This window comes from Streptomyces sp. NPDC008238, from assembly GCF_042956445.1.
Taxonomy (GTDB): Bacteria; Actinomycetota; Actinomycetes; order Streptomycetales; family Streptomycetaceae; genus Actinacidiphila.
The window spans coordinates 632,372-685,817 of the sequence record NZ_JBIBGK010000001.1 but is presented as its reverse complement, the minus strand read 5'-3'; the positions used below and the strand labels follow the sequence as shown (position 1 = coordinate 685,817).

59 protein-coding genes (2 of these 59 cut by a window edge) are annotated in these 53,446 nt (G+C 73.6%); 29 read left to right on the top strand and 30 right to left on the bottom strand.

The window, feature by feature from the left end:
- Positions 1-1,139, top strand: the 3' portion of a protein-coding gene (locus ACFZAU_RS03155) for an ABC-F family ATP-binding cassette domain-containing protein (RefSeq protein ID WP_500550819.1). It extends 526 nt beyond the left edge of the window; only the last 1,139 of its 1,665 coding nucleotides appear in the window; its start codon lies off the left edge, out of view; its stop codon occupies positions 1,137-1,139.
- A 70-nt stretch (positions 1,140-1,209) separates the two neighbouring features.
- Here ACFZAU_RS03155 and ACFZAU_RS03150 read toward each other — a convergent pair whose 3' ends face one another.
- The 4 genes from ACFZAU_RS03150 to ACFZAU_RS03135 all read right to left on the bottom strand — a co-directional run bounded on the left by ACFZAU_RS03150 (position 1,210) and on the right by ACFZAU_RS03135 (position 6,242).
- Positions 1,210-2,673, bottom strand: coding sequence for an amidase family protein (locus tag ACFZAU_RS03150; protein WP_500550818.1), 1,464 nt, complete (start codon positions 2,671-2,673; stop codon positions 1,210-1,212).
- 218 nt (positions 2,674-2,891) lie between these two features.
- Complete coding sequence (locus ACFZAU_RS03145; RefSeq protein ID WP_500550817.1) at positions 2,892-4,109, bottom strand: phospholipase D-like domain-containing protein; 1,218 nt, start codon at positions 4,107-4,109, stop codon at positions 2,892-2,894.
- 107 nt (positions 4,110-4,216) lie between these two features.
- The gene (locus tag ACFZAU_RS03140) at positions 4,217-4,744 is read right to left on the bottom strand and encodes a DoxX family protein (RefSeq protein WP_500550816.1); all 528 of its coding nucleotides are present in this window, start codon (positions 4,742-4,744) and stop codon (positions 4,217-4,219) included.
- A 46-nt stretch (positions 4,745-4,790) separates the two neighbouring features.
- Complete coding sequence (locus ACFZAU_RS03135) at positions 4,791-6,242, bottom strand: amidohydrolase family protein (protein ID WP_500550815.1); 1,452 nt, start codon at positions 6,240-6,242, stop codon at positions 4,791-4,793.
- Between the two features lie 254 nt (positions 6,243-6,496).
- Between ACFZAU_RS03135 and ACFZAU_RS03130 the strand changes: the two genes are divergently transcribed.
- Genes ACFZAU_RS03130 through ACFZAU_RS03120 form a run of 3 tightly spaced genes read left to right on the top strand, consistent with a single transcriptional unit; the run spans position 6,497 to position 9,385 of the window.
- Positions 6,497-7,687 carry a CaiB/BaiF CoA transferase family protein gene (locus ACFZAU_RS03130; protein ID WP_500550814.1) on the top strand — a complete coding sequence of 397 codons (1,191 nt, stop codon included), beginning with the start codon at positions 6,497-6,499 and terminating at the stop codon, positions 7,685-7,687.
- Positions 7,680-8,525 (top strand): citryl-CoA lyase, encoded by an 846-nt coding sequence (locus ACFZAU_RS03125; protein ID WP_500550813.1) that lies wholly within the window; start codon positions 7,680-7,682, stop codon positions 8,523-8,525. Before ACFZAU_RS03130 ends, ACFZAU_RS03125 begins: the two co-directional genes overlap by 8 nt.
- Positions 8,526-8,527: 2 nt before the next feature.
- Positions 8,528-9,385, top strand: coding sequence for a dioxygenase family protein (locus ACFZAU_RS03120; protein WP_500550812.1), 858 nt, complete (start codon positions 8,528-8,530; stop codon positions 9,383-9,385).
- Positions 9,386-9,430: 45 nt separating this feature from the next.
- Here the strand turns inward: ACFZAU_RS03120 and ACFZAU_RS03115 are convergent, their stop codons facing one another.
- Positions 9,431-10,273 carry an IclR family transcriptional regulator domain-containing protein gene (locus ACFZAU_RS03115; protein ID WP_500550811.1) on the bottom strand — a complete coding sequence of 281 codons (843 nt, stop codon included), beginning with the start codon at positions 10,271-10,273 and terminating at the stop codon, positions 9,431-9,433.
- A gap of 521 nt (positions 10,274-10,794) precedes the next feature.
- Between ACFZAU_RS03115 and ACFZAU_RS03110 the strand changes: the two genes are divergently transcribed.
- Positions 10,795-11,646, top strand: a complete 852-nt coding sequence (locus ACFZAU_RS03110; protein ID WP_500550810.1) for a formate/nitrite transporter family protein — start codon at positions 10,795-10,797, stop codon at positions 11,644-11,646.
- Between the two features lie 57 nt (positions 11,647-11,703).
- Here the strand turns inward: ACFZAU_RS03110 and ACFZAU_RS03105 are convergent, their stop codons facing one another.
- A complete protein-coding gene (locus tag ACFZAU_RS03105; protein ID WP_500550809.1) occupies positions 11,704-12,630 on the bottom strand; it encodes a pirin family protein in 927 nt (308 codons plus the stop codon).
- Positions 12,631-12,755: 125 nt separating this feature from the next.
- On the opposite strand from ACFZAU_RS03105, the gene ACFZAU_RS03100 reads away from it, so the two are divergent.
- Positions 12,756-13,244, top strand: coding sequence for a carboxymuconolactone decarboxylase family protein (locus ACFZAU_RS03100; protein ID WP_500550808.1), 489 nt, complete (start codon positions 12,756-12,758; stop codon positions 13,242-13,244).
- Positions 13,245-13,318: 74 nt separating this feature from the next.
- On the opposite strand, the gene ACFZAU_RS03095 is transcribed toward ACFZAU_RS03100, so the two are convergent.
- A complete protein-coding gene (locus ACFZAU_RS03095) occupies positions 13,319-14,341 on the bottom strand; it encodes an aldo/keto reductase (protein ID WP_500550807.1) in 1,023 nt (340 codons plus the stop codon).
- A gap of 170 nt (positions 14,342-14,511) precedes the next feature.
- On the opposite strand from ACFZAU_RS03095, the gene ACFZAU_RS03090 reads away from it, so the two are divergent.
- The 3 genes from ACFZAU_RS03090 (at position 14,512) to ACFZAU_RS03080 (ending at position 16,060) form a co-directional block, all read left to right on the top strand.
- Positions 14,512-15,138 (top strand): TetR/AcrR family transcriptional regulator, encoded by a 627-nt coding sequence (locus ACFZAU_RS03090; RefSeq protein ID WP_500550806.1) that lies wholly within the window; start codon positions 14,512-14,514, stop codon positions 15,136-15,138.
- Between the two features lie 195 nt (positions 15,139-15,333).
- Positions 15,334-15,543, top strand: coding sequence for a DUF2180 family protein (locus ACFZAU_RS03085; protein WP_499605186.1), 210 nt, complete (start codon positions 15,334-15,336; stop codon positions 15,541-15,543).
- A 79-nt stretch (positions 15,544-15,622) separates the two neighbouring features.
- Complete coding sequence (locus ACFZAU_RS03080) at positions 15,623-16,060, top strand: Fur family transcriptional regulator (protein ID WP_500550805.1); 438 nt, start codon at positions 15,623-15,625, stop codon at positions 16,058-16,060.
- A gap of 33 nt (positions 16,061-16,093) precedes the next feature.
- Here the strand turns inward: ACFZAU_RS03080 and ACFZAU_RS03075 are convergent, their stop codons facing one another.
- Both ACFZAU_RS03075 and ACFZAU_RS03070 read right to left on the bottom strand, forming a co-directional pair.
- Positions 16,094-16,693: an HAD family hydrolase gene (locus ACFZAU_RS03075; protein ID WP_500550804.1), complete on the bottom strand. Its 600-nt coding sequence runs from the start codon at positions 16,691-16,693 to the stop codon at positions 16,094-16,096.
- Positions 16,694-16,697: 4 nt separating this feature from the next.
- Positions 16,698-17,456 (bottom strand): DeoR/GlpR family DNA-binding transcription regulator, encoded by a 759-nt coding sequence (locus tag ACFZAU_RS03070; protein WP_500550803.1) that lies wholly within the window; start codon positions 17,454-17,456, stop codon positions 16,698-16,700.
- Positions 17,457-17,528: 72 nt separating this feature from the next.
- Between ACFZAU_RS03070 and ACFZAU_RS03065 the strand changes: the two genes are divergently transcribed.
- Positions 17,529-18,716 carry an MFS transporter gene (locus ACFZAU_RS03065; protein WP_500550802.1) on the top strand — a complete coding sequence of 396 codons (1,188 nt, stop codon included), beginning with the start codon at positions 17,529-17,531 and terminating at the stop codon, positions 18,714-18,716.
- Positions 18,713-19,474 (top strand): alpha/beta hydrolase, encoded by a 762-nt coding sequence (locus ACFZAU_RS03060; RefSeq protein ID WP_500550801.1) that lies wholly within the window; start codon positions 18,713-18,715, stop codon positions 19,472-19,474. Before ACFZAU_RS03065 ends, ACFZAU_RS03060 begins: the two co-directional genes overlap by 4 nt.
- Positions 19,475-19,487: 13 nt before the next feature.
- On the opposite strand, the gene ACFZAU_RS03055 is transcribed toward ACFZAU_RS03060, so the two are convergent.
- Positions 19,488-20,468, bottom strand: a complete 981-nt coding sequence (locus ACFZAU_RS03055) for a D-cysteine desulfhydrase family protein (RefSeq protein WP_500550800.1) — start codon at positions 20,466-20,468, stop codon at positions 19,488-19,490.
- A 196-nt stretch (positions 20,469-20,664) separates the two neighbouring features.
- On the opposite strand from ACFZAU_RS03055, the gene ACFZAU_RS03050 reads away from it, so the two are divergent.
- Together ACFZAU_RS03050 and ACFZAU_RS03045 are read left to right on the top strand one after the other, a co-directional pair.
- Entirely contained in the window at positions 20,665-21,057 is a 393-nt protein-coding gene (locus ACFZAU_RS03050) for an SRPBCC family protein (RefSeq protein ID WP_500550799.1), read from the top strand.
- A 238-nt stretch (positions 21,058-21,295) separates the two neighbouring features.
- Complete coding sequence (locus tag ACFZAU_RS03045; RefSeq protein WP_500550798.1) at positions 21,296-22,135, top strand: helix-turn-helix transcriptional regulator; 840 nt, start codon at positions 21,296-21,298, stop codon at positions 22,133-22,135.
- Here the strand turns inward: ACFZAU_RS03045 and ACFZAU_RS03040 are convergent.
- The 4 genes from ACFZAU_RS03040 to ACFZAU_RS03025 form a co-directional block, all read right to left on the bottom strand.
- Positions 22,125-22,700: a chloramphenicol phosphotransferase CPT family protein gene (locus ACFZAU_RS03040; RefSeq protein ID WP_500550797.1), complete on the bottom strand. Its 576-nt coding sequence runs from the start codon at positions 22,698-22,700 to the stop codon at positions 22,125-22,127. The genes ACFZAU_RS03045 and ACFZAU_RS03040 overlap by 11 nt on opposite strands.
- Positions 22,701-22,748: 48 nt before the next feature.
- Positions 22,749-22,895 (bottom strand): hypothetical protein, encoded by a 147-nt coding sequence (locus tag ACFZAU_RS03035; protein ID WP_500550796.1) that lies wholly within the window; start codon positions 22,893-22,895, stop codon positions 22,749-22,751.
- Between the two features lie 215 nt (positions 22,896-23,110).
- Positions 23,111-23,380, bottom strand: coding sequence for a hypothetical protein (locus tag ACFZAU_RS03030; protein WP_499605207.1), 270 nt, complete (start codon positions 23,378-23,380; stop codon positions 23,111-23,113).
- Between the two features lie 148 nt (positions 23,381-23,528).
- Entirely contained in the window at positions 23,529-24,143 is a 615-nt protein-coding gene (locus ACFZAU_RS03025) for a TetR/AcrR family transcriptional regulator (RefSeq protein WP_500550795.1), read from the bottom strand.
- A gap of 131 nt (positions 24,144-24,274) precedes the next feature.
- On the opposite strand from ACFZAU_RS03025, the gene ACFZAU_RS03020 reads away from it, so the two are divergent.
- A complete protein-coding gene (locus tag ACFZAU_RS03020) occupies positions 24,275-24,835 on the top strand; it encodes an ester cyclase (RefSeq protein ID WP_499605210.1) in 561 nt (186 codons plus the stop codon).
- Positions 24,836-25,087: 252 nt separating this feature from the next.
- Here ACFZAU_RS03020 and ACFZAU_RS03015 read toward each other — a convergent pair whose 3' ends face one another.
- Together ACFZAU_RS03015 and ACFZAU_RS03010 are read right to left on the bottom strand one after the other, a co-directional pair.
- Positions 25,088-25,657: a TetR/AcrR family transcriptional regulator gene (locus tag ACFZAU_RS03015; RefSeq protein ID WP_499605211.1), complete on the bottom strand. Its 570-nt coding sequence runs from the start codon at positions 25,655-25,657 to the stop codon at positions 25,088-25,090.
- 5 nt (positions 25,658-25,662) lie between these two features.
- Positions 25,663-27,069: an amidase gene (locus ACFZAU_RS03010; protein WP_500550794.1), complete on the bottom strand. Its 1,407-nt coding sequence runs from the start codon at positions 27,067-27,069 to the stop codon at positions 25,663-25,665.
- A gap of 55 nt (positions 27,070-27,124) precedes the next feature.
- On the opposite strand from ACFZAU_RS03010, the gene ACFZAU_RS03005 reads away from it, so the two are divergent.
- The gene (locus ACFZAU_RS03005) at positions 27,125-27,919 is read left to right on the top strand and encodes an SDR family NAD(P)-dependent oxidoreductase (protein WP_500550793.1); all 795 of its coding nucleotides are present in this window, start codon (positions 27,125-27,127) and stop codon (positions 27,917-27,919) included.
- 195 nt (positions 27,920-28,114) lie between these two features.
- On the opposite strand, the gene ACFZAU_RS03000 is transcribed toward ACFZAU_RS03005, so the two are convergent.
- The 5 genes from ACFZAU_RS03000 to ACFZAU_RS02980 form a co-directional block, all read right to left on the bottom strand.
- Positions 28,115-29,092: an ABC transporter permease gene (locus ACFZAU_RS03000; RefSeq protein WP_500550792.1), complete on the bottom strand. Its 978-nt coding sequence runs from the start codon at positions 29,090-29,092 to the stop codon at positions 28,115-28,117.
- A gap of 171 nt (positions 29,093-29,263) precedes the next feature.
- Positions 29,264-30,211: a MerR family transcriptional regulator gene (locus tag ACFZAU_RS02995; protein WP_500550791.1), complete on the bottom strand. Its 948-nt coding sequence runs from the start codon at positions 30,209-30,211 to the stop codon at positions 29,264-29,266.
- A 33-nt stretch (positions 30,212-30,244) separates the two neighbouring features.
- Positions 30,245-31,894 carry an FAD-dependent oxidoreductase gene (locus ACFZAU_RS02990; RefSeq protein ID WP_500550790.1) on the bottom strand — a complete coding sequence of 550 codons (1,650 nt, stop codon included), beginning with the start codon at positions 31,892-31,894 and terminating at the stop codon, positions 30,245-30,247.
- Entirely contained in the window at positions 31,891-32,586 is a 696-nt protein-coding gene (locus ACFZAU_RS02985) for a DUF5987 family protein (RefSeq protein WP_500550789.1), read from the bottom strand. The genes ACFZAU_RS02990 and ACFZAU_RS02985 overlap by 4 nt, the downstream gene beginning before the upstream one ends.
- A gap of 2 nt (positions 32,587-32,588) precedes the next feature.
- Entirely contained in the window at positions 32,589-33,182 is a 594-nt protein-coding gene (locus ACFZAU_RS02980; RefSeq protein ID WP_500550788.1) for a hypothetical protein, read from the bottom strand.
- A 196-nt stretch (positions 33,183-33,378) separates the two neighbouring features.
- Between ACFZAU_RS02980 and ACFZAU_RS02975 the strand changes: the two genes are divergently transcribed.
- Entirely contained in the window at positions 33,379-34,071 is a 693-nt protein-coding gene (locus ACFZAU_RS02975; protein ID WP_500550787.1) for a FadR/GntR family transcriptional regulator, read from the top strand.
- 99 nt (positions 34,072-34,170) lie between these two features.
- On the opposite strand, the gene ACFZAU_RS02970 is transcribed toward ACFZAU_RS02975, so the two are convergent.
- Positions 34,171-34,908 (bottom strand): SDR family NAD(P)-dependent oxidoreductase, encoded by a 738-nt coding sequence (locus ACFZAU_RS02970; RefSeq protein WP_500550786.1) that lies wholly within the window; start codon positions 34,906-34,908, stop codon positions 34,171-34,173.
- A 136-nt stretch (positions 34,909-35,044) separates the two neighbouring features.
- Here ACFZAU_RS02970 and ACFZAU_RS02965 point away from each other — a divergent pair, with 136 nt between their 5' ends.
- The 5 genes from ACFZAU_RS02965 to ACFZAU_RS02945 all read left to right on the top strand — a co-directional run bounded on the left by ACFZAU_RS02965 (position 35,045) and on the right by ACFZAU_RS02945 (position 40,338).
- Complete coding sequence (locus ACFZAU_RS02965; RefSeq protein WP_500550785.1) at positions 35,045-35,686, top strand: TetR family transcriptional regulator; 642 nt, start codon at positions 35,045-35,047, stop codon at positions 35,684-35,686.
- 159 nt (positions 35,687-35,845) lie between these two features.
- Entirely contained in the window at positions 35,846-36,421 is a 576-nt protein-coding gene (locus tag ACFZAU_RS02960) for an SRPBCC family protein (RefSeq protein WP_500550784.1), read from the top strand.
- A gap of 50 nt (positions 36,422-36,471) precedes the next feature.
- The gene (locus ACFZAU_RS02955) at positions 36,472-36,990 is read left to right on the top strand and encodes a YrhB domain-containing protein (protein WP_500550783.1); all 519 of its coding nucleotides are present in this window, start codon (positions 36,472-36,474) and stop codon (positions 36,988-36,990) included.
- Positions 36,991-37,258: 268 nt separating this feature from the next.
- Positions 37,259-38,002, top strand: a complete 744-nt coding sequence (locus ACFZAU_RS02950; RefSeq protein ID WP_500550782.1) for an HAD family hydrolase — start codon at positions 37,259-37,261, stop codon at positions 38,000-38,002.
- Positions 37,999-40,338 carry a glycoside hydrolase family 65 protein gene (locus ACFZAU_RS02945; RefSeq protein WP_500550781.1) on the top strand — a complete coding sequence of 780 codons (2,340 nt, stop codon included), beginning with the start codon at positions 37,999-38,001 and terminating at the stop codon, positions 40,336-40,338. Before ACFZAU_RS02950 ends, ACFZAU_RS02945 begins: the two co-directional genes overlap by 4 nt.
- Before the next feature lie 137 nt (positions 40,339-40,475).
- Here the strand turns inward: ACFZAU_RS02945 and ACFZAU_RS02940 are convergent, their stop codons facing one another.
- On the bottom strand, positions 40,476-41,690 hold the full coding sequence (locus ACFZAU_RS02940; RefSeq protein WP_500550780.1) for an MFS transporter: 1,215 nt from the start codon (positions 41,688-41,690) through the stop codon (positions 40,476-40,478).
- A gap of 165 nt (positions 41,691-41,855) precedes the next feature.
- Here ACFZAU_RS02940 and ACFZAU_RS02935 point away from each other — a divergent pair, with 165 nt between their 5' ends.
- On the top strand, positions 41,856-42,326 hold the full coding sequence (locus ACFZAU_RS02935) for a MarR family winged helix-turn-helix transcriptional regulator (protein ID WP_500462650.1): 471 nt from the start codon (positions 41,856-41,858) through the stop codon (positions 42,324-42,326).
- A gap of 185 nt (positions 42,327-42,511) precedes the next feature.
- Positions 42,512-43,339 carry an aldo/keto reductase gene (locus tag ACFZAU_RS02930; RefSeq protein WP_500550779.1) on the top strand — a complete coding sequence of 276 codons (828 nt, stop codon included), beginning with the start codon at positions 42,512-42,514 and terminating at the stop codon, positions 43,337-43,339.
- Positions 43,340-43,441: 102 nt separating this feature from the next.
- Here the strand turns inward: ACFZAU_RS02930 and ACFZAU_RS02925 are convergent, their stop codons facing one another.
- On the bottom strand, positions 43,442-44,305 hold the full coding sequence (locus ACFZAU_RS02925) for an alpha/beta fold hydrolase (protein WP_391579787.1): 864 nt from the start codon (positions 44,303-44,305) through the stop codon (positions 43,442-43,444).
- Between the two features lie 38 nt (positions 44,306-44,343).
- Entirely contained in the window at positions 44,344-44,736 is a 393-nt protein-coding gene (locus ACFZAU_RS02920) for a hypothetical protein (protein ID WP_499605246.1), read from the bottom strand.
- A 193-nt stretch (positions 44,737-44,929) separates the two neighbouring features.
- On the opposite strand from ACFZAU_RS02920, the gene ACFZAU_RS02915 reads away from it, so the two are divergent.
- Positions 44,930-45,724, top strand: a complete 795-nt coding sequence (locus ACFZAU_RS02915) for an SDR family NAD(P)-dependent oxidoreductase (protein WP_500550778.1) — start codon at positions 44,930-44,932, stop codon at positions 45,722-45,724.
- A 13-nt stretch (positions 45,725-45,737) separates the two neighbouring features.
- On the opposite strand, the gene ACFZAU_RS02910 is transcribed toward ACFZAU_RS02915, so the two are convergent.
- The 3 genes from ACFZAU_RS02910 to ACFZAU_RS02900 all read right to left on the bottom strand — a co-directional run bounded on the left by ACFZAU_RS02910 (position 45,738) and on the right by ACFZAU_RS02900 (position 47,719).
- On the bottom strand, positions 45,738-46,076 hold the full coding sequence (locus ACFZAU_RS02910; RefSeq protein ID WP_500550777.1) for a putative quinol monooxygenase: 339 nt from the start codon (positions 46,074-46,076) through the stop codon (positions 45,738-45,740).
- Between the two features lie 171 nt (positions 46,077-46,247).
- A complete protein-coding gene (locus ACFZAU_RS02905) occupies positions 46,248-46,667 on the bottom strand; it encodes an SRPBCC family protein (RefSeq protein WP_500550776.1) in 420 nt (139 codons plus the stop codon).
- Between the two features lie 41 nt (positions 46,668-46,708).
- The gene (locus tag ACFZAU_RS02900) at positions 46,709-47,719 is read right to left on the bottom strand and encodes an aldo/keto reductase (protein ID WP_500550775.1); all 1,011 of its coding nucleotides are present in this window, start codon (positions 47,717-47,719) and stop codon (positions 46,709-46,711) included.
- Positions 47,720-48,067: 348 nt separating this feature from the next.
- Here ACFZAU_RS02900 and ACFZAU_RS02895 point away from each other — a divergent pair, with 348 nt between their 5' ends.
- From ACFZAU_RS02895 to ACFZAU_RS02875, 5 genes are all read left to right on the top strand, one after another.
- The gene (locus tag ACFZAU_RS02895; protein ID WP_500550774.1) at positions 48,068-49,171 is read left to right on the top strand and encodes an NADH:flavin oxidoreductase/NADH oxidase; all 1,104 of its coding nucleotides are present in this window, start codon (positions 48,068-48,070) and stop codon (positions 49,169-49,171) included.
- Between the two features lie 195 nt (positions 49,172-49,366).
- On the top strand, positions 49,367-49,936 hold the full coding sequence (locus tag ACFZAU_RS02890) for a GNAT family N-acetyltransferase (protein ID WP_500550773.1): 570 nt from the start codon (positions 49,367-49,369) through the stop codon (positions 49,934-49,936).
- Positions 49,937-50,250: 314 nt separating this feature from the next.
- Positions 50,251-51,741 (top strand): hypothetical protein, encoded by a 1,491-nt coding sequence (locus tag ACFZAU_RS02885; RefSeq protein ID WP_500550772.1) that lies wholly within the window; start codon positions 50,251-50,253, stop codon positions 51,739-51,741.
- 11 nt (positions 51,742-51,752) lie between these two features.
- Entirely contained in the window at positions 51,753-52,274 is a 522-nt protein-coding gene (locus tag ACFZAU_RS02880; RefSeq protein ID WP_500550771.1) for an ATP-binding protein, read from the top strand.
- A 58-nt stretch (positions 52,275-52,332) separates the two neighbouring features.
- Positions 52,333-52,767 carry a hypothetical protein gene (locus ACFZAU_RS02875; RefSeq protein ID WP_500550770.1) on the top strand — a complete coding sequence of 145 codons (435 nt, stop codon included), beginning with the start codon at positions 52,333-52,335 and terminating at the stop codon, positions 52,765-52,767.
- Between the two features lie 40 nt (positions 52,768-52,807).
- Here the strand turns inward: ACFZAU_RS02875 and tpg are convergent, their stop codons facing one another.
- Both tpg and tap read right to left on the bottom strand, forming a co-directional pair.
- Positions 52,808-53,356: a telomere-protecting terminal protein Tpg gene (gene tpg / locus ACFZAU_RS02870; protein ID WP_499605598.1), complete on the bottom strand. Its 549-nt coding sequence runs from the start codon at positions 53,354-53,356 to the stop codon at positions 52,808-52,810.
- 15 nt (positions 53,357-53,371) lie between these two features.
- On the bottom strand, positions 53,372-53,446 hold the end of the coding sequence (gene tap, locus ACFZAU_RS02865) for a telomere-associated protein Tap (protein ID WP_500550769.1). It continues 2,007 nt past the right edge of the window; 75 of the gene's 2,082 nt are visible here — the last part of the coding sequence; its start codon lies off the right edge, out of view; it ends in the stop codon at positions 53,372-53,374.

Genomic DNA, 53,446 nt, shown 5'->3' with positions numbered 1-53,446 from the left:
CCAACAACCTCGACCTCTTCGCGCGCCGCCGGCTCCACGACACCGTCGGTTCCTGGCGTTCCGGCGTCCTCGTCGTGGTCAGCCACGACCGTGAGCTGCTGGAGCGGGTGGACCGCGTCGCCGAACTGCGCGCGGGCTCCGTCACCTGGTACGGCGGAGGGTGGTCGGACTACGAGGAGGCCGTGGCCGCCCAGCAGGAGACCGCCGGGCGCGCGCTGCGCGCCGCCGAGGCCGACGTGCGCCGGCAGCGGCGCGAACTGGAGGAGGCCCGGATCGCCTCGGCGCGCCGCCAGAGGCACAGCCGGAAGATGGACGCCCAGCGGCGGGCCCCGCGCATCGTCGCCGGCGAGCGCAAGCGCTCCGCGCAGGAGTCCGCCGACCGGCTCCGCGGTGTGCAGGAGGAACGACTCGCCCAGGCGCGAGAACGCCGCGAGGACGCGGCGGACGCGCTCCGCGACGACGCGGAGATCAGGGTCGACCTGCCGCACACCGCGGTCCCGGCGGGCCGCGCCGTGCTGACCCTGCGGGGACTGCGGCCGCGCTTCGGTTCGCTCCGGGCGGGCGACCTCCACGTCCACGGGCCGGAACGCGTGGCACTGGTCGGGCGCAACGGCGCCGGGAAGACGACGTTGCTGCGCACCCTCACCGGCGAGCTCGCGCCGCTGTCGGGCGAGGCGAGGACGCACGTGCCGCTGCGGTTCCTGCCCCAGCGCCTCGACGTCCTGGACGAGGAGCTGAGCGTGGCCGCCAACGTCGCCCGTGTGGCCCCCGGCGTCTGCGAGAACGAGATCCGCGCCCGGCTCGCGCGGTTCCTGTTCCGCGGGGCCCGCGCCGAACAGCCCGCGGGCACCCTCTCCGGCGGGGAGCGCTTCCGCGCCGCGCTGGCGGCCTCGATGCTCGCGGCGCCCGCCCCGCAACTGCTGATCCTGGACGAGCCCACCAACAACCTGGACCTCGCCAGTGTCCGGCAGTTGACGAGCGCCCTCGCGTCCTTCCGCGGCGCGCTCGTCGTCGCCGGTCACGACCTGCCGTTCCTGGAGTCGGTCGGGATCACGCGCTGGCTGCTCGTGGGCGAGGAGCTGACGGAGACCACCGCCGAGGAGGTGCGGGACCTGCTGGAGGGCGCCGGGGAGGGCTGACCCCGGGACCCCGGACCCCAGGACCCCGGGACCGCGCCGCCTGCGCGGGCGGTCCCGTGCGAGGTCGCCGTCAGTGCTCCCCGTCCGCCGCCCTCGGCGCGGGCACGGCCGGGTAACGGCGGCGCAGCAGGGTGGGGTTGACGGCGGACGGCGGCCTGCGCAGCCGGGTCGCCTGCTCGTAGTCGTGGGCGTAGCCGAGGAGCAGCGGCTCGCTCCACGCCCGTCCCAGGAAGGTGATGTTGAACGGGCGCCGGTTGGCCGCACGGTAGCCCGCGGGGACGGTGACGGAGGGGTAGCCGGCCTTGGCGCCGATGGACGAACTGCCGCTGTTCACGAACAGCAGGGCGGTGACGTCGTGTCCGGCCATCAGGGCGTCGATGCGGTCCCTGCTCTCCGCCAGGTCGCGGGCGCGGGCGGCCTCGTACTCGGCGCTGTCCGCGCTGTCCGGACCGAGGTCCCTGGCCTGTGCGGCGAGCGCGAGCGTCTGCCCGAACTTCAGGGCGACGTCCGCGTGGGCCTCGTTGCGGGCGATCACCTCGGCCAGGGTGCGCACCGGCGCGCCCTCGGGCAGCCGCGCCAGGTAGGCGTTGAGGTCGCGCTTGAACTCGTGGCTCAGCACCGGGGAGGCGACGTCGTAGCGGCGGCGCGCCTCGATGCCGACGTCGACGAGTTCCGCGCCGCGTCGCGCCAGGGCGTCCAGGGCCGCGTCCCACAGGGCCCGTTCGTCCGTGCCGTCCTGCGGGGTCTGCTCGGCGACGACGCCGATGCGCGCGCCGTACAGGGCGTCGGAGGTCAGGCCGGCGGTGAAGTCGTGGCCTTCCAGGGGGTTGCCCGCGGTGGCCGGGTCCTCGGGATCGGTACCGGTGAGGACGGTGAGCAGGGCGGCGGCGTCGGCTACGGTCCGGGTCATCGGGCCGGCGGTGTCCTGGCTGGAGGCGATGGGCACGATACCGGTGCGGCTGACCAGGCCCAGGGTGGGCTTGACCCCGACGCCCGAGGTGGCCGACGCCGGGCTGAGGATGGACCCGTCGGTCTCGGTGCCGATGGTGACGGCGGCCAGTCCGGCCGCGGCGGCGACCCCGGAACCGGCGCTGGAACCGCTCGGGGTCTCGCTCAGGTCGTACGGGTTGAGCACCTGACCGGCGAGCGAGCTGTAGCCGCTGGGCATGCCGACGGTGAGGTAGTTGGCGAACTCGGTGAGGTTGGCCTTGCCGAGGATCACCGCTCCCGCCTCCCGCAGGCGCGTCACGAGCGGGGCGTCGCCGGCGGGGTGGGAGCCGGCGAGTACCACGGAGCCCGCGGTGGTCGGCATGCCGAGGACGTCGATGTTGTCCTTCACCAGCACCGGTATGCCCAGCAGCGGACCGCCGGGGTCGCCGCCCGCCCTGCGCGCGTCGGCCGCCGCGGCCTCCACCAGCGCGGCGGGGTTGACGCGGCGCACCGCGTTCAGAGCCGGTCCGCCGACGTCCAGGTCCTCGATGCGCCGCAGGTAGGCACGGGTGAGGGAGACGCTCGTGATGCGGCCCGCGGCCATCAAGGCGGTCAGCTCGGCGACCGTCGCGACCTCCAGGTCGGCGGGGAACGCCTCGTGCTGCGCCGCGTCGGCGGCGTCGGTGCCGTCCGCCGCAGCCGGTTCGGGGCCGGTGTTGAAGTTGATGTCGCCCTCCAGGGTGAGCGGTGCGCTGACGCGACCGGGTTCCTACGCCGTCGGTACGCCCCGCACGGCCGTCCCGCGGGGCGTGACCATCATCCTCACAGGAAGCGGCGGATCGGCGCGGTCGCCACCTCCTGGGCCCGCTCCAGCGCGGGACGGGTCCGCCAGAGGGCGCCGTCGACGGGCTCGCTGCGCAGCAGGTCCTCCTCGAAGTGGGCGTTGAGGACGGAGGTGAAGGACTCGTCGAGGACGGCCAGCATCACCTCCTCGTCGTGGTCGAGGGAGCGGCGGTTGAAGTTGGTCGAGCCGATCAGGGTGGCCACCCCGTCCATGGTGATGACCTTGGCGTGCATCATGGTCGGCAGGTAGTGCCAGATCCGCACGCCGCAGTCGATGAGCCGCTGGTAGTAGCGCTGCCCGGCCAGCTGGCAGACCCGCTTGTCGGTGTACGGGCCCGGCAGCAGGATCTCGACCTCCACCCCGCGCGCCGCCGCGTGGCAGAGCAGGCCCACGAAGTACGGGTCGGGGGCGAAGTACGCGGTGGCCAGCCGGATGCGCTGCTCGGCCGAGGCGATCACCACGCGGAGCAGGGTGCGCATGTCCTGCCAGCCGACGCTTGCCGAGCCGCGCACGACCTGGACGATCGCGCCGCCGCTCTGCTCGTGCTCGCCGAAGCGGTCGCGTTCGTCGAAGAGCCCGTTGCGCCGGCACTCGGCCCAGTTCTGCGCGAAGGCCGCGGCCAGCCCGTCCACGGCAGGGCCGGTGACCCGGACGTGGGTGTCCCGCCACTCACCGGGGTGCCGGGCGTCGCCGGACCACTCCTCCGCGATGCCGACACCGCCGGTGAAGGCCACCTCGGCGTCGACCACCAGGACCTTGCGGTGGCAGCGGTGGTTCTGCTTGAACGGCGAGAGCCGCACGGGCTTGCGGAACCAGGCGACGTCCACGCCGGCCCGGTCCATGTCGTCCAGCAGCCGCTGCTCGATCAGCCGCCCGCCGAAGCCGTCGAGCAGCAGCCGCACCCGCACCCCTTCGGCCGCCTTGGCTGCCAGCGCGTGCGCGAAGTCGCGCGCGATCTGGCCGCGCCAGTAGACGAAGGTGGTCATGTCGACGGTGTGCTTGGCCGCCCGGACGGCCTCCAGCATCGCGGGGAAGATCTCGTCCCCGTTCCGCAGGGCCTGCAGGCAGTTGCCCTCGGTCGCGGCGATGCCGATCAGCCGTTCCAGGCGGCGGCGGAGTTCCTGCTTGCGGTCGGCGGCGGAGCGCTCCGGCCGGTCTCCGTCCGTACGGTCGGTCTCCTCCAGCGATGCGCCCATGGCCGTCGTGCCCCCCGGTTCCTGTGCCGCCGCGGCCCCTCCGGCCGCGGCGTCGCGTGGCGTACTCCAGCCGTATGCCCTGCCGGGGAGCGGTTATCCGGAAGTGACTAGGCGTTCCCGTGGGGCCCGGGGGACTCCTTCCTGCCGCGCAGTACCTTGGCCCGGCCGGCGAGCGGCACCGTCGCCGCGAGGAGCCCTGCCGCGAGCGCGGCCGCGCCCCAGGCGGGGGCGGGCCGCCAGTCCAGTCCGAGGACGTGGTCGAGCGACCACTCCCCCGGCCCGGTGAAGCCGAGGCACGCGGCGACCGCGCCGTACAGGAACGGCACCTCGCAGCCGCCCTTCAGCGCCCAGAAGCCGTTCGGCGCCGTCGCGGCGGCGGCCACCGTCATCGTGCCGACGACGACCGCGCAGCCGCCCGGCGTCAGCAGTCCGGTCGCGACCGACGCCGCCCCGGTCAGCTCGGCCACCGCGGCGACCAGCGCCATCCGCGGCCCGGGGAGGATGCCGTAGCGCTCGAAGACGGCTCCGGTGCCCGTCAGGCCCGCCCCGCCGAACCAGCCGCGCAGCTTCTGCGTGGCGTGGCCGAACAGCAGGGCGGCGAGCAGCAGTCGGAGCAGCAGCAGCCCCAGGCTCATCTCTCGGTCCTCCTTCGTGTCGCCCGTGTCGTTCCCGTCCCCCGTGTCACCGGCCGTGGGTCGAGGAGCTGCGGTAGTCGGTGTAGGTGTAGGGGTTGTCGAGCACCTTCGTCTCGGGGACGTCGGGGTTCATCCCCTTGCGCCACTCCTCCTCGCCCATGGCGGACCGCAGGTGCTCGACGGTGCGCTCGACCTCGTGCCGCACCGCGCCCAGGTCGACGCCCAGCAGGCGGTGCTCGTGCTTGACGACCCGTCCGTCGACGAGCACGGTGTGCACGTCGCCTCGCTGCGCCTGGAAGGCCACCTGCCCGTACGGGTTGAGCAGCGGGAAGGAGACCGGCGAGTGGTCGTTCTTCAGCAGGACGATGTCGGCCTTCTTGCCGGCCTCCAGGCTGCCCAGGTCGCTCTCGCGCCCGAGGGCCCTGGCGCCGCCGAGGGTGGCCCACTCCACCACCTGGTCGGCGCGCAGCGCGCAGTGGGTGACGGTCTCCCCCTTGGCGTGCGCCTCCAGGTGGGCGCGGGCGCGGTCGGCGCCGAGGGTGGTGCGCATGGCGGAGAACAGGTCGCCGCTCCACCACACGCTGGTGTCCATCGAGAGGGAGACGGGGATGTCGTGCGAGCGGAGGGCCCAGGTCGTCGGGTATCCCTGGCCGGCGCTCTGCTCGCTCTCCGTCGACACCGAGACCGAGCCGCCGGTGGCCGCGATGCGGTGGTAGGAGTCGGCGCTGAGGGTCGAGGCGTGGACGTACACCGTCTCCGGCGTCATGAAGCCGTTCTCGTACATCAGGCGGATGCCGTCGTCGTTGGTGGCGCCCCACACCCCGGCGTGGGTGGTGACGGGGACGCCCAGTTCGCGGGCCACCTCGAAGGCGGGCTTCTCGGGGAAGGCGGGGTCGCCCGTGACGTCGAAGGCCAGTTGGAAGCCGAGCATGTCGTCGCCGTCGACGCGGCGGCCGACGAAGTCGCGGAACTCCGGCGCGGCCGTCCATTGCGCGGGCGCCTGCTGGATGTTGCCGTAGGCCAGGACGAAGCGGCCGGGCACCGACCGCAGGGCGTCCACGGCGGCGTCGGCGTGGTCCACGGTCTGCAGGCCGTGCGACCAGTCGACGACGGTGGTGACACCGGCGTCGAGGGCCTCCACGGCGGCGAGCCGGTTGCCGGCGTGGACGTCCTCGGGGCGGAACTTCCTGCCGTGCTCCAGGTAGTACCAGACGAAGTACTGGGTGAGCGTCCAGTCGGCGCCGTAACCCCGCATCGCGGTCTGCCACATGTGCCGGTGCGTGTCGATCATGCCCGGCATGACGATGCCGCCCGCGGCGTCGACCTCCGCCGTCCCGTCGGGCACGGCCAGCCGCGGACCCACCGCCGCGATCCGGTCGTCGACGACGAGCACGTCGGTGTCCCCGAGGACCTCGCGCCCGCGGTTGACCGGGAGCACGGTCCCACCGCGCAGAACAATGGGCCGCCCCGGGGTGAATGCCTCGACCTTATCCATCATGAACTCCCTTGGCCGCTTGACGGACACGAGTACGCTATTCGGCCATCGAATCGAGCGCTAGCCTCGCGACGCAGTTCGGAAGGCAGGCGCGCCCGGCCCGCACGGAAGCTGTCGCAGAACGAGACACCGCCATGAAGGCCGCTCCCAGAACGGCCACGGCAGGGGCGATCACCCTTGACGCCCCCGGCCTCCGGCAACAGAATCATGCGCACGGACGGCTGTCCGTCCTGCGGTCAGACGAAAGGTGACACCGGATGTCAGAGAGCACCGCGCCTGCGCGACCGGGCCCGGCGGGCCCGCTGTCCGGGCTGCTGGTGGCCGACTTCTCCCGGATCCTCGCCGGGCCCTACGCCACGATGCTGCTGGCGGACCTCGGCGCGGACGTCGTCAAGGTCGAGGGCCCGCGCGGGGACGACACCCGCAGCTGGACGCCCCCGGTGCGCGGCGAGGTGTCCACCTACTACCTCGGGATCAACCGCGGGAAGCGCTCCGTCGCGCTCGACCTGCACGACGAGGCGGACCTGGCGGCGGCACGCGAGCTCGCTCGCCGGGCGGACGTCGTCATCGAGAACTTCCGGCCCGGCGGCCTGGTCAGGTACGGGCTGGACTACGCGTCGGTGCGGACCGGGAACCCGGCGGTCGTATACGCCTCCATCAGCGGCTTCGGCACGGGCGCGGGGCGTGACGTACCCGGCTACGACCTGATGGTGCAGGCCGTCTCGGGCCTGATGAGCCTCACCGGCGAGCCCGACGGCCCGCCCTACCGGGCCGGGATCTCCGTCTTCGACGTCATGGCGGGCAACCACGCCGCCATCGGCATCCTCGCCGCGCTGCGGCACCGCGACGCCACGGGCGAGGGCCAGCACGTCGAGGTCAACCTGCTGTCGTCGGCGCTCACCGGACTGGTCAACCACAGCTCGGCCTACGTGGCCGGGGACGAGGTCCCGTACCGGATGGGCAACGCGCACCCGAGTGTGTTCCCCTACGAGCCCCTCCCCACCGCCGACAACGACCTGATCGTGGCCGCCGCCAACGACGGCCAGTTCCGCAGGTTGTGCGAGGTCCTCGGCATCCCGGAGGTCCCCGACGACCCGCGGTTCGCGCGCAACGCCGACCGCACCGCGAACCGCGGGGAACTGCGGCCGCTGCTCGTGGAGCAGCTGGTCAAGCGGGGCGCCGACGAGTGGTTCGGGCTGCTGGTCGAGGCCGGCGTGCCGAGCGGGCCGATCAACACCATCGACGGCGGCTTCGCCCTGGCAGAGCGGTTCGGGCTCGACCCGGTCGTCACCGTCGGCGAGGGCGAGCGCGCGGTGCCCACGACCCGCCACCCCGTCACCTTCTCCGCCACTCCCGCGGTGTACCGGCTGCCGCCGCCGGAGCTCGACGAGCACGGCGCCGAACTGCGCGCCTGGCTGGCCCGGGACCCGGAGGACACCCGTGACTGACCCGGCCTCCCCCGGCGGCTACCCCACCGCGCTGGGCGCCTCGGACCGCGAGAGCATCACCCTGCTCGGCCAGGACCTCGCCCGGGACATCATGGGCACGGTCGGCTTCGGCGAACTCGCTTTCTGGCTGGCGGCGCAGCGCCGCCCGAGCCGCGGCGAGACCCGGGTCTTCGAGGCCGTCCTCGCGGCCCTCGCCGACCACGGCTTCACACCGACGGCCATCGTCACCCGGCTCACCTACCTGTCCGCGCCGGACTCCGTCCAGGGCGCACTGGCCGCGGGGCTGCTCGGCGGCGGCTCCCGCTTCCTGGGCGTCACCGAGGACACCGGGACGTTCCTGCACGGGGCCCTCGCCGCGCACGGCGAACCGCCCCGCGACGACGCCGGCTGGGACGAGCTGGCGCTCCGTCTGGTCCGCGAGCGGCGGGCGGCCGGCGGCTTCGTCCCGGGCCTCGGCCACCACGTGCACAAGGACGGGGACCCGCGCACCCCACGGCTGATGGGCATCGCCGCCGAGGAGGGCCTGTTCGGCCCGCACCTGTCGCTGTTCGCGGCCATCGGCCGGGTCCACCCCGAGGTCCTCGGCCGGACCCTGCCGCTCAACGGCGCCGGCGTGTGCGGTGCCGCACTCGCCGACCTCGGGCTGCCGTTGCCGCTGCTGCGCGGCTTCGCCCTGCTCGCCCGCACCGCCGGGCTCATCGGCCAGCTCGCCGAGGAGATGCGCGACCCGGTGGCGAACGACATCTTCCTCTCCGTCGACCTGAACAACCGGCCCGTCCCGCCCCGGCCGGTCCCGCCCCGGCCCGGCACCGAATCCGCAGGGAACACCAAGGAGTGACCATGTTCGTCAACGAGGAGAACCTCACCGAACTGGCGGCCCAGCGCTGGGCGACCGCGCACGACGCGCGCCAGGCGGAGCTGCTGTCCGCGCTGGTCCGCCACCTCCACGCGTTCGCCCGCGAGGTGGAACTCGGCGAGGACGAGTGGATGGCCGCGATCCGGTGGCTGACCGCGGCGGGCCGGATCAGCGACGACAAGCGCCAGGAACTGATCCTCGCCTCCGACGTGTTCGGGCTGAGCACCCTCGTGGTGCAGCTGAACAACAGGTTCGCGCCGCGGGCGACCCCGGCCACCGTGCTCGGCCCGTTCCACATCGACGGGTCGCCCGCCGCCCCGTACGGCTTCGACATGTCCGACGGCGTCCCCGGAACGCCGCTGTTCATCACCGGCAAGGTCACCGACCTGGAGGGCAAGCCCGTCCCCGGCGCCGTCCTCGACGTGTGGCAGGCGGACGCGGACGGCGCCTACGAGGCGCAGCTCCCCGAGGTCGACGAGGCCCGGCTGCGCGCGAAGTACCGGGCGCGGGAGGACGGCACCTACTGCGTGCGCACCATCGCCCCGCGCGGGTACGCCATCCCCATGGACGGACCGGTCGGCGACCTGGTCGGCACCACCGACATCAGCCACTTCCGGCCCGCGCACGTGCACTTCCTCGTCGACGAGCCGGGTTACGAGAGGCTGATCACCCAACTGTTCCAGGAGGGCAGCGACTACCTGGACAGCGACGTCGTCTTCGGGACGAAGGAGGCGCTCGTGGTGCGGTTCACCGAGCGTCCCGCGGGCACGGCTCCCGACGGCACGTCGCTCGACGTGCCGCATCTGCACGCCGAGTTCGACGTCGTCCTGCAGCCCCGCTGAGAGGCCGGGCGGCGCGCCGGGGCCGGCGGCCGTCCGGCGTACGCCTCAGCCCGCGGCGGTGCCGCCGGGGGCCGGCGTCGCGGCGGGCCGCCGGACCTCGCTGTGGGGGCGGCTCTGCCACAGCGCCCAGTCCGCCGACACCTCCCCGGCCGCGCGCAGCAGCAGGGGGAGGTAGGTGCCGGTGAGCACGTCGACGCCGGTCTCGGCGGCGTGCACGGTGACGTTCATCGCGGCGCGGACGACACCGTCCCCGTCCCGCACCGGCACGGCGACCGACCGTACGCCGGGCGCGAGTTCCTCGTCGGCCAGCGCCCAGCCGCGGGCCCGGACCGTGCGCAGCTCCGCCGCGAACTCGCCGGGCGCCCGCCGCGGCAGGTCCGGCAGCCCGGAGCGGCTGGGCTCGGCCAGGACGGCCTCCAGCTCCTCCGGGCCCAGGGCGGCCAGCAGCACCTTGCCCTGCGAGGTCTGCGGGGCGGGGAACCGGGTGCCGATGTCCACCCGCAGCGCGATGATCTTCGGTACGGAGACCCTGGCCACGTAGACGATGTCCGAGCCGTCCAGCTGCGCCATCGAGGACGACTCGCCGGTCCGCGTGACCAGCGCCTCCATGTGGGGGCGGGCCACGTCCCACAGGCCGAGCGAGCCCACGTAGGACATCCCGAGGCGCAGCACGCGCGGGGTGAGGGTGAACGCGCCCTGGTCGGTGCGGACGTAGCCGAGTTCCTCCAGCGTCAGCAGCAGACGGCGCGCGGTGGGGCGTGCCAGCCCCGTGGCGGCGGCGATCTCGCTGAGCGTCTGCCGGCGGTGCCCGGCGCCGAAGCAGCCGAGCACGTCCAGGCCGCGGGCCAGCGCCTCCACGAAGTCGGGACCGCTTCCGCGCCCTGCCATCCGATGCCTCCCGGGTCCACGTCCGTGATGCCCCGTCCACCGGTGACCGCAGGGCGGACCGTCCGCAGCCGGCGTCGCGCCTGCGTCCGTTCCCCTTCAGCGGTCCCGGCCGCACGGACATCCTCTCGGCGGCCATTGTACGGACGATCGTCCGCGTCGGGCGCCCTCCCGCGAACGGTCAGGCACACCGGCCCGGCAGCCCTTTCCCGCGCCAGGGCCGACCGGGAAGTAGTTTCATCTGCCACCCATCAGGCCCCGCGGCATCCGCGGGCATTTCGGTGATCCCCTCCGCGGGCATCCCCGCACCGCCCCCCACCTGCACGTCAACCGGTCACACAGAGCCACTTTACCGACGGCTGAATTCTCGTTGACCCGGACTTGCGCAGCTGATTGCCCGCCGATGAGAGAACCCCCCTTCCCTCTTGTGACGTGCAACTCCTTTTCCTCCGCGGCGCCCGCACGGATTTAGCATCGGGAAACGCATGACGGACATTCCGGTACATCAGTGAAGAGGTGACACCATGCCGATCCCCGTGTCCCAGGCCCTCGACGAGCAGGGGCAGGCCGCCGCCGACAAGGCCGCCGGCCTCCTCAGTCCGGGTCGCTACCTGGTCAGCTCCCTGCTGGCCGGCGCGTTCATCGGGATCGCGGCGGTGCTGCTGCTCACGGTCACCGGACCGCTGGCGGCCGCGGGGTCGCCGTTCACGAAGCTCGTCCAGGGCCTGCTGTTCGCCGTGGGGCTCGTCCTGGTGGTCTTCGCCGGCGCCGAACTCGCCACCGGCAACATGATGACCAGCGTCCAGGGCGTCCTCGTCCGCAGCATCAGCGGTGCCAACGCGGCCGCCCTGATCGTGGGTTCGTTCGTGGGCAACCTCATCGGGTCCGTGCTCTTCGCCCTGGTGGTGCACGGCAGCGGGGTCATCGGCGCCGGTGCCGCTCCCGGGCACGCCGCGCCGGCCCTCACGCTGCTCACCTCCCTCCTCGAGACGAAGGCCGCGGAGTCCGGCTCGGCGCTGTTCTTCCGCGGTGTGCTCTGCAACTTCCTGGTCTGCCTGGGCGTCTGGATGGCCGCGCGGACCAGGTCGGACGGCGCCAAGATCACGCTGATCTTCTGGGCCCTGCTGGCGTTCGTCGGCTCCGGCTTCGAGCACGTGGTGGCGAACATGACGTACTACTCGCTGGGGATGTTCGAGCACGTGCCGGACGCGACGGCCGCGGGCTTCGCGCGCAACCTGCTGTTCGTGGGCCTCGGCAACCTCGTCGGCGGCGGCCTGCTGGTCGGCGCCGCGTACGCGTTCCTGGGCCGCGGCAGGCCGGGGAGGCCCGCCGGCGGGCCCGCCGGCGTCGAGACCCCGGAGTCGGTCCCGGTCTGAGCGACGCGGACGGCGGGCCGGCGGTGTACCCGGAGGACCACCGCCGGACCGCGCCGGTCAGTGCGCGTTCCCCCGCGGCTTCAGGGGCACGCGCGGCAGTTCGGGGGCGGGCAGCGCGTCGCCGTCGTAGCCTTTGACCTCACCGAACCGGGTGCCCGTCATCCAGTCGGCACGGGCCTGTTCGATGTCCTGCTGGGTGCGGCCGATGAAGTTCCACCACATGATGATCCGCTCGCCCAGGGGCGGCCCGCCGAGCAGCACCGCCTGGGCGGGGGCGTCGGAGTGGTTGGTCAGGGTCAGGGTGTCGCGGCCGGGGGCCAGGTAGCCGAGTTCGGCCGGGCTCAGCCGAGTGCCGGCCAGCTCGACGTCGCCGCTGTCGACGAGCAGCCCGTGCTCGTGGGCCGGGTCGACCGCGAGCACGACGGTCGCGCCGGGGTCGAGGACGAGTTCGGCGCCGAGCAGCGGGGTGAAGGTCGGCACCGGCGAGGTGTCACCCGCCAGGGACCCGAGGAACACCCGTGCCACGCCCCCTTCGAGCGCCACGGGCTCCGGGACGTGGTGCTGGAAGGCGGGGGCGGTGTCGCGGTGACGCTCGGGAAGCACCACCCAGAGCTGGACGCCGTGCAGCACGGTGGTGCGCTCGGTGGAGACCTCCGAGTGGCTGATGCCGTGCCCGCCGGTCATGAGGTTGAGCTCGCCGGGCCGCACCAACGCGTGCGTCCCGAGGCTGTCGCGGTGTTCGATCTCGCCGCTGAAGAGCCAGCTCACGGTCTGGAGCCCGGTGTGCGGGTGCGGCGCGACATCCATGCCCCCGGTGTCGGAGACGTCGTCCGGACCATAGTGGTCGGCGAAGCACCAGGCGCCGATCAGCGAGCGGTCCCGCTGCGGCAGGGTGCGCCGCACGGTCATCGCACGGGGTCCGCCGAGCGGGACGTCGCGGGCGGACAGGATCTCCACGCCGGTGGCTGCCCGGGACTCGCTCATGTCGCGCTTCTCACACGACGACTGCTTCGAACTTCAACAATCATGGTCCTGATGATACGGCGATGCCCGCGACGGACGACGGCGCATCCCGCGACGGCCGGAGACGGCCCGGCGAAGGAGTGCTGGTGAGCGACACCACGGCGGTACGGCCGAGCAGGCGGATCTTCATCGACAAGCAGAGCCCGCGCGCCTACAAGGCGATGGTGGCGGCCGCCGAGACCGTACGGGCCGTGGCCGCCGAGGCCGGCCTCGAACGCGACCTGGTGGAGCTGGTGAACATACGCGTGTCGCAGCTGAACGGCTGCGCCTTCTGCCTCGACCGGCACACCAGGGCCGCCCTCACCGCGGGCGAGACCCCGCAGCGGCTGAACGTGCTGCCGGCGTGGCGCGACACCGAGCTGTTCAACGCGCGCGAGCGCGCCGCGCTCGCGGTGGCCGAGGTGACGACGGACCCCACCGACGCCGGCGCCCAGGAGCAGGCCTACCAGGCCGCGCGCGAGGTGTTCGGCGACGACGAGCTCTCCGCCCTCATCTGGGTGGCGATCACCATCAACTCCTTCAACCGGGTCTCCATCCTGAGCAAGCACCCGGTCCGCCCCGGCCCGAGGCAGTGAGGCCGTCCCGTACGCGCGGGGCGCGGCCCAGCCGTACATGACGGCGGGGCCGCGCCCCGCGCGTGCACGGGCGATCAGCCGTTCGCCTTGCGCACCGCGCCCGGGCCGGACTGCACGCGCTCGACGTACTCCGGGGCGAGCCGGCTGACCTCGTCGAGGGCCGCGAGGTCGTCCTCGGTGAGCGTCAGCTCGGCCGCGGCGAGGTTGGCCTGCAGCTGGTCCATGCGGCTCGCGCCGACCAGCACGCTGCTGACCCCGGGCTGCTGCATCACCCAGGCGAGGGCCACCTGGGCGACCGTCGCGCCGTGCCGTCCGGCGATCTCGTCGAGGCGGTCGACGACGTCGTGGCCGCGCGTCTCGTCGACCGGCGGGTTCGAGGCCTTGCCCCAGCGCGTCGACAGGTCGCGCTCGGTGCCGCGGCGGAACTTGCCGCTCAGGAAGCCGCCCGCGAGGGGGCTGTAGACCAGCAGCCCGAGGTCCTGGTCACGGACGGCGGGAAGGACCTCGCGCTCGATGTCCCGGCCGACGAGGGAGTAGTAGGCCTGCAGGGAGACGAAGCGCTCGAGGTCGTGCACGGCCGAGACGCCCAGCGCCTTCATCAGCTGCCAGGCCGCGAGGTTCGAGGCGCCGATGTAGCGCACCTTGCCCTGCCGCACCGCGTCGTCGAGCGTGCGGAGGGTCTCCTCCAGCGGCGTCAGCTGGTCGAAGCTGTGGATCTGGTAGAGGTCGATCCGGTCGGTGCCCAGCCGCCGCAGGCTGGCCTCCAGCTCGCGCATGACGTGGACGCGGGACAGGCCCATGTCGTTGGGGCCGGCGCCCATCCTCGCGAAGACCTTCGTGGCGAGGACGACGTCGTCGCGCCGGCCGCCGAGGATCCGCCCGAGCACCTCCTCCGACTCCCCGTCGGAGTAGATGTTCGCGGTGTCGATCAGGTTCACGCCGGCGTCGAGCGCGGCGTCGAGCATCTTGCCGGACTCGGTGTCCCCGAGGCCGCCGAGCCTCTTCCAGAACTCGTGGTCGCCCCCGCCGAAGGACATGGTGCCCAGGCCGAGCCGGGACACCAGGAGGCCGGTGTTGCCAAGTCGCGTGTAGCGCATGTCGTCGTCGCCTTGCCTTTGCGTGTCACTGCCGCACGGTCCGGACAGCGGTGCACCGTCGGGGGCACATCGGACAGTATGCACGACACAATGTCGGACACCATGTCCGAGGCACTAGCGTGACCTGCGGCGGAGACCACGCACGTCCGGCCGACCAGGGAGCAGCACGCATGGCATCGATCACCCGCCCGACCCGGCAGACCGGACGACGCGCGGAATCGGAGGCGGCGGTACTCGCCGCCACCGAGCGGCTCCTCCAGGCGGGCGCCACCTTCACCGAGCTCGGCGTCCAGCGCATCGCCGCGGAGGCGGGCGTGGCGCGGTCGACCTTCTACCTGTGCTTCCGCGACAAGACCGACCTGCTGATCCGGCTCACCGCGCACATGAAGGAAGGGCTCTTCCGGATCGGCGGCGACTGGCGGCCGACCGGACCGGACGGCGGCCCCGACGGCCTGGCGTCGATCTACGCGGAGCAGCTGGCGTACTACCGCGAGCGCGGCCCGCTGCTCGCCGCCATCGCGGAGGTGGCGAGCTACGACGCCGAGATGCGCGAGGCGATGGTGCGCGAGCTCGGCCGGTTCACCCGGCACATCGCGACACTGATCGAGGAGGAGCAGGAGGCCGGCCGCCTCCACCGGGGGGTCGACGCGGAGGCCGCCGCACAGGTACTGGCCTGGGGCGGTGAGCAGGTCATCGCGCGCCAGGTGGCGATGGGCGACCCGGCCCGGGACGAGGCGGTCGCCCGGGACCTCGCCGAGTCGGAGTGGTACGGCACCTTCCGCCGCCCGCCGGCCTGAACCCTGCCCGCGGGGCGGAACGCGCGGCGGATCGCATACCGGTCCGTACACCGGTCCGCATGCCCGTCCGTACGCCGGAAGGCGCGCCGGAGATACGTAAGGCCGAGATTTGACTCAGTCAATTCTCGGCCTTACGTTCGAGGGGCGGGGCGACGAGAGCCGCGCCCCTCCCCCACCCACCCGGAGCGAACTCCCGTGAAGTGCTACGACTGCGTCCAGGAGGCGCGCCACGACAGCGAGGGCATCGGCGTCTGCACCCGCTGCGGCCTGGTCACCTGCGCGGACCACTCCCGCGTCGTCCGCCTCCCCGTCCACCAGCCCAGGGGCCTCGGCCGGGCGACCAGCCGGCTGCCCGCGCGCCGGGTCGTCTGCGCCACCTGCCACACGGCCGAGACCGCCGACTGAGCGCGCCCGTACGGAACCCCGACTAGAATTGACTTCGTCAAATCTCTTGCGCAGGCCGCCGAAGGAGCGTGACGCCGCCATGGAGCAGTCAGTGGGCGACCTGCTCAAGAGCAAGGGGCTGCGCAGCACGGCACAGCGGCGCGCCATCCTCGGCGCCCTCCGGGGCCATCCCCACTCCACCGCCTCCGAACTCGAGGCGCGGATCAACGTCGGCTCCCCGGGCGCGGGTGGACTGTCCAAGCAGGGCCTCTACAACGTGCTCGACGACCTGACCCGGGCACAGCTCGTCCGGTGCATCGAGCCCGCCGGCTCCGCCGCCCGCTACGAACTGCGCGTCGGCGACAACCACCACCACCTGGTGTGCCGCGGCTGCGGCCGCGTCGAGGACGTCGACTGCACGGTCGGCGCGGCCCCCTGCCTGGAGCCCGTGGACGACAAGGGCTTCACCGTCGACGAGGCCGAGATCACCTGGTGGGGCCTGTGCGCCGACTGCCGGAACTCGACCGCGCAGGCGTGAACGACTCGGCCGGCACGGCTGCCTGACGCGACGTCACATCTCTGTCAGGCGCTCCCTGAGCCGGGCCGGGGTGGTGAAGAGGTGGCCGCGCATGCCGGCCGCCTCCGCCGCGCGGACGTTCTCCCGGCGGTCGTCCACGAAGAGGATGCGCGCGGGGTCGCCGCCCAGGGCGTCCCGGCACCCGTGGTAGGCGTCCGGGTCGGGTTTGGCGCGGCCGGTGCGGCAGGACAGGGCGCGCACCCGGAAGTGCCGCAGCCAGGTGTGGCGCGTCTCGTAGTGGACGGCGAGTTCCTCGGGGATGTTGGAGAGCAGCCCGATGCGACGCCCCTGGGCGGCGAGTTCCCCGACGAGGGCGACCATCGAGGGGTCGACCGCGCTCCAGCTGTCGACGTCGGCGGCGACGAGCGCCGCGGTGCGCCGGGCGTCGAAGCGGGTGCCCAGGGCCGCCGCCACACCGTCCCAGTAGGCGGGCCCGGTCAACTTCCCGCGGTCGTAGGGAGAGCGGAGTCCCCAGTAGGCGTCCCAGAAGCCGGTCGCGGGCACCCCCGCCGTACGGACCAGCCGTTCCCTGCCCTCCGCGGACTGCGGGCACGCGATGACACCGAAGAGGTCGAAGAGCACGGCGCCGGCCACGCGGTCACACCTGCCGCACCGTGACGCCCGCCGCGGACAGCGCGCCGACCGCGTCCCGCGGTGCCGAGTCGTCCGTGACGACGGCGTGCAGCGCGCCGGCGGGGGCGACGAAGGCGAGGGCGGTGCGGGAGAGCTTGTCGCCCTCCGTCACGGCGATGACACGGCGGGCCGAGGCGATCGCGGCGCGCTTCACGGCGGCGTCGTCCAGGTCGTAGGCCGTGAGGCCGTTGGCGGCGTTGAGCCCGCAGCAGCCGATCACCGCGGTGTCGAAGCGCAGCGCGGCCAGTGAGGCCTCGGTCAGGGGGCCGGTGAGGGCCAGTTCGCCAGGGCGTGGCCGCCCGCCGGGGACGAGCAGCGTCAGGTGCGGGGCGCCGGTCAGGGCGTTGACGGAGTGCAGGGACAGCGGCATCACCGTCAGCCGGCGCGGTTCGAGCGCCCGGGCCACCTCCAGGCAGGTCGTACCGCTGTCCAGGACGACGGCCTCGCCGTCGGCGATCAGCCCGGCGACCTCGGCGGCGATGCGCCGCTTGGTCTCCTGCCCCTCCTGGGCCCTGAGCCCGAACGGCGGCTCCTCGCCGCGCAGCAACAGGCTGCGCGCACCGCCGCGGTAGCGCTCCAGGACGCCCTGGGCGGCCAGGACCTCCAGGTCACGGCGGACGGTCATCTCCGAGGCGCCGGTGAGGGCGGCCAGTTCGGCGACGCCGAGGCGCCCCGCCTCCTGCACGGCCTCGGTGATCTGCCTGAGTCGGTCGGTACCAGCCATGACCGCATTGAACAGCTTCAGCGTTCGAAAGGCAAGGTTTCGAAACCAAAATCTGTTCGCTATGTTCGTTGCGTGAACAGAACACCTCGGGCCGCGCGGATGGCCACCTTCGCCTACTTCGTGCTCAACGGCTTCCTGCTGGGGATGTGGATCGTGCACATCCCCGAGATCGAGCACCGCACCGGGATCGGCCACGCCACGCTCGGCTGGCTCCTGCTGCTGCTCGGCGCGGGGGCCTTCGCGGGCATGCAGATCGTCGGCCCGCTCACCGACCGCCTCGGCGCCCGTACGGTCGTGCCGGTCAGCGCGGCGCTGTGCAGCGCCACCCTCGTCCTGCCGGGTCTCGCGGGAGACGCCTGGACCCTGGGGGCGGGTCTGCTGCTGCTGGGCATCGGCAACGGCAGTCTGGACGTGAGCATGAACGCCCACGCCGTCCAGGTCGAGCACGCCTACGGACGTCCCGTCATGTCCGCCTTCCACGCCACCTTCTCCATCGGCGGCGTCCTGGCCGCGCTGGTGGGCGCGCGGACGCTGAGCCTGGGCTGGAGCCCGGCCGGAACGTATGGCGTCGTGGGCGCGCTGGGCGTCGTCGTCGCGGTCGCGGCGGCACCCGCCCTGCTGCGGCCCGCCGCCCGTGTCCCGGAGGCGGCGGACACCGGCCGGCCCGAACGCCGGGGCACGCCGCGGCGCATCTGGGCGCTCGCCGTGCTCGCGCTGATGATCATGATGTGCGAGGGCGTCGCGAACGACTGGAGCACGCTGCACCTGAGCACGGTGCTGGACGCGCCGGCCGCCACCGCGGCGCTCGCCTACGGGGCCTTCTCCACCGCCATGACGGCCGGCCGCTTCGTCGTGGACCGCCTGGCGGCACGCGTCGGCCCGCCGGCCGTCCTGCGGGTCGGCGCCATGGTGGCCGCGGCCGGGCTGCTGGCGGCGGCCCTGTCGCCCTGGGTGCCCCTGGCGGTGGCCGGCTGGGCCGTCTTCGGCGCCGGACTGTCCGGCTGCGTGCCCCAGTTGTTCAGCGCTGCGGGCCACGCCGATCCGGCGGCCGCGGGCGCCAACGTCTCCCGGGTCGCGGGGCTCGGCTACCTGGGCATGCTCGCGGGCCCCGCGGTCATCGGGCCGCTGACCCATCTCATGCCGCTCAACGTCACCTTCCTGCTGCCCGTGGCATGCTGTGCCGTCGCGGCCGCGGCGGCCGGCATCCTGCGCCCGTCCGCGCGCACCGCCCCGGCACGGCAGGAGGTCCCGACCGCATGACCGGCACCGACCGCACCGCCTCGGACTCCGTGGTGACCGGGTCCTTCACCGTGAACTGCGACGGCGAGTCCCTGAGTTGCTCCTCCGTCCGCCCGGGCACGGCGCACGCGGGCCCCCGGGAACCGCTGACGGCCGTCGTCCTGCACGGCGCCGGCACCAGCGACCGCCAGCGGCTGGCGGGACTGCTCGGCGACGTCGCCGACCGGGGTCACCAGGCGCTGTCCCTCGACTTCTCCGGACACGGCGACAGCACCGGCCTGCTCGCGCGGTCCAGCCTGCGACAGCGCTTCCTCCAGGCCCGGGCGGTCGTCGACGGGCACGTCCCGCCCCGGCACCGGCTGGCCGTCATCGGCTTCAGCATGAGCGGGCAGACCGTCGCCGACCTGGTGCGGCACTACGGCGCCCGGGTGGCGTCCGTGGGCCTGTGCGCACCGGCCGTGTACGCGGCCGAGGCGTGGAGCGTGCCGTTCGGGGCGGGCTTCACCGAGATCATCCGTACGCCGGAGAGCTGGCGCACCTCGTCCGCCCTCGACGTCTTCCGCTCCCTGTCCGGCCGCGCGGTGCTGGCGACACCGGCCGCCGACGAGGTGATCCCGCCGGCCGTCACCGAGGCCGTCGCGGCCGCGCTCGGGGGCTCCCGCGCGCGCTTCACCCGGCTCACCTACCCGGACGCCGATCACCGGCTCGCCCTGTGGTTCACCGGCAACCCCGGGCCGCGCGGCCGGTTCGTCGACGCCGTCCTGCACGACGGGGCGTGAACTCCCGGTCCCGTCAGCTCCGTTCGTACCGGCGCAGCGCGCCCACCGAGCGACGGACGGCCTCGGCGTGCCCGAACAGCCCGGGCAGGCCCCCGGTGTGCAGGAAGACCGTGCGCTGTCCGCGGCGGATGCCCCCGTCGCGCACGGCGGCGGCCAGGCCCGCCATGGCGCGCCCGGTGTAGGTGGGGTCCAGGACGACGCCCTCGGTGGCCGCCGCCGTCCGCATCGCGTCCAGGACCGGTGCGTGGAGCGTCGCGTAGCCCGCGCCGACCTGGTCGGTGCGGATGCGCAGCGCCTCCGGGTCGACGGCGCGCCGGGCGACCGCACCGGCGAGGTCCGCGACGATCGCGGCGGGTCCGGTCACGGCGCCGCAGTGGACGCCGAGCACCCTCTCCTCCCCCAGCGCGGCCACCAGACCGGCCATGGTGCCGCCGGAGCCGAGGGCCACCACCACGTGGTCGACGTCGGGCAGTTGGGCGCGGAGCTCCTCGCCGCCCTCCACGTAGCCGCGGGCGCCGGTGGCGCTGGAACCGCCGAAGGGGATGAGGTGGGGCAGCGCGCCCTCACGGCGCAGGTGCCCGCAGACCTCCTCGGCCGCGTCCGCGAGGCCGGCCGGCTCGGCCTCCCCGGCCCAGACGACCCTGGCGCCGAAGAGCCCGTCGAGGACGAGGTTGCCGGTGCCGGACCCGGTCGCGGGTTCCTCGCCGGGGAAGACGAGCACGACGTCGAGGCCGAGACGGGCGCCGGCCGCGGCCGTGAGGCGGGCGTGGTTGCTCTGCGCCGCACCGACCGTCACCAGGGAGTCCGCGCCCGCGTCGAGCGCCTCGCCGACGGTCCACTCGAGCTTGCGGACCTTGTTGCCGCCACCGCCGAGGCCCATGAGGTCGTCGCGCTTGATCCACAGGTCGTCCGCGTCCAGGCCGAGGGCGGCGGCCAGCCTCGGCGCGGGCTCGACGGGGGTGGGCCAGGCGGACAGCGTGATCTTGCCGGGCATCGGCTGCGCTCCAAGGTTCTGTGCGGTGGTGACCGGCGCTCGGGCACCGGTGGACTCCATTGTGGGCGCTGGGTGGTGGGCGCCGCCGTCCGGCCCGCCGCTCCGGGAGGACGGACGGCGCGCGGTGGCTGCGGCCACGGGCCGGAGGGACACTCGAAGTCTCCCCACTCGACGTCTCCCCCTGAGGAGGATCGCCGTGAGTGAGTTCGAGCGCTCCATGAACATGACGGCCCCCGCGGACCGGGTCTTCGACCGGGCGGAGGACCTCGGCCGCATCGAGTCCTGGCTGCCCGGCGAACTGCACGTACGCGCCGCGGAACCGCCCGCCGTCACCGTCCACGACGACGACACCGGCCGCGACGCCGCCGCGCTCTTCCGGGCCGACCGCGCGCACAAACGGCTGGAGTGGGGCACCAGCGAGGACGACCGCTACGCGGGGTGGCTGCAGGTGGACCGCACCGACGAACGCAGCAGTGAGGTGACCATCCACCTGTCGTTCGCGGACGAGGGCATCGCGCCCCCGGAGGACGTCGTCGACCGGGCGCTGGACGACAGCCTGCACCGTCTGTCGCGCCTGGCCACCGAGTGAGTCGGCGGGGCGGCCCGCGCCGGGGCCAACTGTCGGCGCGGGCCGCCCCGCCGTAGCGAGGGGCCGGCGCCCGGGTGCGCGCACGTCCCTGCGGGCCCGGAAGCCCTGCCTCCGCTTCGACCCAACGTAGAACCCAGTTTGGACTGAGTCAAATGTGTGCCGCCGCATCCGGCACCGGCGGCCCTCCTGGCCCTCCTGGTACCAGGCACCCTCGTCTCCGGCGCAGCACACTGGGGGCATGGCGGCGACGGAGTTCGGCAGGGCGGTGCGACGGTGGCGGGAACGGGTGGCGCCCGAGGCCGCGGGGCTGCCGGTCGGCGGCCACCGGCGTGCCCCGGGACTGCGCCGGGAGGAACTGGCCCAGCTCGCGGGAATCTCCGTCGACTACGTCACCCGGCTCGAACAGGGCCGGGCCTCCCATCCGTCCGCCCAGGTCGTGGAGGCCCTGGCCAGGGCCCTGCGGCTGTCCCCCGACGAGCGCGGGCACCTGTTCCAGCTGGCCGGCCTGGCGCCCCCGGGGCCGGACGCCGTCCCCGCGTACATCACCCCCAGCGTGCAGCGGCTGCTCGACCGGCTGAGCGGGACCCCGGTCGCCGTCTACGACGCCTCCTGGACGCTGCTGATGGCCAACCCGCCGTACGCGGCGCTGATGGGCGATCCGTCCGGCCGGCGCGGCAACGAGCGCAACGGGGTCTGGAACCACTTCGTCGGCGAGCCCGGGCGGGTCCGGCGCACCCCGGAGCACCTGCCCGCCTTCGAGTCGGCGCTCGTCGCCGACCTCCGCACGGCCGCCGACCGCTACCCGGCCGACGAGCGGGTGCGCCGGCTCGTCGCCGACCTGCGCGCGCACAGCGACCGCTTCGCCGGGTTGTGGGACGCCGGCGCGGTCGGCCGGCACGAGGCGGCCCGCAAGACCGTCGACCACCCGCGCGTGGGCCCGTTGACCCTCGACTGCGACGTGCTCACCGTGACGGGCAGCGACCTGCGCATCATGGTGTACACCGCCGAGCCCGGCACCGAGGACGCCGACCGCCTGGCGCTGCTCACCGTCCTCGGTACCCAGGCCCTCACCGGCTGACGGCCGCCAGCCGCTCGAACGCGGTCGGGAAGGGCCTGCGGGGCAGGAAGTCACGGATGCGGCGGGCGCATTCCGCCGCCGGGGCAGCGGTCGTGTCGCACTCGACGTCGTAGTGGCCGTGGGCGTGGACGAGCCCGAACTGGCGGGCCGCCAGACCCTCGGGACGGTCGCCGCGCTCCCGCTCCCGCCGCCGCAGTTCCGCGAGCGAGCAGTGCACCCCGACCAGGACGACGTCCCCAGCCGGGAACAGGCCCAGGCAGTCCCGCAACCGCCACGGCTCGCTGAGCACGTGGTCGACCACGACGTTGTTGCCGCCGGCGGCCATGCTCGCGACCGCCCGGTGGAAGCCCCGCCACGTGCGCCGCAGCACGCCCGGCAGCTCCTGCGCGGTCACCTCGCGACGGGACCGCATGGCGTGGAAGGCGTCCACGGGCAAGTGGAACCAGGTCCCGTCCAGGGTGAGCAGCAGTTCGCCGGCGATGCTCGACTTCCCCGAACTGGACGTGCCGTTGAGGAAGACGATGAGGCCGCCGGAACCGGCGTCGGTCGCGTCGGCTCCGGGCAACGTGCCTCCTCCGCCGCCGGACCGCCGCGGCAGTGGCGGGCGGTCGCCCTACGGCGTCTGCGTGCCGGGCGCGTTGGGGGCCGCCGGCGGCTGGGTGGTGGGGGGAGGAGCGATGATCCGGTCCTCCACCGCGGACAGGACGAGCATCAGCCCGAGCAGGAACACCGGCAGCCCGAGCACCAACGCGGCGATCATCGCAGATCCTCCGTGTGCGGAAGGGGCGTTCGCCGGCACGGGACGTGGGGGCCGCCGTACGGATGGCGGCGGTCGTGGACACGGTCGGACACGGGGGACATGGGCACCTCCACTTCGGCGTCGAATGCCCGCCTTCCCCGCTTCGGGCGTTGTATGGGGGCGCCCGGGAACCCGGCGCTCGCACGCACCAGTCCCGGGCGCCACGCCCCGTCGGGTCAGTAGCGGAAGGCGTCGGGGCCGTCGAGCCGCCCGAAGCGCCGCGGGTGCGGGATCTGCTCGGGTCGCTGCGCCCACCGGACACGGCGGCGCCGGGCACCTCCGTGCTCACCCCAGTAGAGGACCGCGACGACACCGGCCGTGGCGCACAGCAACGCACCGACGAAGACGCTGTAGAGCGTGCCCGCCGAGAGCGCCCCGACCACGGCGCCCAGCACCACGCCCAGCATTCCCGCACCGAAAACGAGCCTGCGAATCTTCAAATCCATGAAGAATCACTCCCTTTCGGAAGAACGCATTCCCCGGTGAACGTCCGTCAATCCACGGATCGCCTTAACGAGTGACACCCCGGCCGGTTTTATGACGTCTCATCACGCCCCTCCCGCCGAATTCCGCGGCGACCGGGAAGTGGCGGGGTCAGCCGAGGGCGGACGCGGCGGTGCGGTACAGGACTTCCTCGGCCCGGTCCCACGACCAGCCGTTCTCCACCACCAGCGTCCGCCAGCCGGTCGGGCCGAACCAGAGCCAGAGCAGGTCGGCGGTCTCCTCGGGCGAGTACTGCGGCGCGGCGGCGCCGACTTCCAGGAAATGCCGCGCCACCGCGCGCAGCGCCGCCCGGTAGTCGGCAGTCGCCCTTTCCCACAGCGCCTCGCCGTTCTCGTGCACGGGCAGTGCCTTGCGAATCGCCTCGTGCGCCTTGAACTGGCTCTCGTTGCCCGCCCGGGTACCGCCGGCGAGCGCCTTGAGGACGTCCTCGGGCGTCCTCAGGGCCAGGATGCGTGCGACGGCCTCCTCGTATCCGGAGCGGACGACGGCCTTGTCGACGATCCGGTCCAGGATGTCCGACTTGCTGCCGACGCTGGCGAAGACGGTCTTCGACGCGACCCCGGCCGCCGTCGCGATGTCGGCGACGGTCACCCGGCCGTAGCCGCGCTCGGCGAAGAGCAGCTCGGCCTGTTCGAGGATCAGCGCACGCGTGCGCGCCGCGGCCTGTTCTCGGAGCGGGGAGACGTAAGCGCGCTTGGTGGACATGGCGGCATCCTACGGGACATCCATTCCGCTTTGACCTATCCAATCGGTCCTCTATAACCTCAATATCGGACGCGCGGCCCGCACGTCCGCCGAGACCGGCCCGCGGGGCGGGCGGGCGAAAGATGGGAACGATGGCGATGGACGCCAAGGACCTGGCCGAGGGGCTCTTCCGGATCCTGGAGACGGGCGACGCGGCACTGGCCGCCGAGGTCGTGGGACCCGACAACCACAACCGCGAGGCGGCCGTCTCGCCCGCGGCCTGCTCGATACCCGGCCCGGCGGGCACGCTCGCCTCCGGCGCGTGGCTCCGCTCGGCCTTCGCCGACCTGCGCTTCCCGGTGCTGGGCATCGCCCGCAACGACGACCAGGTCTGGATCCGGCTGCGCATGCAGGGACGGCACACCGGCCCCTTCGTGCGCTTCCGCGACGGCGTCCTCGACCAGGCGATCCCGCCCACGGGGCGCGAGGTCGACTTCGAGCAGGTGCACCTGCTCGACCTCCGCGACGGCAAGGTCGTCCGGCACGAGGCGCTGCGCGACGACGTGACGATGCTGGGCCAGCTCGGCGTCTTCCCCCCGTCGCCGGCCGTCGCCATGCGCATGGTCGCCTGGAAGGTCTCCGGACGCGCCAAGCGGGCCGCCGAGGAGGTCACGAAGCTGGCCGCCGAGGCGGCCGGGCAGGCGCGCGGCTGACGCCACCGGTGCGTACCGGCGAGCCTGCGCCCGCCGGTACGGATGGCGGGACCGGCGCCGGTGCGTGCTGCGCGAGGCCGCCCGCGGTGTGCTGGAGTGCGGGACCGGGGCGGGGCGCTGCCTGGGCCCTGCCGGCGATCCGGCACGCCGTGCCGGGCGGCACGACCCCGGTGAACCCACCGCGACCCCGGGCCCGTCGTCTGCTGCCGGACGCCCCGCGGCGCACGGCGGGGCCGCCTCAGCGGACCCGGCTCAGCGGGGGCCCGAGGCACCCCGTGCGAGCAGGAGCAGCGCGTCGACCAGGCTCTCGGCGGAACTGCCGGTGGCCAGGCGGCGCATCTGCATGCCGAAGACCAGAGCCACCACCGTCGAGGCGGCCTCCTCGGCGTCCGGCACGCCGAGACCGGTCAGGACGGACGCGGCGAGGCGGTCGTAGGCGGCGAAGCACTCGGCCGCGGCCTCCCGCAGCGCGGGGTCGCGGCCGGCCTGGACGTACAGCTCGAAGGGCGCGAGGTGCGTGCTGTCGAAGCCCGTCCCCTCGGCGACCTGCCCGACCAGCGCCGCGGCGCCCTTGACGTCCAGGCCCTCCTGCCGTCCCCGGGCGGCCAGTTCGGTGAAGCGGCCGGTCTCCTCCTCCACGAAGTGCAGCAGGCTCTCCCGCAACAGGTCGTGCTGCGTGGCGAAGTGGTAGGTGACCGAGCCGAGGGACACCCCGGCCTCCTGGGCGATGCGCCGGTTGGTGACCGCGGCGACACCGTCCTGGCCGATGATCCGCAGGACGGCGCTGATGATGTTCTGGCGGGTGCCGGCGGGGTTGGGCATGTCCGTCATTCTGTCACCGCGGCCGGGGCCCGCTGCTCGTACCAGCGCTGATCGCCCTCCAGTTGCGCCGCGAGCGAGATCAGCAGGGGCTCGCTGTGGGCGGGCCCGAGGAGCTGGGCGCCCACCGGCAGGCCCTCGCAGAAGCCCGCGGGGACGCTGATGCCGGGCCAGCCGAGCACGTTCCAGGGCCAGGCGTACGGGCAGGCCGCGATCACCGCCCGGTCGGTCCGCCGGCCGGACAGCTCCGCCATGGCGCCGACGGCCGGGGGCGGGGTGGCGGTGGCCGGCGTGAGGAGCACGTCGAAGCGGGAGAAGACCTCCCCGATCCGGCGGTGCTGGCCGCCCTCCGCACGGCGGGCCCGGCGCAGGGCGGCCCCGGCGAGCAGGCGCCCGTTCCGGGAGGCGGCAAGCGTGCGGGGATCGAGGAGCGTGCGGTCCGGTACGCGGTCGCTCCACTGGCTGATGCCGGCGAACGCGCGGGGCAGGAAGCCGAACCCGATCAGGCCGTAGCGCGGCTCGGCCTCCTCCACGTCGTGGCCGAGCCGGGCGAGCGCGTCGGCCAGGTCGCCGACCGCGCGGCGCACGGCCGGGTGGAGCGGGGCGCGGGCGGCGACGAACGGGGGCCGCCAGGACACCGCGATCCGCAGCCGGCCCGGTTCCCGTCCGGCCGCCTCGACCGCCGCTATGCCCGGCGGCCGGTGGAGGTCGCCCGGGTGCTGTCCGGCGGCGGCGTCCAGCAGCAGCGCCGCGTCGCCCACGGTGCGGGCGAGCGGGCCGTTGACGGTCAGGCCGTGGAAGGACTCGGCGTCCGGCCACGTGGAGACCCGGCCGCGCTGCGGCTTGATGCCCACCAGACGGGTCCACGCCGCGGGGATGCGGACCGAGCCCGCCCCGTCCGAGCCGAGCGCCGCGGCCACCACCCCGGCGGCCACCGCCGCCGCGGCCCCGCCGGAGGATCCGCCGGGCGTGTGCCCGAGGTCCCACGGGTTGCGGGTGGCCCCGAACGCGGGGCCCTCGGTGAACGGCCACTGCCCCAGCTCGCAGGTGTTGGTCTTGCCGACGACGATCGCGCCGGCCGCGCGCAGGCGCCGTACCGCCTCGCCGTCCTCCGGCTTGGCCGCGAAGTCCCCGGCGCAGCCGAACGCGGTGGGCTCGCCCGCCAGGTCCGTGTCGTCCTTGATCGCGACGGGGACGCCCAGCAACGGCAGCCGCTCGCCGCGCTCCAGCCGCCGGTCGGCCTCCTCGGCCTCCGCGAGGGCCGCCTCGGCGCGGACGCGGCGGAAGGCGTTGACGGTCGGCTGGGTGGCGGCGACGCGTTCGAGCGCCGTGCGCACCAGTTCCGCCGCGGTGACATCGCCCTCGCGCAGCGCACGTGCCTGCGCCGCCAGGCCCTCGGTACGGGCAGTGGACACGGCCGCCCCCTCTCCCTATTGTTCGTTCGAACGAACGAGACGGGAGGTTAGACGGATGCGCATCGCCGGTGCAACCGTTCTGCTCACCGGTGCCACGGGTGGGCTCGGCCAGGACATGGCTCGCGAACTCGCCGCCAGGGGAGCCCGGTTGACCCTCAGCGGGCGCCGCGCCGACGTCCTCGAACCCCTGGCGAAGGGCCTGGACGCCCGGGCCGTCCCCGCCGACCTGGCGGACCGGGCGGACGTGGAGCGGCTGGCCGCCGAGTGCGCCGGCGTCGACGTCCTCGTGGCGAACGCCGCCCTGCCGAGCAGCGGCGACCTGCTGGACTACTCCCCCGACGAGCTCGACCGCGCCCTGATGGTGAACCTGCGCGCGCCGGTCCTGCTCGCACGGCTGCTGGCGCCGCCCATGGTCGCGGCCGGGCGGGGCCACATCGTCCTCATCGGCTCCCTCTCGGGCAAGGCCGCCTCGCGCTCCACCTCCCTGTACAACGCGACCAAGTTCGGGCTGCGCGGCTTCGCCCACGGCTTCCGCGAGGACCTGCACGGCACCGGCGTCGGGGTGTCGCTGGTGCAGCCCGGATTCGTCAGGGACGCGGGCATGTTCGCCGACACCGGCGCCAGGGCGCCCGCGGGGGCCCGTACGGTGACGCCGCGCCAGGTCACGTCAGGGGTCGTGCGGGCCGTCGAGCGCAACCTCGGCGAGGTGAACGTGGCCCCGCCCGAGCTGCGCCTGCTCACCGCCGTCGCCGGGCAGTTCCCGGTGTTCGCCGCCCGCGTCCAGCGGCTCAGCGGATCGGCGGACCGCGCCACGCGGGACATCGTGACGGCCCAGCGGCACCGCCGCTGAGCGGCCGGCCTGGGGACGGCCCGCGACCGGGCCCCGCGTCCGTGCGGCGCCCTGCGACGTGCCACGCGAATCGACGGCGCATCCTGGTCGTCCGCGTAACACATCAGCCCCGCGCCGCACGTTCACCGGCACCCCGGGCAGCGGCCACAGCTCGAGAGCCCACGAAGTCCCGCGGTCGCGGTGAGGCCGGGCGCTTCACATGTCCGGGTAGCGGCGGCGGCGCCAGGTCCACGCGACCGCGGCGGCCACCACCGCCCACCCGATGAGCACCAGGTACGGAAAGGCGTACTGGTTGCCCTCGAAGTAGATCGCGTTGTGCTGCGCGTTCACCGACGCGCCGGGCGGCAGCCAGCGGCCGACGGCGCCCAGCGGCTGGGGCAGGAGCAGCCAGGAGACCGCGCCGCCCGAGGACGGGTTGCCCAGCAGCACCATGAGCAGCCACGTCGGCAGGATGGCCCACTTGCCGAACAGCATGTAGAACGCCGTGAACACCAGTCCCGAGGTCACCATCGTGAGGGTGAGGATCCCCCAGGACTCCGGGAAGGGCAGCCGGAGCACGTGCAGGCCCCAGTCCACCGCCGCGACGATCGAGAGGCTGCCGAGCACGGAGTACACGACGACCGTCAGGAAGCGCTCCAGCGGTCTCAGCTCCGTCGCGTGCACGGTCAGCTGCACCGCGCCGAGGAAGCCCACGATGACCGCGGCCAAGGTGATGTAGAAGATCGCGAGCCCCTGCGGGTCGCCGGGCTGCAGCGGCCTGAGGTCGCCCAGGCTGAGCCCCACCCCGGCCTGCTGGGCAGCGGTCGGGGCGGCCGCCGCCAGAACACGGGCCACCGAGGCCCCCGCGGCCGGCACCAGGTCGAACGAGACCGAGCCGCCCCCGGGCTTCGTCTGCGCCACGGCGAACACGTGCTGACGGTCGACGGCGTCGACGGCGTCCGCGCGCGTGGCGAAGCGCCGCTGCACCAGCTCGGTGCTCAGGTCCGCGTCCATCCCCGCCACGAACCTCTGCAGTTGCGGGGAGTCGTCCACGACGCCGATGGGGATGTGGTGCGGTGTCGGATGCGCCATGGCGAAGCTGTACGAGCCCGCGAACAGCCCCGCGCCCACCGCCAGGAGCAGGACGATGATCACGGCCGGCCGGAAACGCGACAACCCGGAGGGGTGAGTCATCGGCATACCCTCATCGCGCCCTCCGGACGGCCGGGCCCCGCCCAGGGCCGCGTCGCTGCACGGCCTGCTGCGGGGGCGAACCCGCCGCCCAAGCTACTGCCGGTGGTGCACCCCCGCGACCTGACGGAACGTGCCCCCGGGACTCCGGCATGCCCGGCGCGGGGCGTACGGTCAGGCCGGGGCGGCCTCGAGGGCCCGGACGGCCCAGTCGAGGGCGGGCCCTCGGCTCGCCGGCGGGGGCCAGCCGTTGATCACCGCGAGGAGCCGGGCGTACCGCTCCCGGCGCGGGTCGGACGCCGTCCGCAGCCGGCCCAGCAGCCGTCCCCGGAGCTCGGCGCCGTCCGCGGCACCGAGGAGGCCGGCGTACTCCGCGGCGACGGCCGCCACGACCGGACGCGCCCGGTCGGAGGCGGGGTCGACGCCGGCGGCCACGGCGACGCCGGCCCGTTCGCCGGCCGAGGCGACGACGTCCCGGCGCGGCAGTGCGGTCCCGGTACGGGCGCGGTCGGCCGCGTGCTCCTCGACCACCCGGCGCATGACGGCCCGGAACCCCGGGTCCCGGGAGAGTTCGGCCAGCTCCACCCAGGCCTGGACCTGGTCCGAGTGGGGGTCGTCGGGCAGCACCGGGGTGAGGGTGCGGCGCAGGCCCGCGATCGCGGGGGCGTCCGCACGGTCGCCGTCGGGTGCGCCGAGCACGGCGTCGAGGAAGTCGTCGACGAGCCGGCCGCGTTCCTGCGCGGACAGCCTGGCCAGTTCGTGCATGAGTTCCGTCTCCTTTGGGGTGGACCCGCGCCGGGCCACGGCCGTCAGCACCGCGCGCCGCAGCCGCAGGGTGCGGATCTGTGCCTCCAGGGCCGCGGCGTGGGCCGCCGCGGCCTCGTGCAGGGACAGCTCCCGGTCCACGACCCGCCGGATCGTGGCGAGGTCGAGTCCCAGGTCGCGCAGGGTCCGCACCAGTTCCAGCCGGGCCAGGGCCGCGCCGTCGTAGCGTCGGTAGCCGGCCGGACTGCGGCCGGCCGGCGTCACGATCCCCCGGTCCGAGTAGAAGCGGATGGTCTTGACCGTCAGCCCGGTACGCCGGGCCAGGTCACCGATCGAGTGGTGCGCGTCGCCGTTCACGCGCCCACTCTTCCGTCTCCCCCTGAGGGAGACTCAAGCCCCCGCGCGGCCGGCGACGGCCCGTGCCGCCTCGGCGACCTCGCCCCGGCCGGCCGCGCCGGTGAGCGGATCGCTCGGCGCGTAGCGCACGGCGACGCCGTACTGGGCGCAGCGGGCGGCGATGGCGGGGCAGGCCCGTTCGGCGAGCGCCGCGATGGTCAGCGAGGGGTTGACGGTGAGGGAGGTGGGGACGGCGGAACCGTCCGTCACGAACAGGCCGGGGTGGCCGCGCAGCTCGTTGAGGTCGGTCAGCGCGGAGATCGCGGCGTCGTCGCCGAGCCGGCAGGAGGCCAGGGGGTGGGCGGTCACCGTGCCCGCGACGTCCTCGCTCCACGGGCGGACCGTGGCCAGGCCGTCCCGCTCCAGCACCGCCCGGGTGTGAGCGTCGGCCTCGGCCCAGCCGCGCCGGGTGCCGGCCGTCGGCGCGAACCGCATGCTGCCCAGGCCCAGCCCGTTGGCCAGCCGGGTGAAACTGCCGGTGAGGGGCGGCACGCCGAAGCTGCCCTCGGCCTCGTCCTCGGTCATGGCGAGCACGGTGAGCCAGGAGCGCCAGCGGGCCCGCATCTGCTTCTTGGCGACGCCCGACCAGCGCTGCCCGGCGGTCTGGGCGAGGGTGTTGGTGACGGCCGGGAAGTAGATCTGCTGGAGCGTGAAGCGGGTGAACTGCGGCGCCCGCGCGTCGAGGCGGTCGAACGACGCCGCGGTGATCGGCATCCCGATGTGCAGGCCCTCGTACGCCACGGACGCGCTGCGCGACAGCCCCAGCAGGGAGCGGACCTTGCCCTCGTCCATCTCCGCGACGCTGACCCGGTCTCCGTTGCCGGAGAAGTAGCCGCCGACGGCCGGCGGCACTCCGCCCAGGGCGAGTGCCGAGCGCTGCAGCAGGACCGGGGTGCCGACGGCGCCCGCGGCCAGCACCAGGACCTTGGTGTGGAGGGTGCCCACGCCGGTCGGGCAGGTGTAGTCGTCCGGGTCGACGGTGGTGTGGTCGACGGCGTAGCGGTAGCCGGGGACCGTGGAGGGGCGGATCAGCTGGACCTCGTGCAGCGGACGGATCTCCGCGCCGTGGGCCTCGGCGGCGGGGAGGTAGTTGAGCAGCATGGAGCGTTTGGCGCCGAAGCGGCAGCCCGAGAGCATCCAGTTGCAGTCGGTGCAGCGGGCCCGGTCGACGGCGACGGGCACCGGGTTGCAGGTGTGTCCGGCGCGGTCGCAGGCGGCGGCCAGCACACCGCCCGCGTAGGAGACGTCGGGCCAGTCGAGCTTCGTCACCGGCAGCGCCTGCTCGACCTGCTCGTACCAGGGGTCGAGGGCGGTGCGGCCGAGGGAGGCGGGCCACAGCCGCCGTCCGGCCGCGTCGCGCCGGTCGAAGACGAAGGAGGGCGCGCGCAGTGACGCGGCGAAGTAGACGACGCTGCCGCCGCCCACGCAGTTGCCGGCGACGACCGAGACGCCGTCGCCCTTGATCACGTCGACGATGCGGGGGTAGGCGCCCAGGTTGAGGTCGTGGGTGAAGTCCTCGGTGGCCAGGCGCGGTCCGCGTTCGAGGACGGTGACCCGGGCGCCCGCGGCGGCGAGGTGGTAGGCGGGGATCGCGCCGCCGAAACCACTGCCGATCACGAGGACATCGGTGGTCTGGGCGCTCATGCGGGGCTCCCGGAGGGGGTGGTGGCCGGGTGCGGCTCGGCGAGGGCCGTGCCGTAGGAGTGGGACGGGAAGCGCCACAGACCGTCGGCGCCGGGCGGCGGGAAGCCCGTCCAGACCAGGCCGGGGTGACCCTCGGCGAGGGCCTGCGCGGTGTGGCGGTGGGCCGCGGTGTCGAAGGCCAGGCCGACGAGGAAGGCCAGCAGTTGCCAGACGGGGCGGTCGAGGTCGTCCGCCTGGAAGAGCCCGGCGACCAGGTTCGTGCGGTGGTCGAAGGAGAGGCCGACGAAGGGCGGGCGGTCGATGGGGAGCAGGATGAGCCGGCTGACCGCGTAGGCGGTGGCGCGGGCGTCCAGCAGTACCGCGATACCCGGCAGGAGCGGGCCCAGCGGGAGGTCGGGCGAGGTGAGGAGGGCGATCGCGCCGGCCTGTACGGCGCCCGGGCCGGGGGCGGCACCGGCGACGGCGCGGTCGGAGGACGAGCGCCGCTCCCCCGGTACGAGGGTGTCGGCGAAGGCCTCCAGGGTGGAGACCGGCCAGGAGCCGAGCGTGGCGGCCGCGGCGGGCGGTGCCGCGGCCGTGCCCAGCGTGGGCAGCGCGGCGACGGCGGCGGCCAGGCCGCGCAGCAGGACGCGCCGGTCGATGCCGGGGGTGGCGGCGTCCGGGGTGGCGGAGGGGCTCGGGGTGGGGGGCATCGTCACCGTCCCGCGCAGAGCAGGCTGAAGGGCAGCGTGACGGACAGGCCGGTCTCGCCCGCCTCGTCGCCGTAGGCCTCGAGGACGTCGGCGAGTTCGGGCAGGTACGGGCGCAGCGCGGCCACCAGGTCACCGATGCCCGCGGTGACCCCGCCGACCTTGAGGTTCGTCAGGAGCATCGCCGCCCGGCGGCCCCGCTTGTCGAACCAGTAGCGGCCGTCCCAGGAGACGTACGGGACCGCGCCGGTGGTGGACTGCACGCTCCAGTGGTCGCGCTGGTAGTAGCGGCACACGGGCAGTGCGAGGGCGAAGCGGGCCGGCTCGGCGAGCAGGAAGCGGACGGCGCCGCCGTTGTCGAGGGTGATGTCGCGCTTGGAGTACTCCACGCACACCGGGTCGGACAGCCACAGCCAGGGGTCGGGCGTCTCGCCCTCCCCGTAGGCGTGCCAGTCGCAGGCGGCGGAGAACGGCGGCTCGGTGTACGGCTCGGGGGTGTTCGCGGAGGCCGGCGTGGCGGCGGCGGTGGCCGCGGTCGCGGCGAGCAGGACGGCCACGGCGGACGTGAGCAGGCGTGAGGGACGGCGGAAGCGGGACATGGGCGGGCTCCGGCGGTCGTGGGGACGGGGCGTACGGGGCCTGGGCACCACGCAGGATGCCGCTGACGTGACGTCAGGGCAAGAGGTTGCACACAGACTCATTGAATGAGTGGCTCATCCACTGCCTGAGTGTGTTGACGCGCCGCCCCGTCGCCGGGTGGGCTTGGGCCGGACCGCACGAGAGGGGACGACCACGGTGGAGCCACTGCCCCGCGAGACCATCGTCGACCTACTGGAACGCCGCCTGCAGGAGGACATCCTGGGCGGCACTCACCCCGCCGGCAGCCTGCTGCCGCCCGAACAGCGCCTGGCCGAGGGCTACGGCGTCACCCGCACGACGGTGAAGCACGCCTTCGGCCGGCTCACCCAGGCCGGGCTCCTGGAGACCCGCCACGGCGTCGGCACCCGCGTCCGCGACTTCCTGCGCCTCGGCGGCGCGGATCTGCTGCCCATGCTCGTCCGGCACAACCCTGGATGGCTGGCGGACATCTTCGAGGTCCGGGCCGGCGTGGGCGCCTTGATCGCCGAGCGCGCGGCCGTCGCGGCCACCACCCCGCAACGGGCCCGGCTGCGCACCCTCCTGGAGGCCGTCGCCGCGGCCGGCGGGCCGGACGCCGTCCAACTGGCCGACGCCGAGGTCCACCGCGCCCTCGCCCAGGCCACCGGCAACCGCGTCTACGTGCTGCTGACCAACACCCTGTTCGCCGCCTACCTGCCGCTGCGCGCCCGCCTCGTCGCGCCCTTCCGCGACCCGGGCGAGGCGGCCGCCCGCCTGGAGCCCCTCGTCAGGGCGGTCACCGACGGCGACGCGGCCGCGGCCCGCTCGGCGGCCGGCGCGTACCTCGCCGAGACGCAGCGCATCATGCTGGAGGCGCTGGAGGCGCCCTGAACCCACCGCCCGCCGGGTCGCTTGCACGTCGCGGCGCCGGCGACGCCCCCGTCCGTGCGGGCCGGGCGGGGCTCGGGGGCGGCGGGCCGGGGGGCGGGGTCAGCGGGCCTGGTCGGTGGGGCGGATCAGGATCTCGTTGACCGCGACGTGGTCGGGCTGGGTGACCGCGTAGAGGACGGCGGCGGCGATGTCCTCGGGCTGCAGCGTCCGCATGGACTCGGCCATGCTCTTCGCCATGGCCTGGATGGCCGGGTTCGTGATGTGGGACGTCAACTCGGTCGAGACGAAGCCCGGTTCGACGACCACGACCCGGACGCCCTGTTCGGTGACCTCCTGCCGGAGCGACTCCGCGAAGGCGGTGACGCCGAACTTGGTGGCCGAGTAGACGCCGCTCGCGGCGGTCGCCGTACGCCCCGAGGTCGAGGAGACCTGCACCACGGCCCCCTTGCGCTCCAGCAGGTGGGGCAGCGCGGCGTGGACCGCGTACATCGAGCCGAGCAGGTTGGTCCCGACCATGCGCGTCCACTCCTCGGTGTCCGCGCCGAGGATCGGCCCGCTGAGCATGACGCCCGCGTTGTTCACCAGGATGTCGAGGCCCCCGAAGCGTTCGACGGTCGCCGCGACCGCGTCCCGCACCGCCTGGTGGTCGGTGACGTCCAGGTCGAGGGCGAGCATGTCGCCGGGGGCGTCCCGCACGAGGTCCTTCAGCCGGTCGGCCCGCCGGGCGCCGACCGCGACCGCGGCCCCGGCCTCCGACAGGGCGAGGGCCGTGGCCCGGCCGATGCCCGAGGACGCGCCGGTGACGAGGACGACCTTGCCTTCCAGGGTGCTGTTCACGTTGTTCTCCCAGGTGTTCGTGTGCGTGGTTCACGACCCCGGACGGAAGGTGACCGCCGGGTCATGTTGAGCGTAACAGCTAACCTGACCACCCGGTCACGTTGGTGGTAAGCTCCACACCTGGGAGGAGGCAGGCATGAGCGGTACGACGGCCACTCCGGGCCGGCGGGCGGACATGGTGCGCAATCGACGCCAGCTGCTCGAGGCGGCGACGGCGGCGTTCGCCGAGCACGGGGTCGACGTGCCGATCGGCGAGATCGCCCAGCGGGCCGGCCTCGCCAAGGGCACGGTGTTCCGGCACTTCGCCTCGAAGGAGGACCTCCTCGCGGCGATCATGCTCCAGTTGCTCGACCAGCTCATCGGCTCCGCCGACCGCCTCCTCGCGGCCGCCGATCCGGCGGCCGCGCTGCGGGAGTTCATGTCCGACGGCGTCGAGGTGCTCGCCACCGACCGGGCGTTCTGCGAGGTGATCGGCCGCCCCTCGCTGCAGCACGCCGAGGTCCGGGACCGCATCGCGCTGCTCTGCGACGCCGCCGAGGCACTCACCGCCCGGGCGCGCGAGCGAGGCGCCGTGCGCGGTGACGTCACGGGCACCGACGTCGTCCTGCTGCTCGGCGGCATCCACCAGACCGCGGCACCCCTGCTGCCCGTACAGCCCCAGGCCTGGCGCCGCTACCTCGCACTGGCCCTCGACGGGCTGGTCGCCACCGACGCCGGGCCCCTGCCGGAACCGCCGCCCGCGCGCCTGGAGATGACGGCGCCCACGACGGCGCCGTAGCGCACGCGCGCGCCAGCCGAACACCTGAACCCCCTTCCCCAGCCCCGGGCGACACCGGGGTCGCCGACGCATGCCCCGAAAGGGGCCTTGACTGCACCCACGCCAAAGAGAGAGCATTGCTCTCGCAAGGAAGCGATGCTCTCGGATGGGATGACGACGATGACGCCGAAGCTGTTCCGTATGGGCCCGCCGCTGCGGGAACTGCACGAGGAGTACGCCAAGAAGGGCCGGCTGGACGAGCAGGCGCCGGTCCGGTCGACGAGCTCGGTGCGCGTGGACGCACCGGTCGCCGCGGTGTGGCGGCTCGTCAGCGACATGCACGGCTGGGACGCGTGGCGCTCCGACGCCCGCGTCGTCGAACTCGGGGCCGTCGAACCCGACGCGCGCTTCCGCTGGAAGCTGCGGGGGACGCCCATCACGTCCACCTTCGCCGTGGTCGAGCCCGAGCGGGAGCTGACGTGGACGGGCGTGGCGATGGGCTGGATGAAGGCGATCGACCGGATGCGGATGGCGCCGGCGGAAGGCGGCGGCACGGTCGTCACGATCGAGGAGTCGCTCTCCGGGCCGCTGCTCACGCTCTTCTACGACAGCGCACGGCTCCGTGAGGGCCACGAGGAGATACTCCGCATGCTGAAGGCCACCGCCGAGAAGGACCGGGGCGGCGCGGAAGGCCCGAGCAGCGAGGAGGACCGGGGCGCCGAGAAGCGCGGGAGCACCGAACCGGCGGGGACCTAGGACGAAGGGACGACTGGCCCGGCCCGGCCCGGTTGGGGGATGCTCACCGCATGATCGAGCGCGAGGACGCGGTCCGGAGGGTCCAGGAGCACCTGGACCTGCACTTCCCGGGACGGATGACGGTGGTGGAGGCGGAGGAGCACGAGTTGGTGTGGGTCTTCCTGTACCAGTCCGCGGAGTACGTCAGGACGGGCGACTCGCGGCACCTCCTGGCCGGCAACGGCCCCTACCTCGTGGACCGCGCCGACGGCCGGATGCACACGATCGGCCCCGTCGACTACCTCATGGGCGGATGGGAGGACGAGTACCGGGCCCGCGTCCGCGGACTGCCCGTGCGGACCGCGGTGGACGAGCTGGACGACCGCGTACGCGCGTCGGCGGCCGCCCGCGGCCGTGTGTTCGCCATGGTCGAGCTGCGTGAACGGATACCGGCGCTCGGCCCGGCCGAGGCCCTCGCCTACGTGACGGCCCTTCAATCCGGCAGCGCCGCTCCCCGGCGACCGCTGGCCCTCGTCACGAAGGCGCTCGTGCCGTACCGGGAGCCCGTGATCAAGGCCGTCTCCGCCTGAACACCGGGACGCCGGCCAGGACGGGGGAAACCTGACCGGCGCCGATCGCGGTGCGGGGCCGTGGTGGCGGTCGCCCCCGGCAGGAGGCTCCGTGGGGCTTCAGCCGGACGATCGTCCCCACGGGCGGAATGATGAGGCCCGGGGTCACTGGCCCACTCACGGCACCCGCATGAAAGGGAACCGCGTCTCGGCCCGGATTGTTCCCGCGTCCCGGTGGTCCACGGCCGCGGGAGGCATGCCGGTGGTCCGCTGCGGGGAAGCGCGTTGCATGACGAAGACCGGTCTCCCGGAGGGCATCCGGGCCTGCCTGTTCGATCTCGACGGAGTGCTGACCAAGACCGCGGTCGTGCACGCCGCCGCCTGGAAGGAGGTGTTCGACGACTTCCTGCGCCGCCGGGAGGGCTCGGACTTCCGCCCCTTCGACAAGGTGTCCGACTACGACGAGTACGTCGACGGCCGCCCACGCGCGGACGGCGTACGGTCCTTCCTGGCCTCGCGCGGCATCGAGCTGCCCGAGGGTTCCGCGGACGACCCGCCCGAGCGCGAGACGGTGCACGGGGTGGGCAACCGCAAGAACGAGATCCTGCTGGAGAAGATCCGCACCGAGGGGGTCGAGGCCTATCCGGGCTCCGTCCGCTACGTCAAGGCCGTACGGGCCGCCGGCCTGCGGACGGCCGTGGTGTCGTCCAGCGCCAACTGCCGCGACGTGCTGGTCTCGGTCGGCATCGAGGACCTCTTCGACGTCCGCATCGACGGCGTCGTCGCCGCCGAACGCAAGCTCCCGGGCAAACCCAACCCGGACACCTTCCTGGAGGCGGCGCGCGAGTTCGGGCTGGAGGCGAGGGCGGCGGTGGTCTTCGAGGACGCGCTGGCCGGCATGGACGCCGGCCGCTCCGGCCACTTCGGCTACGTCGTGGGGGTCGACCGGGTGGGCCAGGCCGACGCGCTGCGCGCGCACGGCGCGGACATCGTCGTGCAGGACCTCGCCGAGCTGCTGGAGGCGGACGCGTGATCAGCCACTCCTCCTACATGGTCGAGCCGTGGTGCGTCCGCGAGACCGAGCTGGACCTCGAGGTGCTCGCCCAGAGCGAGTCGGTGTTCGCCCTGTCCAACGGCCACGTCGGCTGGCGGGGCAACCTCGACGAGGGCGAGCCGCACGGGCTGCCCGGCTCCTACCTGAACGGTGTCCACGAGCGCCACCCGCTGCCGTACGCGGAGGCGGGCTACGGCTACCCGGAGGCCGGCCAGACCGTCATCAACGTCACCAACGGCAAGATCATCCGGCTGCTCGTCAACGACGAGCCCTTCGACGTGCGCTACGGGCGGCTCGTCTCGCACGAGCGCGTCCTCGACCTGCGCGCCGGGCAACTGCGCCGCACCTGCGAATGGACCTCCCCCGCGGGCTGTTCCGTCCGGGTGACCTCGACCCGTCTGGTCTCCCTCACCCAGCGGTCCATCGCGGCCGTCGTCTACGAGGTCGAGGCCGTGGACGACGTGCGGCTGGTCGTCCAGTCCGAGCTGGTGGCCAACGAGCAGCTGCCGAGGACGTCGGGCGACCCCCGGGTCTCCGCCGTGCTGGACTCCCCCCTGCAACCGGAGGAGAACCTCGCGCTGGACAACCGCCTGCGCCTGGTGCACACCACCTCGGTCACCGGGCTGCGGGTCGCGGTGGCGGCCGACCACGACGTGGAGGGCCCGCCGTCCACCCGGAGCTTCAGCGAGAGCGGTGACGACACCAGCAGGCTCACCGTCACCTGCTCGCTGAAGGCCGGGGAGAAGCTGCGCCTGGAGAAGATGGTCTCCTACAGCTGGTCCCAGGTCCGCTCGCTGCCCGCCGTACGCGACCAGGTGGAGGCCGCCCTCGCGGGCGCCCGCAGCACCGGCTGGCAGGGGCTGTGCGACGAGCAGCGCGACTACCTCGACACGTTCTGGTCGCGGGCGGACGTGGAGATCGACGGCGACGCCGAGATCCAGCAGGCGGTCCGCTTCGCCATGTTCCACGTCCTGCAGGCCGGTGCGCGCGCCGAGCAGCGGGCGATCCCGTCGAAGGGCCTGACGGGCTCGGGCTACGACGGGCACTCCTTCTGGGACACGGAGACCTTCGTCCTGCCGCTGCTCACCCTCACCTCGCCGGAGTCCGTCGCGGAGGCCCTGCGCTGGCGCCAGGCCACGCTGCCCGCCGCCCGGGAGCGCGCCCGCCAGCTCGGCCTGGAGGGCGCCGCCTTCCCCTGGCGCACCATCGACGGCTCGGAGGGCTCCAGCTACTGGCCGGCGGGAACGGCCGCGTTCCACATCAACGCGGACATCGCCGACGCCGTCATCCGCTACGTCTCCCTGACCGGCGACGAGGACTTCGAGCGTGAGACGGGTGTCGAGCTCCTGGTGGAGACCGCCCGCATGTGGCACTCGCTGGGTCACCACGACCCGCACGGCAACTTCCACATCGACGGGGTCACCGGGCCCGACGAGTACAGCGCCATCGCGGACGACAACATCTACACCAACCTGATGGCGCAGGCGAACCTGCGCGCCGCCGCCGACATCGTGGAGCGCCACACCAAGGAGGGCGCCGCCCTCGGCGTCGACGACGAGGAGACCGCGGCGTGGCGCGACGCGGCCGCGGCGATGACCGTGCCGTACGACAGCGCGATCGGCGTCCACGAGCAGTCGGCGGGCTTCACCCGGCACCAGGCGTGGGACTTCACGACCACGCAGCCCGACCAGTACCCCCTGATGCTGCACTTCCCCTACTTCGACCTCTACCGCAGGCAGGTGGTCAAGCAGGCCGACCTGGTACTGGCCATGGTCAAGCAGCCGCAGGCCTTCGACGAGGAGCAGAAGGCCCGCAACTTCGCCTACTACGAGCCGCTGACCGTGCGGGACTCGTCCCTGTCGGCGTCGACGCAGGCCATCATGGCCGCCGAGGTCGGCCATCTGCGCCTCGCCTACGACTACCTGGGCGAAGCGGCGCTGATGGATCTGCACGACCTGGAGAACAACACCCGCGACGGCCTGCACATCGCCTCCCTCGCCGGCACCTGGGCCGCCCTGGTCGGCGGCTTCGGCGGGATGCGGTACCGGAACGGCTGCGCCGCCTTCGCGCCCCGGCTGCCGGAGAAGCTCCGGCGGCTGGCCTTCACGGTGCAGGTGCTCGGACGGCGGCTGAAGGTGGAGATCACCGGCGCCGCCGCGACGTACACCCTCCTCGAAGGGGACCCGCTGGAACTGCGTCACTACGACGACCTGTTCAGCGTGGCCGTCGATCACCCGCAGACGCGCAAGGTGCCGACCCTCCCCAGCCGCACGGCTCCGGAGCAGCCCCCGGGCCGCAGCCCCCGGCACCGCTGACCCGGCCCCGGCCCGTCCGCGGCGCGCCGGGCCCCGGTCACGTGACCGGGGCCCGGCGCGGGTTCGGCGTCACCCGGGTCCGCCATCGCCCCGGGGTGGTGCCGGGACCGTGGTGCCGGAGGTCCCGGCCGCCGCGGTCAGTGCCGGGAAGTGAGGGCGGTCTCCTCGGCGGGCGCGGCCCCGGTGACGACCCGGCCGGGCCGGCCGCCGCGGCCCTTCTCCAGCGCCGCGGAGACGACGGCGAGCACGAGGGCGGAGGCGGTCAGGACCGCCCCGACGAGGTTCGGCGAGGTGTAGCCGAATCCCGCGGCGATCACGACACCGCCCAGCCAGGCGGAGAGCGCGTTGCCGAGGTTGAAGGCGCCGATGTTGACGGCCGAGGCCAGGGTGGGGGCGCCGGACGCCTGGTCCAGGACCCGCTTCTGCAGCGGCGGGACGGTCGCGAAGCCCAGGGCGCCGATGAGGAAGATCGTCGCACCGGCGGTGAACTCGTTGTGCGCGGTGAGGGCGAACAGCGCCAGTACGGCGGCCAGGGCGCCCAGCGCCGTGTAGAGCATCGGCATCAGGGCGCGGTCGGCGTACCTGCCGCCGATCAGGTTGCCCACGACCATGCCGACGCCGAAGAGCACCAGCAGCCAGGTGATGGAGGAGTCGGCGAAGCCGGTGACCTCGGTCATCATCGGCGCGATGTAGGTGATGGCCGCGAAGACGCCGCCGAAGCCGAGCACGGTCATGGCCATGGCCAGCAGGACCTGGACATTGCGGAAGGCGCCCAGCTCATGGCGCAGGTGCACGCCCTGCGGCTTCGGCATGTCGGGCACCAGCTTGAGGACACCGGCCAGGCCGACCACCCCGAGGCCGGCGACGACGAAGAAGGTCACGCGCCAGCCGGCGTGCTGCCCGATGAAGGTGCCGAGCGGTACACCGACGACGTTGGCCACGGTGAGGCCGGCGAACATCATGGAGATCGCGCGTGCCTTCTTCTCCGGGGCCACCAGGTCGGCGGCGACGACCGAGCCGATGCCGAAGAAAGCGCCGTGGGTGAAGGACGCGACGATGCGACCGGCCATCATCACGCCGAAGGCGGGTGCCAGGGCGGAGACCAGGTTGCCGAGCACGAACACGCCCATGAGCAGCATGAGCATGTTCTTGCGGGACACCTTGGTGCCGAGCAGGGTCATGATCGGCGCGCCGATCATGACGCCGAGTCCGTAGCCGGTCACGAGCAGGCCGGCGGTGGGGACGGAGACCCCGAAGTCCGTGGCGACCTCGGGCAGCAGGCCCATGATCACGAATTCGGTGGTCCCGATACCGAAAGCCCCGATGGCGAGGGCCAGGAGCGCGAGAGGCATGACGGAGACCTTCCAGATGTTGCAGTGGCACCTAACGAGCGCTCACAATAATTGCAGACGCGCTATAACGTCAAGCGCTGGACATCTTCGGACGGCGGCATACCATGGCCAGTACGGGCGAACAGCCGTGACCGCGCCCGCAGCCGCCGCACGAAGGGGACTTCGATGACCGCCACCGATCCGGCACTGACCGCCCTCGCCCAGGGGTGGCACGCCCTGTCGCTGCTGCACGGACGGATCGAGGGGCGGATCGAGAAGCAGCTGCAGACCCATCACGACCTGAGCGTGCGCGAGTACTCGCTGCTCGACGTCCTCAGCCGCCAGCACGACGGCGAGGGGGGCCACCTGCAGATGCGCCAGGTCGCCGACGCCGTGGTGCTCAGCCAGTCGGCGACGACCCGCCTGGTCACCCGGCTGGAGGACCGCGGGCTGCTGGCCCGGTACCTCTGCCCCACCGACCGGCGCGGCATCTACACGGACGTGACCGAGGCCGGCCTCAAGCTGCTGGAGGAGGCCCGTCCGACCAACAACGAGGCGCTGCGCGCGGCGATGGACGAGGCGGCGCTCGTCCCGGAGCTCGCCCCCCTGGTCAAGGCGGTGGAGGACCTGCAGGGCGCGAAGGTCCCGGCTTCCTGAGCCGGGTATCCGCGAGCCAGGCATCCGCGTACGAGGTTATACAGCGTTTGCAATTAACCGCGCACGCAATTAACGTGGTCGTGGAGCACGGGAAGGGCGCAGGTCACCCGCCCCCTCCCGGGACGTCACCCGTCCGCACTCGCACCGGCGCCCGCCGCCGGCCGCGACGCGAAAGGATCAGCACTATGACCACCCCCACCCCGGACATCACCCTCAACAACGGCGTCGCCATGCCGCAGCTCGGCTTCGGCGTCTTCCAGGTCCCCGACGCCGACACCGCGGCCGCCGTCACCTCGGCCCTGGAGAGCGGCTACCGCAGCATCGACACCGCGGCCGTCTACGGCAACGAGACCGGCGTCGGCCAGGCCCTCGCCGCCTCCGGCATCGCCCGCGACGAACTGTTCGTCACCACCAAGCTGTGGAACGCCGACCAGGGCTACGACAGCACCCTCGCCGCCTTCGACGCCTCCCTCGCCAAGCTCGGCCTCGACCACGTGGACCTCTACCTGATCCACTGGCCCGCGCCCGCGCGCGACACCTACCTCGACACCTGGCGGGCCTTCGAGAAGCTGCACGCCGAGGGCCGCGCACGTGCCATCGGCGTCTCGAACTTCCAGCCCGAGCACCTCCAGCGGCTGATCGACGACAGCGACGTCGTCCCCGCCGTCAACCAGGTGGAGCTGCACCCCCGGCTCCAGCAGGCCGAGCTGCGCGCCTTCCACGCCCGGCACGGCATCGCCACGGAGGCGTGGAGCCCGCTCGCCCAGGGCGCCCTGCTGAAGGACCCGGTCGTCACCGGCATCGCCGGGCGCCTGGGCAGGACCCCGGCCCAGGTGATCCTGCGCTGGCACCTGCAGATCGGCAACGTGGTCATCCCCAAGTCGGTGACCCCGGAGCGGATCCGCCAGAACATCGACGTCTTCGACTTCGAGCTCTCCGACGCCGACATCGCCGCGATCACCGCCCTCGACACCGGCGCCCGCATCGGCCCGGACCCCGCCTCCTTCAACTGACCGCCGGGGGCGCGTGGGGCCGTCCCGTCCGCCGGACCGCGGGCCGCACCCCGCGACCCGGCGGGCCGGCCCCCTGGCATCCCGGCGTCCCGGCGTCCCGGCTCAGGATGCGGTGCGCTCCTCGATCCGCCGCAGCGCCTGCTTGAGGTAACCGGCGAAGCGCGGGTAGTTCTCGCTCATCGGGAAGTGCCCGATCTCCTTCATCTCGATGAACTCGGCCCCGCGGATCTGCTCCGCGGTCCGGGCCCCGTCCGCGGGGGTGGTCAGGTAGTCGTACTCGCCGGTGAGCATGACGACCGGGCAGCGCTCCCCGTCGATCTCCCCCAGCCTGCCCCGCAGGTCGTGGTCGACGGAGTAGAAGTACAGGTCGCCCTTGAACGCCTCGGAGCCCTGGCTGTAGTAGAACCAGGTCGCCCAGCGGTCCGCGTCGGGCGACTGCGGGGCCATCAGGTCCCACACCCCGCTGGCACAGACCTGCGCCGCGTTGGCGTGCGGATGCTGCCACCAGTCGAGGTAGAAGCCCGGGGAGTAGTCGGCCCCCTCCACCGGGATCACCGCCTTGAAGCGGTCCGGGTGCCGCAGCGCCAGCTGCAGGGCCACGTTCCCGCCGAACGAGGAGCCCATGAAGATCGGGTCCTCCAGGCCGAGCGCGTCGCAGAACGCGGTGATGAAGGCGACGTAGTGGTCGGCGGTGAGCTTGTACTCCTCCTTCCACCACTCCTTGTTCAGCGGCGGGTCCGACTTGCCGTGGCGCGCCAGGTCGTAGGCGATGACGCGGTGGTTCGCGGTGATCTCCTCGTCCTCCAGGAGACCGCGCCACTGGTGGTTGTGGCAGCCGGCGGTGTGCTGGCACACCAGCGGCTGGCCCTGGCCGTTCTCCAGGTAGAAGACCTTGTACTGGACGTCCTCCACGTCGATCGTGACGTAGTGGCCGGTCACCGGCGAGATGCGGGAGGCGGTACTCATGACGGGGTCCTTTCGGCGGCGCGGGGCCGGAGCGGTGATCAGCCCAGCGGGCCGGTGAGGCGGAGCAGTTCCAGCTGGCGGGTGAGGCAGCGCAGGTTCTGCATGAGCACCAGCAGGTCGCCCTCGAGCCGCATGTCCCGCTGGAAGCTGGCGGCCCAGATGCCGTGGTACATCGGCTTCGGCACCGGCGAGCAGAACTCCCGCCACGTCGCCGCACCGGCCCTGATGGCGAAGTCGTAGGCCGTGAGCGGCTCGGGGTCGACGACCAGGTCCTCCACCCGGCCGCGGTGCATCCGCACCAGGAAGGTGTGCCGTTCCATGTCCAGCAGATAGGTGCAGCTGAAGTACGCCCCGTGCGCCCGCAGCTCCGCGTCGCCGTCACTGAGCCGGCGGAACTCCTCCACGGGCCCCTGCGCCGTCGCCGTCGTCATGTCCACTCCTCACTGACGCCGATCATCGCCCCCAGCTAACACACCGTCAGGCAGGTGCCGGACGCGGGCACGCCGGAACGTCCCCCGCACGGCGCGCCCACCGCTCACCACGGCCCCGCGCGGGAAGGCTGGGAGGTGGGCGGTCGCGCCGACGGCCGTCCACCGGAGACCGGGACAGCCGAAGGAGCGGTACATGCGCATCGATATCACCGGACGGACCGCCTTGGTGACGGGGTCGACGCAGGGCATCGGGGCGGCGATCGCCGCCGGCCTCGCGCGGGCGGGCGCCCGGGTCGCGGTCAACGGCCGCGACCAGGGAAGGGTCGACGAGGCCGTCGCACGGATGCGCGGCGAGGTCCCGGAGGGCGACTTCCTCGCCGTCGGCGCCGACGTCGCCTCACCGGAGGGCGCCGCCCGCGCTTACGAGCAGGTGCCGGACGTGGACGTCCTCATCAACAACCTGGGCGTCTACGGGGCCGTGGACGCCCTCGACATCGACGACGACGAGTGGCGCCGCTACTTCGAGGTCAACGTGCTCGCCGCGGCCCGCCTCACACGGATGTACCTGCCCCGGATGCTCGAACGGGGCTGGGGCCGCGTCCAGTACATCGCCAGCGACTCCGCGGTCGTGACGCCGGCCGAGATGATCCACTACGGCATGTCCAAGACCGCGCTGCTCGCCCTCGGCCGCGGCTTCGCCAAGAGGGCCGCCGGAAGCGGGGTCACCGTCAACTCGGTGATCGCCGGCCCCACGCACACGGCGGGCGTCGAGGACTTCGTCCACCAGCTGGTGGACCCCGGCCTCCCCTGGGACGAGGCACAGCGGGCCTTCATGCGCGAGCACCGCCCGCAGTCGCTGCTGCAGCGCCTGATCGAGCCGGAGGAGATCGCCAACATGGTGGTCTACCTCAGCTCCGACCTGGCATCGGCCACCACCGGGGGCGCCCTGCGGGTCGACGGCGGCTACGTCGACGCCATCCTCCCCTGAGGCCGCCTCCCGTTCAGGAGACCGTCGTCACGACGACGTGGCGGTCCAGGAGCAGCGGGACGATCCGCTCCAGCGCCAGGCTCCGGAAGTGGACGCTGCCGCGGTGGGCGTCCAGGGCCTCCTGGTCGGCGTACCGCTCGACCAGCACGATGTCGCCCTCCTCGCTCCCGTCGGGGCGGAAGGCCTGGTAGCCCAGGCAGCCCGGCTCCGCCCGGGAGGCGGCGACCAGTTCGGCGAGCGCGGCGCGGACGGCCTCGTGGTTGCCGGGGGCGGGGGTCCAGCGGGCGATCACGACGATCTGGCCGGGTCGCGCGTCGTCCAGCGGCCGGCTGTCGGCGGGGATGTCACCCATGGCTTCGCTCACCTCACGTCCGGGGTGCCGGGGGGCCGTCGGCCGGCCCGGGCCCGCCCAGTGGGACGGCGCCCTGCCCCCACAGGATAACGATCATGGCGTGCGCACGGGACGCGGAGGACCGGCGCTCCCCCGCCGGCGGACGTGACGGGAGAGCGCCGGCACGCGGACTCAAGCCGCCAGCGCGCCGTGGAGAGCTTCGAGGCCGTCGCGGTAGATGCCGGTGAACAGCTCGACCACCTCCGCCTCGCCGGCCCCCTCCGGGACGAACCGGCCGCTCCACACGACCTCGGCGACCTCCGGCTGTCCGGGCACGGCGTGGACCCGCAGGTCGGATACGTACCCGGTCACGGGGAAGGGCGCTTCCACGATCGCGTACGCGTAGTGCCGCTCGGCTTCGCTGAAGGCCACCATGCGCTCGACGATCACGTCCCCCTCAGGGGTGCGGAGCCTGCGGGCCCGCCCGCCCTCCAGCGGGGTGCTCTCGGGGATGAACGGGAGCCAGTCGGGCAGCGCGTGGAAGCCGCCGATCAGGTTCCAGACGCGTTCGGGCGACGCGGGTACGACACGACTGACCGAGGTGGAGGCCATGGGTCTTCTCTCCTTGGCTTGCGGGGTCGGGCGGGAGCGCTTCAGGCGCCGTTCGGGAGCGGAGCGGCGGGGCTGACGAGACCGGAGGCGCGGAGTTCGGTCCAGAACGCGGCCGGGACGTCCTCGTGGAGCGCGGCGATGTCCTCGGCGATCCGGCCCGGCTTGGTGGCACCGGGGACGGCGGCGACGGCCACCGGGTGCGCCAGGGAGAACTGCAGGGCAGCGGCCTTGACGCTCACCCCGTGGCGGGCCGTGATCTCCTTGATGCGCCGTACGCGCTCGACGACCTCCGGGGGCGCGTCCTGGTACTCGAAGTGGGTGCCGCCGGCGAGGACCCCGGAGCTGTAGGGACCGCCGACGACCATGCCGACGCCCTGCTCCTGCGCCTTGGGCAGCAGCCGCTCCAGCGGGCGCGCGTGGTCCAGCAGGGTGTAGCGGCCCGCGAGCAGGAACCCGTCGGGCTGCGGCTCGTCCAGGTCGAGCGTCAGCTCAATGGGCTCGACCCGGTTCACGCCGAGGCCCCAGGCCTTGATGACGCCCTCGTCGCGGAGCCGGGACAGCACACGGAAGGCACCGGTGCGGGCCTCCTCGAACTTGCTCAGCCAGAGGTCGCCGTGGAAGTCCTGGGCGATGTCGTGCACCCAGACGATGTCCAGTCGGTCGACGCCGAGGCGCTTCAGGCTGCCCTCGATCGACCGCTCGGTCGCGTCGGCGGTCCACTCGTGCAGCATCGCGTTCGGACGGCCGTGCTCGAACAGCCCGCCCTTCTCGCCGAGGTCGCGGGCGCCCGGCTCGGGCTCGTCCAGGACGACCCGCCCGACCTTGCTGGCCAGCACGTACTCGTCGCGGGGCCGCCGCGAGAGCAGTTCGCCGAGCCGCAGTTCCGCGAGGCCCGCGCCGTAGAAGGGGGCGGTGTCGTAGAAGCGGATGCCCTGGTCCCAGGCGGCTTCCAGGGTCGCGTTCACCTCCTCCTCGGGAATGGCCCGGAACATGTTGCCGAGGGGGGCGGTGCCGAAGCCGAGGCGGCCGGGGATGAGTTCCTTGAGCGACATGGTGTGCCTTTCGGCGGCCGTGCGCGGGACGCGGGGTGCTCCACCGCGGGGGCCGGGGTTGTGAGGGGATCGCCTCCGGGTGCCCGGAGGCCGGGCGTTCGCCGGGAGCGCGACCGGACGGGGGGTGCACCACGTCCGGCGCCTGACGGGATTCGATATTACTTGCAGACGCTGACTAATGCAAACGCGTGATACCTGCGCGGTCTGAATGTCGCCTGTTGACCGGCGTACGGGAATTAAGCGGCGCGTGCAATTATTGATTGAGCCTGTAGGGCGCAGGCGCATGAACGATGTACCGACTCGTCGCCGCGCGACCCGGCCCCGACCGCCTCCCGAGGAGACAGCTTCGTGACCACCACCCTGTTCGAGCCCTTCACCCTCCGGTCGCTGACCGTCCCGAACCGGATCTGGATGGCAGCCATGTGCCAGTACAGCGCGGCCCCGGACGGCGAGCAGGCGGGCGTGCCGAACGACTGGCACTTCACGCACCTCGCGGCACGGGCGGCGGGCGGCACCGGCCTGATCATCACCGAGGCCACCGCCGTCAGCCCCGAGGGCAGGATCAGCCCGTACGACCTCGGCATCTGGAACGACACCCAGGTCGAGGCCTTCCGGCGGATCACGGCGTTCCTGAAGTCCCAGGGCACCGTGCCCGGCATCCAGCTCGCGCACGCCGGCCGCAAGGCCTCCACGGAGCGGACCTGGGTCGACCGCGGCGCCCCCCTCCCCCCGGGCGAGCGGCACGGCTGGACACCGGCCGGCCCCAGTGCCGTACCGTTCCACACCGGCTCCACCACGCCGGAGGAGCTCAGCACCGAGCAGATCGGCCGGATCGTCGCGGACTTCGCCGACGCCGCCCGGCGCGCCCTTGACGCGGGGTTCCAGGTCGCCGAGATCCACGGGGCCCACGGATACCTCATCAACCAGTTCCTTTCCCCGCACAGCAACCGCCGCACCGACGGATACGGCGGGGACTTCGAGGGCCGCACCCGCTTCGCCCTGGAGGTCGTCGAGGCCGTCCGCGCCGTGTGGCCGCAGGACCTGCCGGTCTTCTTCCGGATCTCCGCGACCGACTGGCTGAGCGAGAACTCCGACGACGACCGCGAGGGCTGGACCGGCGACGACACCGTCCGCCTCGCCAAGGAGCTGCAGGCCCGCGGCGTCGACCTGATGGACGTCTCCACCGGGGGCAACGCCCCCAACGCGAAGATCGTCGCGGCCCCCGACTACCAGGTGCCATTCGCCGAGCGCGTCCGCAACGAGACCGGAATGCCGGTCGCCGCGGTCGGTCTCATCACCGAGCCCGACCAGGCGCAGGCCATCGTCGGCTCCCGCAAGGCCGACGCCGTCCTCCTCGGCCGCGAACTGCTGCGCGACCCGTACTGGGCGCGTCACGCGGCCGCGGCGCTGGGCGGGGAGGTCAACACCCCGGTTCAGTACCACCGCGCCTGACCGCCGTAACGCGGCCCGGAGCCGCCCGCCCCGGTCCCGCGCGTCCGTCCCGTCGCCGTCCCCGTCGCACCGTCGTGCGGCGGGGACGGCTCGTCGCGGGCACGGTGCGGTACGCGGAAACCACGTTGCGCGGCGCCGCACGGCGCGAGGAGCATCGCGTCCGTCATCCGCCGCCGGCACACGAGGTTCTGGGACGTGACCTACACACTGCGTGAGTACACCCCGGCCGACGAGACCTCCTGGCTGCGCTGCCGGGTGCTCTCGTTCCTGGGCACCGCCTACTACGACGACGTGGACCGCGCCAAGCCGCCCGTCCCGGCGCCGGGGCTGGAACTCGTCGCCGTCGACGGGGCGGGGACGGTCGTCGGCATCATGGACACCGCCGTCGACGCCGGGCTGGCGACCATCGACACCGTCGCCGTCCACCCCGACCACCAGCACCGCGGTCTCGGCCGCGCCCTCCTGCACCGCACCCGGGCCGAGGTCCGGGCGCGCGGCGCGTCCACCCTCGACGCCTGGACCCGCGACGACCCGGCCACCCTCGCCTGGTACCGGGCCGTGGGCTTCGCCGAGAGCAACCACTACCTGCACGTCTACGCCCACCGGTACACCGATCCCGCCGAACCCGACCGCGCGATCCTCACCCCCCGCCCCGGCCTGCGCCTCATGGCCGCGTTCCTGCACGCCGGGCTGCAGGACGAGGCCCGCATGCGCGCCGAGTTCAGCCGGGTGCACGTGTGCCGCCGCTTCTCCATGACGACCTGACGCCCCGCGCGCCGCCGCCGGTCAGGACGGCCCGAAGCCCTGCAGCGTGGGGCCGCTGTCGCCGGCGGCGCTGCGGCCCGCCGGGCCGGGCTTCGAGGGGCTACGGGTGGTGCTCCGGCCCACCGGGCTCGGCCGCCCTGTCACAGCGGGTCCGGCGGCGGTGTCGAGCCTCGCGGGTGGGGAACGACGAGTTCGCCGAGGATCGCCCTGGTGCCGTGCGCGTGGAACGCCGTGCGTCGCAGGGCGGGGCCGAGCCGCGCAGCCGTACGAAATCGAGGCGCGGCCGGGCAGGGGTTCCGGCACGATGGTCGCCCATGAGTCACGTCCTGCACGACCTGGCCGGCAACCCTTCGCTGCCGCGCGAGTTGGTCGACCGGCTGATCGCGACCGCGGGCGGTGAACTCGCCGATGCGCTCGCCTGCCGGGCCGACCTCACCCGGGCGCAGGTGGCGGTGCTCGCCGCCCGCGGCGAGGACGCGGCGCTGCAACTGGCGTACGCGGGACGTCTTGCCCCGGCCGACGTCGATCCCGTCACCCAACCGCTCGTCGCGCTCGCCCTGCTCGGCGAGCGCGCGGGACCACCGGAGTGGACGCGTCTGCTCGCCCGCGCAAGGTCCGTCGAGCACCGGGAGAAGCTGGCCGAGTGCCCCGATCTGCCGGAGGACGTCGCATGGACTCTCGCGGCCGACCCGGAGGTCCAGGTGGTCGCGGAACTCGCGCTCTGGACGACATCCGGGCTGCTCGGCCGCCTGGCGGAGCATCCGCACGCGGGGGTACGCCGCGCGGTCGCGGTCAACCAGGCGACCCCACCGGAGGTGCTCGCGGCCCTCCTCGACGGTGACGCGCTGCCGTCGGCCCGGTCCTGCCACGTGTGCGAGGGCGAGCCGGACCCGCCCTGGGACTACTGCGAGGGTGCGCACGAGTCCACCGTCCACGCGATGCGGTACGCCGCACTGGGCAACCCGGCCACGCCCGCGGCGGCCGCCGCGGCCTTCGCCGGCCACCCCTCCTGGCTGCTGCGCCGGGAACTGGCGGCCCGGACCGACCTGCCGCCACAGGCGTACACGCGGCTCGCCGCCGACACCGACCCCCGGATCAGGGCGCGGCTCGCGGACAACCCGGCGATCGGTGAGGCACTGATCCGCACATTGGCCGCGGACGACGACGCCGCCGTCCGGCAACGGACGGCGCACAACCCGGCCGTCCCGCTGGACGTCCTGTGCCGCCTCGCCGCCGGCGTGCGGACCGGTTCCGCCCCGCTGCCGCGCGTCGCCTCCGCCTCCCCCGCCGAGCTCGCGGAGTTGGCCGCCTCGCCGGACCCCGCCGTACGGATGCTCGCGGCCCGGCGCAGCGATCTGCCGGACGGCATCCGCGACGCGCTGGCCCGCGACCCGGACGCCAAGGTGGTGGCCGCCGTCGCGTCCCATCCGGGCCTGACCGAGGACCGGTTGGCGGCGATGGTCGACCGGCACGGCGTGCGCGTCGCCGCCGCCGTGGCGGCGAACCCCGGCGGGACCGCGGCCCTGCTGGAGCGGCTGGCCCGCCGGCGGCCCCCGGCCCGCAAGGCACTGCGCGAGATCGCTCGGCACCCGCACGCGACGGCCGCGGCGCTGGTCGCCTGCCTGGACGACCGCCGGGCACGGCTCATCGCCGCCGGCCATCCGGCGCTGCCACCCGCGGTGATCGCCGAACTGCTCGCGGACGACGACTGGGAGGTGGCCGGCGCCGCGGCCGCCAACCCGTCGCTGCCGGTGGCGGAAATGACGCGGCTGGTGCACCTGTCCCCGCCGGCCGCACGGCGCTAGCCTCGGGGTCCGTGATCGTATGGCTCAACGGAACCCACGGCGCGGGCAAGACGACGACCAGCGCGCTCGTGCAGCAGCTCATCCCGGATTCACGCGTGTTCGACGCCGAGAAGGTCGGCGAGACGCTCATGGACATCACGCCGGGACTGCCCGAGATGGGCAACTTCCAGCACTGGCCGCCATGGCGGCCGCTCGTCGTCGAGACCGCCCGCCGAGTGCTCGACTACGCGGGGGGCACCTTGGTGATGCCCATGACGGTCCTGGTCGAGGAGTACTGGCGCGAGATCAGCGCCGGGCTCACCGACCATGCCATCCCGGTACGGCACTTCGTCCTCCACGCCGACCAGGAGACCCTCAGCGCGCGCATCGAGGGCGACACCGTGCTCGGTCCCTCCTCCTTCCGCCGCAAGTACCTCGAGCCCTATGCCGAGGCGGCCCGTACCTGGCTGCACAGTGCCGCCGAGGTCGTCGACACCACGCACCTGACGCCCGCCCAGGCAGCCCGGCGAATCGCGGAGTCCGTCGGCAACTGAGTCGACGAGGAAGTCGAGCCACCGGCACTCGTGGCAGGGCGTGCCGGATACTGCCGGAGTGCTGTTGACATCGATCGCGGAGATCGCGCACGAGCCGTTGGTGCTGGAGCAGGCCGACCGGCGTGCGGAGTGGGAGGCGAACACCTGGTGGCTGGGCGCGGAGGAGGCGGACCGGCGGTCGCTGTCCGTGTCCGAGGTGGTCGCCGCCTTCGAGCGCGTCGCCGGCCGTGTGCGGGGCCGTATCCACGCGACGGGTTACGCCGGGGTGGCGACGTTCTACGTCTGGCATGACGAGCAGGCCGGCCAGTTGCGGTGCTCGACCGGGTCGGTGGCCGCGGACGAGCTGCCGTTCGGCGGCCACTACGTGCCCACCCGCGATCTCGGTCGTGTGGTCGAGGGCTTCCTGCGCGACGAGGATCCGGGCACGACCGGCCGGCCGGAGCCGACGCCCTTCCCCGTGTGGGTCAGTGACGTCGGACCGGCCGCACCCTGATTCGCCCGGCCCCGCCGCACGCCCTGCCCGCCGGTGCGGCTCAGAACTCGAACTCGACGTAGTCGATGTCGGTGAAGTCGACCTGCAGGCCCTGGGCGCGGCGGCCGCGGTCCTTGAAGTAGATCTCCTGGAGGCCCTCGGCCGCGATGGCGCGCAGCCGGTCCTCGCCGGCGCCCGCGGACTGGGCGTCGAAGAGGCGGGCGGCGTAGTCGGGGGGCAGGGCCTGGGTGACGAGGCGGATGCGGGCGTCGTCGGTGGAGCCGGGGGCGGCCGTGAAGCCGAAGCGGGCGCGGGTCTCGATGACGATGCCGCCGGTGGTGGCCGCCCGCTGCCGCGCGCGCTCGCGGACGCGGGGCTGCCACCGCCTGCGGACCTCCGCCTCGAGGCGGGCGGCGAGGTCCTTGCGCGGTCGTTTGATCTGGCCCGTCAGATAGCGCTCGACGGTGCGCTGCGAGACGCCGAGCAGCGCGGCCACGGCCCTGGTGCCCTTCTCCTGCTTGACCAGGAAACGCATCTGGGCCTGCGCCGACTTGGGCACGGGCCGCGTGAGGGTCTTCGCCGTGGCCTTGTCGAGGCCGTCGCCGAGCATGCCCACCGGGCTCTCCTACTCTCCGTCGAGTGCGGCGTCGCCGCCCTTGATGTGGCGGGCCGGGTTGTGGCCGTCCTCGAGCAGCTCCAC

Bases quoted from the DNA above. Each gene is read 5' to 3' on its own strand.
- ACFZAU_RS03150 (WP_500550818.1), bottom strand. From the start codon at position 2,673: ATGGCCGCGGGCCGCATCACGAGCGTCTCCCTCACCCGTGCCTACCTG.
- ACFZAU_RS03145 (WP_500550817.1), bottom strand. From the start codon at position 4,109: ATGGGCGCATCGCTGGAGGAGACCGACCGTACGGACGGAGACCGGCCG.
- ACFZAU_RS03140 (WP_500550816.1), bottom strand. From the start codon at position 4,744: ATGAGCCTGGGGCTGCTGCTGCTCCGACTGCTGCTCGCCGCCCTGCTG.
- ACFZAU_RS03135 (WP_500550815.1), bottom strand. From the start codon at position 6,242: ATGATGGATAAGGTCGAGGCATTCACCCCGGGGCGGCCCATTGTTCTG.
- ACFZAU_RS03130 (WP_500550814.1), top strand. From the start codon at position 6,497: ATGTCAGAGAGCACCGCGCCTGCGCGACCGGGCCCGGCGGGCCCGCTG.
- ACFZAU_RS03120 (WP_500550812.1), top strand. From the start codon at position 8,528: ATGTTCGTCAACGAGGAGAACCTCACCGAACTGGCGGCCCAGCGCTGG.
- ACFZAU_RS03115 (WP_500550811.1), bottom strand. From the start codon at position 10,273: ATGGCAGGGCGCGGAAGCGGTCCCGACTTCGTGGAGGCGCTGGCCCGC.
- ACFZAU_RS03110 (WP_500550810.1), top strand. From the start codon at position 10,795: ATGCCGATCCCCGTGTCCCAGGCCCTCGACGAGCAGGGGCAGGCCGCC.
- ACFZAU_RS03105 (WP_500550809.1), bottom strand. From the start codon at position 12,630: ATGAGCGAGTCCCGGGCAGCCACCGGCGTGGAGATCCTGTCCGCCCGC.
- ACFZAU_RS03095 (WP_500550807.1), bottom strand. From the start codon at position 14,341: ATGCGCTACACGCGACTTGGCAACACCGGCCTCCTGGTGTCCCGGCTC.
- ACFZAU_RS03090 (WP_500550806.1), top strand. From the start codon at position 14,512: ATGGCATCGATCACCCGCCCGACCCGGCAGACCGGACGACGCGCGGAA.
- ACFZAU_RS03080 (WP_500550805.1), top strand. From the start codon at position 15,623: ATGGAGCAGTCAGTGGGCGACCTGCTCAAGAGCAAGGGGCTGCGCAGC.
- ACFZAU_RS03070 (WP_500550803.1), bottom strand. From the start codon at position 17,456: ATGGCTGGTACCGACCGACTCAGGCAGATCACCGAGGCCGTGCAGGAG.
- ACFZAU_RS03060 (WP_500550801.1), top strand. From the start codon at position 18,713: ATGACCGGCACCGACCGCACCGCCTCGGACTCCGTGGTGACCGGGTCC.
- ACFZAU_RS03055 (WP_500550800.1), bottom strand. From the start codon at position 20,468: ATGCCCGGCAAGATCACGCTGTCCGCCTGGCCCACCCCCGTCGAGCCC.
- ACFZAU_RS03045 (WP_500550798.1), top strand. From the start codon at position 21,296: ATGGCGGCGACGGAGTTCGGCAGGGCGGTGCGACGGTGGCGGGAACGG.
- ACFZAU_RS03035 (WP_500550796.1), bottom strand. From the start codon at position 22,895: ATGATCGCCGCGTTGGTGCTCGGGCTGCCGGTGTTCCTGCTCGGGCTG.
- ACFZAU_RS03030 (WP_499605207.1), bottom strand. From the start codon at position 23,380: ATGGATTTGAAGATTCGCAGGCTCGTTTTCGGTGCGGGAATGCTGGGC.
- ACFZAU_RS03025 (WP_500550795.1), bottom strand. From the start codon at position 24,143: ATGTCCACCAAGCGCGCTTACGTCTCCCCGCTCCGAGAACAGGCCGCG.
- ACFZAU_RS03020 (WP_499605210.1), top strand. From the start codon at position 24,275: ATGGCGATGGACGCCAAGGACCTGGCCGAGGGGCTCTTCCGGATCCTG.
- ACFZAU_RS03015 (WP_499605211.1), bottom strand. From the start codon at position 25,657: ATGCCCAACCCCGCCGGCACCCGCCAGAACATCATCAGCGCCGTCCTG.
- ACFZAU_RS03005 (WP_500550793.1), top strand. From the start codon at position 27,125: ATGCGCATCGCCGGTGCAACCGTTCTGCTCACCGGTGCCACGGGTGGG.
- ACFZAU_RS03000 (WP_500550792.1), bottom strand. From the start codon at position 29,092: ATGACTCACCCCTCCGGGTTGTCGCGTTTCCGGCCGGCCGTGATCATC.
- ACFZAU_RS02990 (WP_500550790.1), bottom strand. From the start codon at position 31,894: ATGAGCGCCCAGACCACCGATGTCCTCGTGATCGGCAGTGGTTTCGGC.
- ACFZAU_RS02985 (WP_500550789.1), bottom strand. From the start codon at position 32,586: ATGCCCCCCACCCCGAGCCCCTCCGCCACCCCGGACGCCGCCACCCCC.
- ACFZAU_RS02980 (WP_500550788.1), bottom strand. From the start codon at position 33,182: ATGTCCCGCTTCCGCCGTCCCTCACGCCTGCTCACGTCCGCCGTGGCC.
- ACFZAU_RS02965 (WP_500550785.1), top strand. From the start codon at position 35,045: ATGAGCGGTACGACGGCCACTCCGGGCCGGCGGGCGGACATGGTGCGC.
- ACFZAU_RS02960 (WP_500550784.1), top strand. From the start codon at position 35,846: ATGACGCCGAAGCTGTTCCGTATGGGCCCGCCGCTGCGGGAACTGCAC.
- ACFZAU_RS02955 (WP_500550783.1), top strand. From the start codon at position 36,472: ATGATCGAGCGCGAGGACGCGGTCCGGAGGGTCCAGGAGCACCTGGAC.
- ACFZAU_RS02950 (WP_500550782.1), top strand. From the start codon at position 37,259: ATGACGAAGACCGGTCTCCCGGAGGGCATCCGGGCCTGCCTGTTCGAT.
- ACFZAU_RS02940 (WP_500550780.1), bottom strand. From the start codon at position 41,690: ATGCCTCTCGCGCTCCTGGCCCTCGCCATCGGGGCTTTCGGTATCGGG.
- ACFZAU_RS02935 (WP_500462650.1), top strand. From the start codon at position 41,856: ATGACCGCCACCGATCCGGCACTGACCGCCCTCGCCCAGGGGTGGCAC.
- ACFZAU_RS02930 (WP_500550779.1), top strand. From the start codon at position 42,512: ATGACCACCCCCACCCCGGACATCACCCTCAACAACGGCGTCGCCATG.
- ACFZAU_RS02925 (WP_391579787.1), bottom strand. From the start codon at position 44,305: ATGAGTACCGCCTCCCGCATCTCGCCGGTGACCGGCCACTACGTCACG.
- ACFZAU_RS02920 (WP_499605246.1), bottom strand. From the start codon at position 44,736: ATGACGACGGCGACGGCGCAGGGGCCCGTGGAGGAGTTCCGCCGGCTC.
- ACFZAU_RS02915 (WP_500550778.1), top strand. From the start codon at position 44,930: ATGCGCATCGATATCACCGGACGGACCGCCTTGGTGACGGGGTCGACG.
- ACFZAU_RS02910 (WP_500550777.1), bottom strand. From the start codon at position 46,076: ATGGGTGACATCCCCGCCGACAGCCGGCCGCTGGACGACGCGCGACCC.
- ACFZAU_RS02905 (WP_500550776.1), bottom strand. From the start codon at position 46,667: ATGGCCTCCACCTCGGTCAGTCGTGTCGTACCCGCGTCGCCCGAACGC.
- ACFZAU_RS02900 (WP_500550775.1), bottom strand. From the start codon at position 47,719: ATGTCGCTCAAGGAACTCATCCCCGGCCGCCTCGGCTTCGGCACCGCC.
- ACFZAU_RS02885 (WP_500550772.1), top strand. From the start codon at position 50,251: ATGAGTCACGTCCTGCACGACCTGGCCGGCAACCCTTCGCTGCCGCGC.
- tpg (WP_499605598.1), bottom strand. From the start codon at position 53,356: ATGCTCGGCGACGGCCTCGACAAGGCCACGGCGAAGACCCTCACGCGG.